This is a genomic window from Kitasatospora sp. NPDC058184 (genome assembly GCF_042883725.1).
GTDB lineage: Bacteria > Actinomycetota > Actinomycetes > Streptomycetales > Streptomycetaceae > Kitasatospora.
The window spans coordinates 1-54,138 of record NZ_JBHVVE010000016.1 but is presented as its reverse complement, the minus strand read 5'-3'; the positions used below and the strand labels follow the sequence as shown (position 1 = coordinate 54,138).

General features: G+C 72.6%; 58 protein-coding genes, 1 pseudogene and 1 riboswitch (1 of these 60 only partly in view). Of the genes and pseudogenes, 25 read left to right on the top strand and 34 right to left on the bottom strand.

The genetic code is table 11. The annotated features are described in order from the left end of the window. The 7 genes from ACFVXH_RS27440 to ACFVXH_RS27410 all read right to left on the bottom strand — a co-directional run. Positions 1-594: the 5' portion of a methyltransferase domain-containing protein gene (locus tag ACFVXH_RS27440; protein ID WP_387828133.1), read on the bottom strand. Its footprint begins 510 nt before the window's first position; only the first 594 of its 1,104 coding nucleotides appear in the window; it begins with the start codon at positions 592-594; its stop codon lies off the left edge, out of view. A gap of 56 nt (positions 595-650) precedes the next feature. Next, complete coding sequence (locus ACFVXH_RS27435; RefSeq protein ID WP_387828130.1) at positions 651-1,745, bottom strand: hypothetical protein; 1,095 nt, start codon at positions 1,743-1,745, stop codon at positions 651-653. Then, the gene (locus ACFVXH_RS27430; RefSeq protein ID WP_387828127.1) at positions 1,670-2,122 is read right to left on the bottom strand and encodes an NUDIX domain-containing protein; all 453 of its coding nucleotides are present in this window, start codon (positions 2,120-2,122) and stop codon (positions 1,670-1,672) included. The genes ACFVXH_RS27435 and ACFVXH_RS27430 overlap by 76 nt, the downstream gene beginning before the upstream one ends. Before the next feature lie 72 nt (positions 2,123-2,194). Further along, a complete protein-coding gene (locus ACFVXH_RS27425; protein WP_387828124.1) occupies positions 2,195-3,043 on the bottom strand; it encodes a helix-turn-helix domain-containing protein in 849 nt (282 codons plus the stop codon). Next, a complete protein-coding gene (locus ACFVXH_RS27420; RefSeq protein WP_074001994.1) occupies positions 3,033-3,554 on the bottom strand; it encodes a DUF6879 family protein in 522 nt (173 codons plus the stop codon). The genes ACFVXH_RS27425 and ACFVXH_RS27420 overlap by 11 nt, the downstream gene beginning before the upstream one ends. Continuing rightward, positions 3,538-3,759 (bottom strand): hypothetical protein, encoded by a 222-nt coding sequence (locus tag ACFVXH_RS27415; RefSeq protein WP_387828121.1) that lies wholly within the window; start codon positions 3,757-3,759, stop codon positions 3,538-3,540. Before ACFVXH_RS27415 ends, ACFVXH_RS27420 begins: the two co-directional genes overlap by 17 nt. Before the next feature lie 305 nt (positions 3,760-4,064). Next, positions 4,065-4,466 carry a hypothetical protein gene (locus ACFVXH_RS27410; protein WP_387828118.1) on the bottom strand — a complete coding sequence of 134 codons (402 nt, stop codon included), beginning with the start codon at positions 4,464-4,466 and terminating at the stop codon, positions 4,065-4,067. Between the two features lie 341 nt (positions 4,467-4,807). Here ACFVXH_RS27410 and ACFVXH_RS27405 point away from each other — a divergent pair, with 341 nt between their 5' ends. Continuing rightward, positions 4,808-5,194: a hypothetical protein gene (locus ACFVXH_RS27405; RefSeq protein ID WP_387828115.1), complete on the top strand. Its 387-nt coding sequence runs from the start codon at positions 4,808-4,810 to the stop codon at positions 5,192-5,194. A 172-nt stretch (positions 5,195-5,366) separates the two neighbouring features. Here ACFVXH_RS27405 and ACFVXH_RS27400 read toward each other — a convergent pair whose 3' ends face one another. Beyond that, positions 5,367-5,570, bottom strand: coding sequence for a DUF397 domain-containing protein (locus ACFVXH_RS27400; RefSeq protein WP_074001990.1), 204 nt, complete (start codon positions 5,568-5,570; stop codon positions 5,367-5,369). Beyond that, on the bottom strand, positions 5,563-6,429 hold the full coding sequence (locus tag ACFVXH_RS27395) for a helix-turn-helix transcriptional regulator (RefSeq protein WP_074001989.1): 867 nt from the start codon (positions 6,427-6,429) through the stop codon (positions 5,563-5,565). Before ACFVXH_RS27395 ends, ACFVXH_RS27400 begins: the two co-directional genes overlap by 8 nt. A gap of 227 nt (positions 6,430-6,656) precedes the next feature. Between ACFVXH_RS27395 and ACFVXH_RS27390 the strand changes: the two genes are divergently transcribed. Beyond that, on the top strand, positions 6,657-7,010 hold the full coding sequence (locus ACFVXH_RS27390; RefSeq protein WP_387828111.1) for an ATP-binding protein: 354 nt from the start codon (positions 6,657-6,659) through the stop codon (positions 7,008-7,010). Next, a complete protein-coding gene (locus ACFVXH_RS27385) occupies positions 7,007-7,258 on the top strand; it encodes a hypothetical protein (protein ID WP_049651245.1) in 252 nt (83 codons plus the stop codon). Before ACFVXH_RS27390 ends, ACFVXH_RS27385 begins: the two co-directional genes overlap by 4 nt. Positions 7,259-7,341: 83 nt before the next feature. On the opposite strand, the gene ACFVXH_RS27380 is transcribed toward ACFVXH_RS27385, so the two are convergent. The 5 genes from ACFVXH_RS27380 to hisC all read right to left on the bottom strand — a co-directional run bounded on the left by ACFVXH_RS27380 (position 7,342) and on the right by hisC (position 12,878). After that, positions 7,342-8,007 (bottom strand): DUF5666 domain-containing protein, encoded by a 666-nt coding sequence (locus ACFVXH_RS27380; RefSeq protein ID WP_387828108.1) that lies wholly within the window; start codon positions 8,005-8,007, stop codon positions 7,342-7,344. Positions 8,008-8,019: 12 nt separating this feature from the next. Continuing rightward, entirely contained in the window at positions 8,020-9,231 is a 1,212-nt protein-coding gene (locus tag ACFVXH_RS27375; protein WP_380781635.1) for an ABC transporter permease, read from the bottom strand. Beyond that, positions 9,228-10,082 (bottom strand): ABC transporter ATP-binding protein, encoded by an 855-nt coding sequence (locus ACFVXH_RS27370; RefSeq protein WP_387828391.1) that lies wholly within the window; start codon positions 10,080-10,082, stop codon positions 9,228-9,230. The genes ACFVXH_RS27375 and ACFVXH_RS27370 overlap by 4 nt, the downstream gene beginning before the upstream one ends. Positions 10,083-10,091: 9 nt before the next feature. Next, on the bottom strand, positions 10,092-11,474 hold the full coding sequence (locus ACFVXH_RS27365) for an efflux RND transporter periplasmic adaptor subunit (protein WP_387828105.1): 1,383 nt from the start codon (positions 11,472-11,474) through the stop codon (positions 10,092-10,094). A 324-nt stretch (positions 11,475-11,798) separates the two neighbouring features. After that, a complete protein-coding gene (gene hisC / locus ACFVXH_RS27360) occupies positions 11,799-12,878 on the bottom strand; it encodes a histidinol-phosphate transaminase (protein ID WP_049651240.1) in 1,080 nt (359 codons plus the stop codon). Positions 12,879-13,220: 342 nt separating this feature from the next. On the opposite strand from hisC, the gene ACFVXH_RS27355 reads away from it, so the two are divergent. The 5 genes from ACFVXH_RS27355 (at position 13,221) to ACFVXH_RS27335 (ending at position 19,486) form a co-directional block, all read left to right on the top strand. Continuing rightward, a complete protein-coding gene (locus tag ACFVXH_RS27355) occupies positions 13,221-14,378 on the top strand; it encodes a LacI family DNA-binding transcriptional regulator (RefSeq protein ID WP_074001983.1) in 1,158 nt (385 codons plus the stop codon). Between the two features lie 421 nt (positions 14,379-14,799). Then, positions 14,800-15,912, top strand: coding sequence for a metallophosphoesterase (locus ACFVXH_RS27350; protein WP_079272051.1), 1,113 nt, complete (start codon positions 14,800-14,802; stop codon positions 15,910-15,912). Positions 15,913-16,184: 272 nt separating this feature from the next. Continuing rightward, complete coding sequence (locus ACFVXH_RS27345) at positions 16,185-17,168, top strand: hypothetical protein (protein WP_387828101.1); 984 nt, start codon at positions 16,185-16,187, stop codon at positions 17,166-17,168. Between the two features lie 138 nt (positions 17,169-17,306). Next, a complete protein-coding gene (locus ACFVXH_RS27340; protein WP_387828099.1) occupies positions 17,307-18,782 on the top strand; it encodes an alpha/beta hydrolase family protein in 1,476 nt (491 codons plus the stop codon). A 143-nt stretch (positions 18,783-18,925) separates the two neighbouring features. Then, positions 18,926-19,486: a hypothetical protein gene (locus ACFVXH_RS27335; RefSeq protein ID WP_387828096.1), complete on the top strand. Its 561-nt coding sequence runs from the start codon at positions 18,926-18,928 to the stop codon at positions 19,484-19,486. 21 nt (positions 19,487-19,507) lie between these two features. On the opposite strand, the gene ACFVXH_RS27330 is transcribed toward ACFVXH_RS27335, so the two are convergent. Further along, a complete protein-coding gene (locus ACFVXH_RS27330) occupies positions 19,508-20,431 on the bottom strand; it encodes a LysR family transcriptional regulator (protein WP_387828093.1) in 924 nt (307 codons plus the stop codon). Positions 20,432-20,565: 134 nt separating this feature from the next. Here ACFVXH_RS27330 and ACFVXH_RS27325 point away from each other — a divergent pair, with 134 nt between their 5' ends. Next, positions 20,566-20,952, top strand: a complete 387-nt coding sequence (locus ACFVXH_RS27325) for a VOC family protein (RefSeq protein WP_387828090.1) — start codon at positions 20,566-20,568, stop codon at positions 20,950-20,952. A gap of 73 nt (positions 20,953-21,025) precedes the next feature. Here the strand turns inward: ACFVXH_RS27325 and ACFVXH_RS27320 are convergent, their stop codons facing one another. Continuing rightward, entirely contained in the window at positions 21,026-21,463 is a 438-nt protein-coding gene (locus ACFVXH_RS27320) for an SRPBCC domain-containing protein (protein ID WP_387828087.1), read from the bottom strand. Positions 21,464-21,972: 509 nt separating this feature from the next. On the opposite strand from ACFVXH_RS27320, the gene ACFVXH_RS27315 reads away from it, so the two are divergent. Both ACFVXH_RS27315 and ACFVXH_RS27310 read left to right on the top strand, forming a co-directional pair. Continuing rightward, the gene (locus tag ACFVXH_RS27315) at positions 21,973-22,449 is read left to right on the top strand and encodes an RICIN domain-containing protein (RefSeq protein WP_387828084.1); all 477 of its coding nucleotides are present in this window, start codon (positions 21,973-21,975) and stop codon (positions 22,447-22,449) included. A gap of 270 nt (positions 22,450-22,719) precedes the next feature. Next, positions 22,720-23,214 carry an RICIN domain-containing protein gene (locus tag ACFVXH_RS27310; protein WP_387828081.1) on the top strand — a complete coding sequence of 165 codons (495 nt, stop codon included), beginning with the start codon at positions 22,720-22,722 and terminating at the stop codon, positions 23,212-23,214. A gap of 104 nt (positions 23,215-23,318) precedes the next feature. Here the strand turns inward: ACFVXH_RS27310 and ACFVXH_RS27305 are convergent, their stop codons facing one another. The 5 genes and pseudogenes from ACFVXH_RS27305 to ACFVXH_RS27285 form a co-directional block, all read right to left on the bottom strand. Further along, complete coding sequence (locus ACFVXH_RS27305; RefSeq protein WP_387828078.1) at positions 23,319-23,471, bottom strand: thiamine biosynthesis protein ThiC; 153 nt, start codon at positions 23,469-23,471, stop codon at positions 23,319-23,321. Between the two features lie 233 nt (positions 23,472-23,704). Beyond that, positions 23,705-23,998 (bottom strand): annotated as a pseudogene (locus ACFVXH_RS27300) (DUF5994 family protein); the annotation flags it as partial. Between the two features lie 103 nt (positions 23,999-24,101). Beyond that, positions 24,102-24,548 (bottom strand): type II toxin-antitoxin system VapC family toxin, encoded by a 447-nt coding sequence (locus ACFVXH_RS27295; protein WP_387828075.1) that lies wholly within the window; start codon positions 24,546-24,548, stop codon positions 24,102-24,104. Beyond that, positions 24,538-24,765, bottom strand: a complete 228-nt coding sequence (locus tag ACFVXH_RS27290; RefSeq protein ID WP_074001977.1) for an AbrB/MazE/SpoVT family DNA-binding domain-containing protein — start codon at positions 24,763-24,765, stop codon at positions 24,538-24,540. Before ACFVXH_RS27290 ends, ACFVXH_RS27295 begins: the two co-directional genes overlap by 11 nt. A 126-nt stretch (positions 24,766-24,891) precedes the next feature. Next, entirely contained in the window at positions 24,892-25,689 is a 798-nt protein-coding gene (locus ACFVXH_RS27285; RefSeq protein ID WP_387828072.1) for a helix-turn-helix domain-containing protein, read from the bottom strand. A 113-nt stretch (positions 25,690-25,802) separates the two neighbouring features. Here ACFVXH_RS27285 and ACFVXH_RS27280 point away from each other — a divergent pair, with 113 nt between their 5' ends. After that, positions 25,803-26,159, top strand: coding sequence for a VOC family protein (locus tag ACFVXH_RS27280; RefSeq protein WP_387828069.1), 357 nt, complete (start codon positions 25,803-25,805; stop codon positions 26,157-26,159). Between the two features lie 17 nt (positions 26,160-26,176). Beyond that, a complete protein-coding gene (locus ACFVXH_RS27275) occupies positions 26,177-26,608 on the top strand; it encodes an SRPBCC family protein (protein ID WP_117488797.1) in 432 nt (143 codons plus the stop codon). Positions 26,609-26,667: 59 nt separating this feature from the next. Here the strand turns inward: ACFVXH_RS27275 and thiC are convergent, their stop codons facing one another. The 3 genes from thiC to tenA form a co-directional block, all read right to left on the bottom strand. After that, on the bottom strand, positions 26,668-28,482 hold the full coding sequence (thiC, locus tag ACFVXH_RS27270; RefSeq protein ID WP_375876532.1) for a phosphomethylpyrimidine synthase ThiC: 1,815 nt from the start codon (positions 28,480-28,482) through the stop codon (positions 26,668-26,670). Continuing rightward, positions 28,477-28,611: riboswitch (TPP riboswitch) on the bottom strand. (Overlaps the previous gene by 6 nt.) 129 nt (positions 28,612-28,740) lie before the next feature. Next, on the bottom strand, positions 28,741-28,941 hold the full coding sequence (locus ACFVXH_RS27265; protein WP_049653234.1) for a DUF5326 family protein: 201 nt from the start codon (positions 28,939-28,941) through the stop codon (positions 28,741-28,743). A gap of 272 nt (positions 28,942-29,213) precedes the next feature. After that, positions 29,214-29,885, bottom strand: coding sequence for a thiaminase II (tenA, locus tag ACFVXH_RS27260; RefSeq protein ID WP_049653239.1), 672 nt, complete (start codon positions 29,883-29,885; stop codon positions 29,214-29,216). 163 nt (positions 29,886-30,048) lie between these two features. Here tenA and ACFVXH_RS27255 point away from each other — a divergent pair, with 163 nt between their 5' ends. After that, a complete protein-coding gene (locus tag ACFVXH_RS27255; RefSeq protein WP_049653241.1) occupies positions 30,049-30,429 on the top strand; it encodes a phage holin family protein in 381 nt (126 codons plus the stop codon). Between the two features lie 96 nt (positions 30,430-30,525). Here ACFVXH_RS27255 and ACFVXH_RS27250 read toward each other — a convergent pair whose 3' ends face one another. Together ACFVXH_RS27250 and ACFVXH_RS27245 are read right to left on the bottom strand one after the other, a co-directional pair. Continuing rightward, positions 30,526-30,951 (bottom strand): SsgA family sporulation/cell division regulator, encoded by a 426-nt coding sequence (locus tag ACFVXH_RS27250; RefSeq protein ID WP_049653243.1) that lies wholly within the window; start codon positions 30,949-30,951, stop codon positions 30,526-30,528. Positions 30,952-31,148: 197 nt separating this feature from the next. Further along, positions 31,149-32,042 (bottom strand): IclR family transcriptional regulator, encoded by an 894-nt coding sequence (locus ACFVXH_RS27245; RefSeq protein WP_375876536.1) that lies wholly within the window; start codon positions 32,040-32,042, stop codon positions 31,149-31,151. A 238-nt stretch (positions 32,043-32,280) separates the two neighbouring features. Between ACFVXH_RS27245 and ACFVXH_RS27240 the strand changes: the two genes are divergently transcribed. Beyond that, positions 32,281-32,823: an NUDIX domain-containing protein gene (locus tag ACFVXH_RS27240; RefSeq protein WP_049653246.1), complete on the top strand. Its 543-nt coding sequence runs from the start codon at positions 32,281-32,283 to the stop codon at positions 32,821-32,823. On the opposite strand, the gene ACFVXH_RS27235 is transcribed toward ACFVXH_RS27240, so the two are convergent. The 4 genes from ACFVXH_RS27235 to pdhA all read right to left on the bottom strand — a co-directional run bounded on the left by ACFVXH_RS27235 (position 32,824) and on the right by pdhA (position 38,197). Continuing rightward, on the bottom strand, positions 32,824-34,443 hold the full coding sequence (locus ACFVXH_RS27235; RefSeq protein WP_387828061.1) for a globin domain-containing protein: 1,620 nt from the start codon (positions 34,441-34,443) through the stop codon (positions 32,824-32,826). Between the two features lie 234 nt (positions 34,444-34,677). After that, on the bottom strand, positions 34,678-36,009 hold the full coding sequence (locus ACFVXH_RS27230; RefSeq protein WP_387828388.1) for a dihydrolipoamide acetyltransferase family protein: 1,332 nt from the start codon (positions 36,007-36,009) through the stop codon (positions 34,678-34,680). Then, positions 36,009-36,977, bottom strand: a complete 969-nt coding sequence (locus ACFVXH_RS27225; protein ID WP_387828385.1) for an alpha-ketoacid dehydrogenase subunit beta — start codon at positions 36,975-36,977, stop codon at positions 36,009-36,011. The genes ACFVXH_RS27230 and ACFVXH_RS27225 overlap by 1 nt, the downstream gene beginning before the upstream one ends. Before the next feature lie 77 nt (positions 36,978-37,054). After that, a complete protein-coding gene (gene pdhA, locus ACFVXH_RS27220; protein ID WP_049652804.1) occupies positions 37,055-38,197 on the bottom strand; it encodes a pyruvate dehydrogenase (acetyl-transferring) E1 component subunit alpha in 1,143 nt (380 codons plus the stop codon). A 149-nt stretch (positions 38,198-38,346) separates the two neighbouring features. Between pdhA and ACFVXH_RS27215 the strand changes: the two genes are divergently transcribed. Continuing rightward, on the top strand, positions 38,347-38,808 hold the full coding sequence (locus tag ACFVXH_RS27215; RefSeq protein ID WP_049652805.1) for an Lrp/AsnC family transcriptional regulator: 462 nt from the start codon (positions 38,347-38,349) through the stop codon (positions 38,806-38,808). Between the two features lie 48 nt (positions 38,809-38,856). Here ACFVXH_RS27215 and ACFVXH_RS27210 read toward each other — a convergent pair whose 3' ends face one another. Beyond that, positions 38,857-39,441: a TetR/AcrR family transcriptional regulator gene (locus ACFVXH_RS27210; protein ID WP_049652808.1), complete on the bottom strand. Its 585-nt coding sequence runs from the start codon at positions 39,439-39,441 to the stop codon at positions 38,857-38,859. 129 nt (positions 39,442-39,570) lie between these two features. On the opposite strand from ACFVXH_RS27210, the gene ACFVXH_RS27205 reads away from it, so the two are divergent. The 3 genes from ACFVXH_RS27205 (at position 39,571) to ACFVXH_RS27195 (ending at position 44,337) form a co-directional block, all read left to right on the top strand. Continuing rightward, positions 39,571-40,839 (top strand): hypothetical protein, encoded by a 1,269-nt coding sequence (locus ACFVXH_RS27205; RefSeq protein ID WP_387828056.1) that lies wholly within the window; start codon positions 39,571-39,573, stop codon positions 40,837-40,839. Positions 40,840-41,000: 161 nt separating this feature from the next. After that, positions 41,001-42,701: a phenylacetic acid degradation protein PaaN gene (gene paaN, locus ACFVXH_RS27200; protein ID WP_387828053.1), complete on the top strand. Its 1,701-nt coding sequence runs from the start codon at positions 41,001-41,003 to the stop codon at positions 42,699-42,701. A 145-nt stretch (positions 42,702-42,846) separates the two neighbouring features. After that, positions 42,847-44,337 (top strand): FAD-dependent monooxygenase, encoded by a 1,491-nt coding sequence (locus ACFVXH_RS27195; protein WP_049652814.1) that lies wholly within the window; start codon positions 42,847-42,849, stop codon positions 44,335-44,337. A gap of 60 nt (positions 44,338-44,397) precedes the next feature. On the opposite strand, the gene ACFVXH_RS27190 is transcribed toward ACFVXH_RS27195, so the two are convergent. Next, positions 44,398-44,964, bottom strand: coding sequence for a CGNR zinc finger domain-containing protein (locus ACFVXH_RS27190; RefSeq protein WP_387828050.1), 567 nt, complete (start codon positions 44,962-44,964; stop codon positions 44,398-44,400). Positions 44,965-45,222: 258 nt separating this feature from the next. Here ACFVXH_RS27190 and ACFVXH_RS27185 point away from each other — a divergent pair, with 258 nt between their 5' ends. The 5 genes from ACFVXH_RS27185 (at position 45,223) to ACFVXH_RS27165 (ending at position 51,803) form a co-directional block, all read left to right on the top strand. After that, complete coding sequence (locus tag ACFVXH_RS27185) at positions 45,223-47,379, top strand: protease pro-enzyme activation domain-containing protein (RefSeq protein WP_082345817.1); 2,157 nt, start codon at positions 45,223-45,225, stop codon at positions 47,377-47,379. Positions 47,380-47,694: 315 nt separating this feature from the next. Continuing rightward, positions 47,695-48,717: a hypothetical protein gene (locus ACFVXH_RS27180; protein ID WP_079272005.1), complete on the top strand. Its 1,023-nt coding sequence runs from the start codon at positions 47,695-47,697 to the stop codon at positions 48,715-48,717. Positions 48,718-48,901: 184 nt separating this feature from the next. Beyond that, a complete protein-coding gene (locus tag ACFVXH_RS27175) occupies positions 48,902-49,372 on the top strand; it encodes a VOC family protein (RefSeq protein ID WP_387828046.1) in 471 nt (156 codons plus the stop codon). 15 nt (positions 49,373-49,387) lie between these two features. Next, positions 49,388-50,299 (top strand): pyridoxamine 5'-phosphate oxidase family protein, encoded by a 912-nt coding sequence (locus ACFVXH_RS27170; RefSeq protein WP_387828043.1) that lies wholly within the window; start codon positions 49,388-49,390, stop codon positions 50,297-50,299. Between the two features lie 157 nt (positions 50,300-50,456). Next, on the top strand, positions 50,457-51,803 hold the full coding sequence (locus tag ACFVXH_RS27165; protein ID WP_387828040.1) for a peptidoglycan-binding protein: 1,347 nt from the start codon (positions 50,457-50,459) through the stop codon (positions 51,801-51,803). A gap of 40 nt (positions 51,804-51,843) precedes the next feature. Here the strand turns inward: ACFVXH_RS27165 and ACFVXH_RS27160 are convergent, their stop codons facing one another. Next, a complete protein-coding gene (locus ACFVXH_RS27160; protein ID WP_387828037.1) occupies positions 51,844-52,605 on the bottom strand; it encodes a TrmH family RNA methyltransferase in 762 nt (253 codons plus the stop codon). Next, entirely contained in the window at positions 52,602-53,237 is a 636-nt protein-coding gene (locus ACFVXH_RS27155; RefSeq protein WP_387828034.1) for a TetR family transcriptional regulator, read from the bottom strand. Before ACFVXH_RS27155 ends, ACFVXH_RS27160 begins: the two co-directional genes overlap by 4 nt. Before the next feature lie 93 nt (positions 53,238-53,330). Between ACFVXH_RS27155 and ACFVXH_RS27150 the strand changes: the two genes are divergently transcribed. Continuing rightward, complete coding sequence (locus ACFVXH_RS27150; RefSeq protein WP_387828031.1) at positions 53,331-53,978, top strand: hypothetical protein; 648 nt, start codon at positions 53,331-53,333, stop codon at positions 53,976-53,978. Positions 53,979-54,138: the final 160 nt, after the last annotated feature.

The window sequence follows — 54,138 nt, the reverse complement described above, 5'->3', positions numbered from 1 at the left end:
CACGCGACGGACACCGCAGGTCGCGATGATCCGGTCGTACGGCGCCCCCGGCGGGTACCCGTCGGCGCCGTCGGCCCGGACCACGACGGGCGCGAAGCCGGCCTCGCCCAACCGGGCACGGGCGGTCGCCACCAGGTGCTCGGTGCGGTCGACGGTCGTGACGTGGGCCGCCCCCGCGAGGTGGCAGAGCAGAGCGGCGTTGTAGCCCGTCCCCGTCCCGACCTCCAACACCCGGTCCCCGGGCCGGACATCCAGCGCGTCGAGCATGTCGGCCATCAGGCTCGGCAGCGTGGAGGAGGAGGTCGCCACCCCGCGGACGCCGTCCGGCCCGGCATCCTCCGCGTGCACGCCGCCCACCTCGGTGACCAGCACCCGGTCCGCGTACACCTCCCGCAGCCACGCCTCACCGGCCGGCCAGAGGCAGTGAGCATCGCCCTCCTCCCGGTAGAACACCGGAACGAACGGATGCCGCGGCACATTGAGGAACGCCTCGACCACCCGCGAGGACAGCACCACGCTCACCCGCTCGATCTCCGAGGCCAACGCGACCCGCGCCCGCAGGAGTTGGTCTTCGTCATAAAGGAGGGTCGTCATACCTGCTGGACCCCTTCCAAGTAGTCGCAGATGGCAGCAGCCCACTGGGGTTCACCTCAGGGGGAGACCTGCTTGCCGGGGTCCGGCCCCGTGTAGACCGGCGAGCGGAAACGCCGACGGAACGCCTCCGGCCCGTGCCGCTGGTCGAGCCAGTCGGTCAGGCAGGACAGGTCTCCGCTGATCATGGCGGAGAGGATGAGTGCGTGCAGGGTGTTCGCAGCGGTTCCACCCGTATCGGTGAGGAAGCACTGGTACCTCATGCCGACGCCACACTCGTATCCGGCCAGGGCCTGATGGAAGTCGGTGGCAACACCCGGTTCGACACGGTCGACGTCGACCGCCTCCAACTGCCCGGTGGTGTCTCGGAAGGCCAGACGGTCATCCGGTTCGATGCGCTCGGCGATGCCGAGGAGATCGGCCACCGCAGCGGTGATCGACCGTGCTTCCCGGTCGGTGGCCCCCTCCATGATGATGCCGAGATTCCGCGTCGAGGAGGCTCCATCGCCGTCCCTCGCCGAGTACGTACGCCCTTCCGCGTCCACACAGTTGATCCCGTAACGGCTACGAACCACCTGGCCGTCTCGGAGCCGGTACTCCCGGAACGAGCCCCAGTGCAGGCAGTCATGGGCGTAGGACCGCAGTAGGTCGAGTGCCACGAGTTCCGGCGACGCCCATCGAGGATCACTCAGCCGGCCGTACCTCGTGATCACCGACGCCAACTGCACATGCCGGTAGCCCTGATTCGGGTGGTGGAAACCGCCGAACGCGTCCGGGCGCGTCGAACGCACCCCCACCCACACCCGGTCGATCGGCAGCATCCGGCTCAGCCCCAATTCACGGTAGCGATCGGCCAGAAGAGCCGCTCCCTGCCGGAACACCTCCCGGGCCCCCTCGTCCTGCCACGCCTCGACAACCCAGTGCAGGAGCGAGAATGCGATGTGCGGGTGCGCCTGGCCGAGTGCGGCGGTCGCCCGCCGTACGGCCAGGAGATGTGCCAGTTCAGCCCGTTCGTCCGGGCTGCCCGCCAGGTGCTCGTTCGGGCCCAGGCAGGAGGGCGTGAGCGAGCGGCCGAGGGTCAGCGACGTCGACGGCTGATCAACTGCCGGTGCGATTCCTGCAATCCGTCGGGGAGTTCGTCCGGCGAGAACCATTGAGCCTCCAGGATCTCGAACGAGGGGGCGCTGGTCTGTCCACTGACGTACAAGGCCTCGTAGGCGACTTCGACGCGCAGCTTGTAGCCGCTCTTCAGGTGCACCAGTTCGCACACCTTCACCGTGAGCCCCGTTTCCTCCCGGACCTCACGCACGATCGTGTCTTCGAAGCTCTCGCCCGCGTTCGCGTAGCCCGTGGGCAAGCCCCACTGCCGGCCCTCCGGCCACATCCGGTGCTTCAGCAGCAAGACCCGGCCGTCCTGGTGACGCACGATGCCCGTGACGCCCACCATGAACTTCGAGTGCCAGAGCCAGAGAACGCGCCACTGCATCGGACCACGGATGATCCGCCAGAGCTTCACGGCGACCTTCTTCATGGACCCGCCCTTCATGCAGAAATCAGGTTAGGGGAATTTCGGAAATCCCATCAACGTTATTCCGGAAATCGACTAAAGATCTCGCCGGTCCCCTCGAAAACGGGCGGCCCACTCCTCCAGTCTGACGCGGGCCTCATCACCCCAGAGCGAGTAGCCTTCGAATCTCCCGAACTCGTTCAGATACTCCTGAACATCCCTCGGATCACGGAAAACGAGCGCGCCGGTGGACACTTCCACGGTGGCCAGAACGGCATCGTAGACCGTGAAGACATTCAGCGGAGCCCATGGCATGCGGCCGGCCATGGGGATGACCCCCAGCCGGACATTCGGCAACCGGGAGACCGACACCAGTCGATCGAGCTGCACGGCCATGGCCTGTTCCGAGACGAGCGGCCAGAGGCAGGCCTGCTCGGTCAGGATGAAGGTGAAGCTCTTGGCCCTCTCATAGAGAACGGCCTGCCTCTCCAGCTTCCTGGCGATGGCCTCCGAATGATCGCCGGCGAACAGGGCGAGGCTCGCCCTGATGTATTCGGGCGTCGCGAGCAGACCGGTGATCATGGTCGGCAGGAAGTACCTGAACTCCGTCGAGTGCCGTTCAAGGGCGGCCAGCTCGACCTGCTTCTTGTCCAGTCCCTTTCGGCGCAAGGCCTTGGCATCCTGCCACTCCGTGTTCGCGATGCGAGCGAGAGCGGTCACCCGCGCGATCAGCTCCGCCGGCGCGTCGAGCGCCCGCAGAATCAGTTCGACATCGACGAGGGACGGTATGACCTTTCCGGTCTCGATCTTGGAGATCTTGGACTGCGACATGTTGACACGCCGAGCGAGCTGGACCCCGGAGAGTCCAGCTCGCTTGCGAAGCTCTTGAAGGATCGCCGCCAGGTCCGCACTCGATCGGCCTAGATCCTGCGGATCAAGCGCCAATTCCCTTCACGTACTCCTCGAAAGGCACCGATTCGGCGATGGCGATCCGCTGGTATTCGATGAACGGGTCGACATCCCCCTCGAACACGGTGCGGTCGATCTGTGTTCCGTCGGGAAGGTAGTTCATGAGCACCACCTCCGCCTTGTCGAACATCCAGTAGTCAGTGACTCCCGCCAACGGGTTGGGCCGATCCGTGACGTCCATGATCCGGACGTCCTCGCCGGCCCACACATGCGGCAGGTAGTACATGAACTCGTAGCGGAGGTATTCGGAGAGCGGTCGCGTGACGATGTGCACCCGCCCCTTGGTTTTCCCCTCCCGCCGCACGCGCTTGAGGTCTTCCGTGTACTCGTTGGAATGCGCATGCGGGTCGATCCGTTCACCGGCTCGAAAGGCTCGCAGTTCCTCTTCCTCCTGCGGAACCCTGTAGGCCGGAAGGGTCTCAAGCCGCCAAGCCTCCGTCTCGAACTGACGGAACCTGGCTTGCCAGGCCTCACCATCCAAGCGCACGAACAGCCTCCCGAAGCACACTCTCGGGGATCTCCACCAGGCCCTCGCCGCCGGGCGGCGCGAAGGCGCCGGAGACGGCCCCCTGGATCACGAACGTCCCCCACTCGGTGCGGTAGACGTTGGGACAGTCGTTCTGATTGCACTCCCCCGAGCCACCGCCGTCGCCCGTGTTGGTCAGCCGTGTGAGACCCGACCTGGTGTCCATCTCAACCCCCTTGGAGAGCGGCCCTGCCAGAGCACCTGGGCACGACGCTAGAGGGCTGGTCAGCGGCTGTCCACGACGGAAGGGAGGTATTCCCGTATCGGACTAAAGATCAAGACCGCGAGGCCTCCCGACCAACAACACGCCCCTGCAAGGACATTGGCTCCACCCCACGCCAAGAGGAAACGAACATCCCCACCCGGCGGCTCCTTGCGGGGAGCGAGGAGCCGCCGGGTAGGGCTACCGGCGCAGGAAGTCGGAACGGCCGACTTCCTGCGCCGAGTCGGGGTGGGGGTGGGGGTGGGGGTTCAGTCGGCGGTGGGGAAGGCGGCGCGCAGGGCGGGGGTGCGGGTGAGGACGGCGACGGCGAGGAGGGCGAGGGCGGAGAGGCCCTGGAGGACGGCGTACCAGGGCGGGCAGAGGCCGGGGATGAGGTCCACGGCGATGATGGCGATCGGCATCACGGTGGAGAGTGTGCGGACGCGGTCGAAAGCCTTGGCGGAGCCGTCGGCGGCGCGGGTGGCCAGCCGGAGGAGGTACGGGGCGACGGCGAGGAAGATGACGCCGCGGATCCACATGAACGGGGTCGTCGGGTGGCCGATGGACGCCATCACGGCGACCGTGCCGAGGACGATGGCGCCGGCTAGGCCGAAGAGCGTGATGCACTTCTTCACCGTGGTGAAGGTGGACTGGTGGGCCGTGGGCGCCATGGTTCTTTCCCCTCCGTGTCGTTGTGGGAACGACGCTACGGAGCGGACGCGCGGCCGAGTATGGGTCCAGCCCCACAAGGGGGTGGGTCCAGCCCCACTCCCAGCGAACCGTTCCGGCGGGAGAGCCGCCTCTACGGCGGGAGGGGCCGCCGGGCGGAGGCGGTGCGTAGGAAGTCGGGCCGGCCGACTTCCTACGCAGGGTCTTATCGGGTTCTTGCCGGGAACCGGCAGGGGACCGGGCGGGATCTTGCGGGGTCCGGGCGGCGCGGGGCGGGGGCTGGTCTGAATAGTGTGATCGTCAGTGGACGTGAGCGAACGTCCGTGATGTGGGGGGTGGGGGCATGACTCCACTGGGCCTGAGCGTGGCCACCTGGTGGTGGATCGTCGCGCTGACGACGGTGCTGTTCTGGGCGATGGCGATACCGCCGCAGGTGACCCGGCAGTACCGGATCATGGTGGCCCTGGCGCCGCTGGTCGGAGCGCTCTTCCTGGTCGGGCGCTCCCACATGAACGGGACGACCTCGGCTGGCGCGCTGTCGATGTACGCGCTGGCGATGCTGTCGCTGACGCTGGGAACGGCCGGGCACCTCGGACGTATGGCGCGTCTGCAACTGGCGTCCGACGAGGCAGGCGACAGGGACGAAGTGCCGCTCACCTGGGGCTTCATGGTGCAGTTCTTCCTGTGCGTGACCGCGGGCTTCGTGGTGTATTTCGTGATCCAGCCGTAGGCACGGGAGAGGGACGGACCGCACCCAGGCCTGGATCGGGGGTCATCCGGTCCGGGACGCCGAACTGGTCGACGGCGGAGTGGAGTTCGCGGTGGCAGGGTCGGGCCCCGACCACTTCTGAAGCACGCCGGCGGCCCCTTGCGGAAGAGCAAGGGGCCGCCGGAACGGTTCGCTAGGCGGTGATGGTCACCAGGTGGTCGAACTCGCCCGCCTGAGTGCCCTGGAGGAACGCGGCGAAGTTGCGGGCGGTGGTGCGGACGATGACGTCGCCCTCGTCGGACTCCCGGAGTTCGATCACACCAGCATCGGCTCGCACCTCAACACAGTCTGCGTTCGAGCCCGAGAAACTGGACTTCTGCCAGGTGGAGTTACGCATATTTACTTTCCATGTCCTTCTTGATGGAGCGAATAAACTCTCGGGACTCCTCCCCCGAGAGAGCAGCCGAACCGATCCGGGCGAGCAGCGACCGAAACCTGGCCGTGTGAGCCGGGGCATCGAAGAGAAGGTTTCCGACACCCGAGTCCGACTGAACCGTGTCGAGTTCCTGAACCGGACCCTCGACGTACGTGAAGTTCTCGTTGGGCAGCGGGATCATGTCGACGTCGAACAGCACGACTCGGATGGAGATGTTGGGCCGCTCTGAGGCCTCGACAAGGGCGCCGAGTTGCTCGGCTTGGACCTTTGCCCCGCCGAACTGCATCCGCAGCGCCGCTTCATGGATGTATGCGGTGTACGGAGTCGCCTCGGAACGGATGATGTGCTGACGCCGCAGGCGGAAGGAGGCTCTCAGGTCGACCTCGTGCCCCGGCAGAGGCGGATAGGAGCGAGCGAAGACGGCTGAGGCATAGGTGTTGGTCTGAAGCAGCCCATGGATGAAGGCCATCGTGTAGACCGAGAGCGCCCGTGCGTGAGCCTCGATCTCAGCAACTTCGAGGAAGTCCTGCGAAAGGTTCCCCCGGTACTCCTCCCACCAGCCTCCCTTGTCGCGGTCCGTGATGATGTCAGCGAGCGCGTCGATCAGGGGCTCGTTGACGCACATGCACAACGCCGCGATCGTGCGCAGGCGTTCGACGCTGATGCCGGTCTTGCCGCTCTCCATCTGCGTCACGTGGGCGGGGTTGATGCCCAGTGCGCGGGCGAGCTGGCTGCCGCCGAGGCCGGCCTGTTCCCGCATCCTGCGAAGTTCGGCACCCAACCGCAACTGGCGAAGCGTCGGGTTCGATCGAAGGGCCATGGGTCCAGTCTGCCAGCCCCGTTCGGGGGAACTTCGCGTGGATCGCCACAAATCTGTGGCGCCTCACGCTATCGTCACCCTCAGAACGATCCGATGGATCGTCAGACACGCCTTGGTTCAGGGCAGTAGGCGCCTGCTGCCCTCCGGCCGAAGAGCGGCCACGCCCTGGTCCAGCTCGCGGCTCTCCCCCTCCACACCCATACCTCTCGGAGGTTCCCGTGTGCACCTTGAACACCCCCTCCCTCACCCTCACCCGGCAGGCCCTGCGGAGCGCCCTGACCCGCGCCTCCTGGGACACCGAGACCATCTTCAACGCCGAACTCGCCCTCGGCGAACTCATCGTCAACGCGTGGCGGCACGCCGGTACCGCCTCGCCCGTCGTCTACTTCTCCCTCAACATCGACACCCTCCGGGTCTGCGTCGCGGACGAGAGCGCCTTGCTCCCCCACGAGAAGCCCCTCTCCCTGTTCGCCGAGTCCGGCCGGGGCCTCCAGCTCGTCGCCGGGCTCACCCACCGCTGGGGCGTCGACCCCCAGGAGCGTGGCAAGACGGTCTGGTACGAGCTGGACTCCGCCGCGTGACCCGCGAACCGATCGCCCCCGACGACCCCCGGATGCGGAACTTCGCCGCCCCGCACATCACCGGCCTGCTCGGGGAGTTGCACCGTCGGGGCCTCCCGTACGGGCTGCTCTGGGGTTCGGCCTCGGCGGGCGAGACGATCCTCGACGGGCGTCTCCTGGTCGACTTCGGCAACGCGCCCGTGAGCACCCTCGTCAACCTCCTCCACCTGCTGCGGGACCTCGACCGGGAGGCGGCGTGGGAGCGATGAGCCTCCTCGAACCGCGCTGAACACATGCGAAGGCCCTCGCCCACCGAAGGGGCGAGGGCCTCGCGGCGTCCGTCGGCTCCGGGTCAGCCGCCGGACGGGTTCCTGGGGGCGCCGCCACCGGCACCGCCGCCGAAGCCACCACCACCACCGAATCCACCGGCGGCGCCTTCGACCAGCTGGCTGGCGGTGTAGCCACCGTTGGCGTCGGGGGTGCCGACGACCGTCACGCTCTGGCCGGGCTGCAGGTCCCCGACCTTGCCCTCCTTGTTGAGCTGGACCTTCGTCGCGTCGCCGGTGGTGACCTTGATGGTGTTGCCGTTGGTGTCGGTCAGGTAGACGGTGTTGCCGTCGACGGCCTTGACCGTGCCCCGGGCGAAGCCGGCCTGCCCGCCCTGCCCCTGCCCGCCCTGCCCAGCGCCCTGCCCGGCGCCCTGGCCCCCACGGCGGGAGCCGCCCTGCCCCTGCCCGTAGCCGCCTCCCTGAGCAGCCGCACCCGCAGCGGCGGCCGCCGGCCGGGCGGCGGACTTCCCGCCGCCCGTCGGCCCGTTGTTCTGCTGGTACCAGACTCCGCCCGCGAACGCCCCGGTGGCGATCACGCCGCCCGCCAGCAGCAGGCTGAGCCAGGGCAGCTTCCGCCTCGGCGGCGCGGCCAGTTCGGCGCTCACGTCCCGCGCGTCCGGCGGGGTGGCGAGGAGGGCGACCTGCTCGGCGGGGGTTCCGGGCCCGACGGTGGCGATCTCTTTGCTCATGACAGTGGAGTCCTACTCGTGCCGGAGGGCGTCGATCGGCCGCAGCGAGGCGGCCCGGTTGGCGGGGTAGCTGCCGAAGAACAGCCCGATGGCGACGGCGATGGCGAAGGCGCCGAGCACCGATTCGGGGATCACCACGGGTTTGATGCCGACGATGCTGAAGTGCGAGCCGGCGATTCCGGCGGCCACGCCCAACCCCGCGCCGATCACCGAGAGCAGCGTCGACTCGGTGAGGAACTGCCCGAGGATCACCGCCCGCGGGGCGCCGAGCGCCTTGCGGATGCCGATCTCCCTGGTCCGCTCGGTGACCGTCACCAGCATGATGTTGGTGATCCCGATCCCGCCGACCAGCAGCGAGATCGCGGCCACCGCGCCGAGCAGCACGGTGAAGGTCTTCGTCGTGCTCTCCCTCGCGGTGAGCAGGGAGGCCTGGCTGGTGATCCGGAAGTCCGCCTTGGCGGGGTCGGCGATCGCGTGCGTGCCGAGCAGGACGCGGGTGATCTCGGACTGGGCGGCCGTGGTGCTGTCCGCGTTCGCGGCCTGGACCAGGATCTGGTTGACGGAGCCGAAGCCGGTGAAGGCGTTCTGCACCGTCGGCAGCGGGGCGATGACGACGTCGTCCGGGTCGGTGAAGCCGCTGCCGCCCTTGGCCTGGAGCACGCCGACCACGGTGAACGGCGTGCCGCCCAGCACCACGGACTTGCCGACCGGGTTCTCGGTGTCGAACAGCTGTTTGGCCGTCGTCGCGCCAAGCACCGCGACCTTGCGCGAGTCGAGCACGTCGTCGTCGGTGAAGTACTCGCCGTGCGCGACCTTCTGGTTGGCGGTCTCGAAGTACGACGGGTAGGTGCCGACGATCGAGCCGGGGCTGTACGAGATGTTCCCGTACAGCGCGGTGCCGCTGGTGGTGACCACCGGGGCGACCGACCTGATCGCCCCCGCGTCGGTGTCGCTCGCCAGCGCCTTGGCGTCGGCGACCGTCAGCTTCTTCACCGAGGAGGTGGCCCGGGAGCCGCCGTTGGCCGAACCGGAGCTGACCGTCAGGGAGTTGGTGCCGAGCGAGGTGATCGAGTCCTTCACCGCCACCGACGAGCCGTTGCCGACCGCCAGCAGCAGGATCACCGAGGCCACGCCGATCAGCACGCCGAGCATGGTGAGCGCCGAGCGCACCTTGTTGGCGGCCAGGCCGCCGACCGCGAAGCGGAGCGTCTGCCAGAGGATCACGCCGGCACCTCCGCGCCCGCCACGCCGGCCTCGCCCGCCGGGCCCGCCGCGAGCTCCGCGTAGGCCGCGTCCAGGAAGGGCGGCGGCCCCTCCACGGGCGCCTGCCGCAGATCGCTCACGATCTGCCCGTCGACCAGTCGCAGCACCCGCTTGGCGTGCCGGGCGACCTCGTCCTCGTGGGTGATCAGCACGACCGTGCGGCCGGTGGCGTTGAGCCCGTCGATCAGGGCCAGCACCTCCTCCGTCGAGCGGCTGTCGAGGTTGCCGGTCGGCTCGTCGGCGAGCAGCATCGCGGGCGCCGTCACCAGGGCCCGCGCCACCGCGACGCGCTGCTGCTGGCCGCCGGAGAGCTCGTTGGGCTTGTGGCCGGCCCGCTCGGCGAGCCCGACCAGCGACAGCGCGGCCATCGCCCGGCGGCGCCGCTCGGCGGTCCGGACGCCCGCGTAGGCGAGCGGCAGCTCGACCTGGGCGAGGGCGGTGGTGCGGGGCACCAGGTTGAAGGACTGGAAGACGAAGCCGATCTTGCGGTTGCGCACCAGTGCGAGCTGCTGCTCGTCCAGGTGGCCGACGTCGGTGCCGTCGAGGAGGTAGCGGCCGGCGGTCGGGACGTCCAGGCAGCCGAGGATGTTCATCAGGGTGGACTTGCCGGAGCCGGAGCTGCCCATCACGGCGACGAAGTCGCCCTGTTCGATGTCCAGGCTGACGCCCCGCGGCGCACCGGTCTCCGGGTCGGAGGGGCCGCGCAGCGCGTGCACGGTGGCGTCGCCGTGCCCGTACGCCTTGGTGAGCCCGCGGATGCGGATCACCGGGACGGGGTGCGCGGGGACGCGCTTGTCGATGACGTGACGCATGCTCACGAGTCAGCCCTTGCCGCCGCGACCGGCCCCGGCACCGGCGCCGCCACCGCCACCGGAACCGCCCGGGAAGACCCCGCCGCCGGCCCCGCCCCGGTTGCCGCCGAGGCCCGGGAAGGAGGCGTTCGGGAAGCCGTTCCCGCCGCTGGTGGTGGGGAGTTCGACCTTGTCGCCCTCCTTCAGCCCGGAGACCACCTGCACCGTGCTGTCGCCCTCGACCCCGACCCCGACGGTGACCCGCTCGGAGGCGCCGTCCGGCTGTACCAGGGTCGCGGTGCGCGAGGTACCGGTGCCGGACAGCGCGGAGGTGGGCAGCGAGAGCGCGTTGTCGGCCTCGCCGGTGATCACCTGGACGGTGGCGCTGAGGCCGGTGCGCAGCGTGCTGGTGTCGCCGGTGATCTGCAGCGTGGCCGCGTACTGGACGGCGGCGGAGCCGGCCGCGCCGCCGGAGCCGCTGCCGGTGGGCAGCGAACTGACCGACAGAACCGCCGCGTTGAGCTTGGTGTCGGACTGCGCGTTCAGGGTGACGGTGGCCGCCTCGCCCTTCTTCAGCTTGAGCGAGTCGAGCTCGGAGAAGTTCGCGGTGACCTGCATCCCGGTCGGGTTGGTGAGCACGATGAAGCCGCTCGGGGCGGCCGCCGAACCCGTGCCGGTCCCGGTGGACTTGCCGGAGGAGGACGAGGCGGAGGCGCCGGAGCCGGTGGCCCCGACGGTGTCGCCGACCTTGCCGGAGACCGAGGCGACCGTGCCGTCCACCGAGGCGGTCAGGGTGGTGCCGGTCAGCGCCGCCTGGGCGTTGGCCAGGTTGGTCTGCGCGGTGGCGACCTGCTGCTGGGCCTGGGCCACGGCCGCGTCGTCGACCTTGGTGGTGGTGACGGTGGTGGTCTGCGGGGCGGGCGTACTGCTCCCGCCCGCCCCGCGTCCACCGCTGCCGGCCCCGCCGCCGGGGGAGGCGGCGGAGGTGGCGCCCGGCAGCTGCTCGGTGGTCGTGGTGGTGACCCCGGCCTGGGCCTTGGTGAGGTTGGCCTGGGCCGTGGTGAGCGCGGCCTGGGCCGCGTCCACCTGCTGCTGGGCCGCCGTGGTGTCGACGGTGGCGAGCACCTGGCCCTTCTGCACGGCGTCCCCGACCGCGACCTTCACCGCGGTGAGCTTCCCGCCGGTGGTGAAGTCCTGGGCGGCGTCGGTCGGTGAGACCAGGGTGCCGGTTCCGGACACGGTGGCCAGGACGGTGCCCTTGGACACCGTGGCGGTACGGGCCGCGGGCTTCGCGGAAGCCGGGCCCGAGCTGCCGCTGACCGTGGCGTACACCAGGGCGGCGCCGCCCAGCAGGGCCACGCCGAGCGCGGAGTTGACGAGGACGGCGCCTCGCCGCCGTGGGAGCACCTTCATGGCGGACAGCTTCCCGGCGGGCTCTTGCGTCGTGCTGGGCGGCGGCTGGGAGAAGCCTGACCGGCCGGATCCGGGCATTGCGGACATAACACCCGTCCCGCGCGGGCGCCTTGGCCGTCCCGTGGGCGGCCGTTGGGCGAACTCCCAGCGGGCTCCCAGCGATCTCCAGCCATCCGGGAGGGCGTTCTGAGGACGTTCTCACGGAGGCGCGAGGAGCTGCCGGGAGCTCCGGGGAGGCGCGCGGCGCCACGGGGGCACCCGCGCGGGAACGCCGCAGGGGCGCGCCGGAGGACCGACGCGCCCCTGCGGGCCCCAAGGGAAGAGTCAGAGCGACTTGCGGAAGGCCTCCGCCACCGCCAGGAAGATCGAGTTGCCCTCGGCCTCGCCGATCGACACCCGCACGCCCTCCGGGAACGGCCGCACGATCACACCGGCCTCGGCGCACGCGGCGGCGAACTCCTGCGAGCGGTCGCCGAGCCAGAGCCAGACGAAGTTGGCCTGCGAGTCCGGGATCTCCCAGCCCTGGGCGCGCAGCCCGGCCACCACCCGGGTGCGCTCCTCGACCAGCGCCTCCACCCGCTCCAGCAGCGCCTCCTCGGCGCGCAGCGAGGCGACGGCCGCGTCCTGGGCGAGCCGGCTCACGCCGAACGGGGTGGCGACCTTGCGCAGCGCGGCCGCCACCGGCTCGTGCGCGATCGCGAAGCCGACCCGCAGGCCCGCCAGGCCGTACGCCTTGGAGAAGGTGCGCAGCACGCAGACGTTCGGGCGGTCCCGGTAGAGGTCGATGCCGTTGGGCACCTCGGGGTCGCGGATGAACTCGATGTAGGCCTCGTCGACCACGACCAGGACGTCGGCCGGGACGGCGTCCAGGAAGCGCTCCAGCTCGGCGCGGTGGATCACGTTGCCGGTGGGGTTGTTGGGGTTGCAGACGAAGACCAGCCGGGTGTTCGGGGTGATCGCGGCGAGCATCGCGTCCAGGTCGTGGTCGCCGTTCGCCTTGAGCGGCACCGGGACGGGGGTGGCCCCGGCGACGGTGGCGACGATCGGGTACGCCTCGAAGGAGCGCCAGGCGAAGATCACCTCGTCGCCCGGGCCGGCCGTGACGAGCACCAGCGACTGGGCGATGCCGACCGAGCCGGTGCCGGTGGCGATGTGCTCGGCGGGCACCCCGAAGCGCTCGGCCAGCACCGAGGTCAGCTCGGTGACGCCCATGTCGGGGTAGCGGTTGAACGAGCCGGCCGCCTTGACCGCCGTCTCCAGCACGCCGGGCAGCGGCTCGTAGGGGTTCTCGTTCGAGGACAGCTTGTAGGCGTCGGCGCCGGCCGGCTTGCCGGGCTTGTACGTGGGGATGCCGTCGAGGGTCGGCCGCAGCCGCGGGCCCTGCGCTGACGTACCACTGCTCACGGTCGTACTCCGTTTCCAGTTGCGGAACTCTCCGGTGCGCTCGCCCGCCACGGACGGGGTCGCCGCCGTGCCCGGGACCTCGTGACGCGTCCGGACCACCCCGGTCGGGTGCCTTGCACGATACCGACCGCCCTCACCCGTAGGAGTGAGATGCCCGGTCGGGTTACAGGCGCAGATCAGCCATTCTGCCCGGTTCCTTTGGCACATGTCAGAGGTAAGAGGCCTGGTTTCAGGCGGGTATCGAAGGGGCGCACCCCGGCTCACTCGTGGAGAAACGTATCTTTGCGGGCTCCCGATGCGCCGGTCACAGACCCTTGTCAGGAGCCATACGATCGGTCCGCCATGACAGCAGCAGCCAACCAGAGCGGTCGGCGTCCCACCACCTCACGGCGTCTGGAGCGGGCCGGCATCCGGGATGTGGCAGCAGCCGCCGGAGTGTCGATCACCACTGTCTCCGATGCGCTGAACGGGAAGGGCCGCCTGCCCGACGAGACCCGCAGCCGGGTGCGCGAGGTCGCCGAGCGCCTCGGCTACCGCCCCTCCGCGGCCGCCCGCACCCTGCGCACCGGACGGTCCGGCCTGATCGGCCTGACCGTCACGACCTACGGTGAAGAGCCGTTCACCTTCACCGAGTTCGCGTACTTCGCCGAGATGGCCCGGGCCGCCACCAGCGCCGCCCTCGGCCGCGGCTACGCGCTGGTGGTGCTGCCCGCCTCCTCCCGCCACGACGTCTGGGGCAACATCGCCCTCGACGGCACCGTGGTCATCGACCCGCCCGACCAGGACCCCCTGGTGAGCGAGCTGTACCGGTCCGGCGTCCCGGTGGTCAGCGACGGCAAGCCCGGCAACTGCCCGGTCACCGCCTGGGTCGACAACGACCACGAGGCCGCCGTGCTCGGCATCCTCGACCACCTCTCCGAGGCCGGCGCCCGCCGCATCGGCCTGCTCACCGGCACCAGCACCGACACCTACACCCGGCTCTCCACCGAGGCCTACCTCGGCTGGTGCGCCAAGGTCGGCCAGGAACCGGTGTACGAGACCTACCCGGCGCACGACCCGGCCGCCGGCGCCGTCGCCGCCGACCGGCTGCTCGCCCGGCCCGACCGGCCGGACGCCGTCTACGGGCTGTTCGACCCCAACGGCACCGACCTGCTGGCCGCCGCCCGCCGGTACGGCCTGCGGGTGCCGGACGACCTGCTGCTGGTCTGCTGCAGCGAGAGCGACGTCTACGCGACCACCGAACCGCCGATCACCACGCTCTCGCTCAAGCCGCGCAAGATCGGCACCACCGTGGTCAACCTGCTCATCGACGCGATCGAGGGCGTGGACTCCGGGACGGGCGTCGACATCGCCCGGCTCTTCCCGCCGCGGTTCCGCACCGCCGGCACCGGGCCGCCGCCGGGCACCCTGATGCCGACCGAACTGATCGTCCGCGCGTCCTCCCAGCGCCGGAGTCCGCGCACCACCGTCAGCCCGCCCCGGTCGCCGGGCGAGGTTTAGACCACCGCGCCGCGGCGGCCCCGGGACCGGGCCGCCGCGCCCGGGCAGAGCTGACGAGACCGTACCGAGCCGGGACAAAACGGACCTTGTGGGGCCGCCCGGCTGACGCTCCGGAGGATTGGATACCCACCAGGTGACGACGCCGGGAGAGTGGTCTTCCTATGATGGGCGAATGACACCCGAGGACCGCTTCCCCGGGCCTGAGCACCCCCACTCAGGCCCCCGCCACCAGCCGGACCTCGACGTGCTGCCGTACGGCACCTATTACGAACCCGATCCCTCCACCGGCTACCCCGCGGCCCCGTACGACGGGGAGACCCACGACGGGGAGACCTACAGCGGCTACGGCGGAGCCCGCTACCTGGAGCAGCACTGGCCCGCCGACGGTCAGGGCCACACCGTGCACGCCCAGGGGATCGGCATGGACCACAGCCCGGCCTTCGCGCAGCAGGGACAGGGCGGCTACGAGAACGGACCGGGGTACGAGGGGGGCCAGGAGCAGGGCGGGTACGACGGTCAGGAGCAGAACGGGTACGAGGGCGGCCAGGAGCGGAGCGGCTACGACGGCCAGGACCAGGGCGGCTACGAGCCCACCCTGCCCGACCAGCCCTCCCCGGCGCTCCAGCTCGCCGGCCGCGACGACCCGCCGACCATCGAGCTCGGCCCGCCGCTGCCCGACCCCGCCGCGCCGACCTACCCGTACCCGGCCCCCGGCCCCGGCGAGCCCCCCGGCCCGGTCTACGTCGTCGGCGACGTCCACGGCTACCTGGAGGAGCTGCGCGCCGAGCTGCGCCACCAAGGCCTGATCGACGCCGACGGCCACTGGTCCGCCGGCCGCGCCCGGATCTGGTTCCTCGGCGACTTCACCGACCGCGGCCCCGACGGCATCGGCGTCATCGACCTGGTCATGCAGCTGGCCGCCGAGGCCGCCGCGGCCGGCGGCTACTGCCGCGCCCTGATGGGCAACCACGAGCTGCTCTTCCTCGGCGCCGCCAAGTACGGCGACGAGCCCGTCCAGTCCACCGCCGGCACCGCCTCCTTCCTCGCCGCCTGGCGGCTCAACGGCGGCCAGCAGAACGACCTGGACCGCCTGGAGGCGCACCACATCAGCTGGCTCTCCCGGCTCCCCGCCATGGCGGTGGAGGACGGCCACCTGCTGCTGCACTCCGACACCACCGCGTACCTGGAGTACGGCGAGTCCATCCCCGACGTCAACGACGCGGTGCACAGCCTGCTCGCCGACGGCAGCGTGGACGAGTGGTGGGACTGCTTCCGCCGCTTCACCAAGCGGTTCGCCTTCCGCGGCGAAGCCGGGCCGCTGGCCGTCCACGAGCTGCTGGACACCTACGGCGGCAGCCGGATCGTGCACGGGCACAGCCCGATCCCGTACCTCACCGGCGCGGTGCACAACGACGACGGCCAGCCGCCGCACATCCCCGGGCCGTACGTGTACGCGGACGACCTCGCGGTGGCGATGGACGGCGGCGTCACCATGGAGGGGCGGCTGCTGGTCGCCCGGCTGCCCATCGGCTGACCGCCCGGCCGCCTGTCACCCGACCGCCCGGCCGTACGCCAACTGACGCCAGGCATAGAACAGTTGTTCCCGGCGCCCGAACCGTCGCACGCGCGCGTCCGGGGGCGCGAAATTCCGGAAACCGACTGTCAGCCCGGGCGTGCCCGCCCCTACCATGAGGCACACCACACCCGGCCGCCCGTCCGGCGGCCCGCCTCCGCGCCCGTTTCGGCGTCCTGAGGGCCGTACGCCCCCGGGGCCGAGCGAACGGGGTCCGCACGAACGGGGTCCCCATGACCAACCCCCCGCCCCTGCTCGCCGAGGACCGCCCGGAGTACGAGCGCCTCCTCACGGAAGCCCTGCGCGACCGCACCGTCCTCACCGCCCTGCGCGCACCCGGCGCGCTCGCCACCGCCGAACTGCGCCTCCGCGCCCTGCGCGACGCCGACCGCGTCAACGCCGCGGCCGCCACCGAGTACGCCCACTACACCCGGCTGCGCGAGGCCCTGCACAGCACACCCCCGCCACCGCCCGGCGGCGAACCCGCCAACCCCGGGCTGCTCACCCAGCTGCGCACCGGCGGCGGCGGAGGCGGACCGTTCCCCGTCCTCACCGTGCTCACCCCGATCCTGGCCTGGGCCGCCGCCCTGTTCCTGCTGCTGATCGGCTACCTGCTGCGCGCCGCCGAGCCGGGCCTCGCCCTCGCCGGCTCCCTGGTCACGGCCGGCTGGGTGGCGCTCGCCGCCGGGGTCGCCGCGATGGCCATCGGCATCATCGGGCTGCTGCTCACCGCCCTGCGCGACGGCGCCGCCACCGCCCCGGCCGGCACCGACCCGGAGCTCGCCGCCGAACTCGGCGACGCCCACGGCGAATGGCGCACCGCGCTGCGCGAGCGCGGACTCCTCCCGTACCTGCTCGACGCGCTGCCGCCGGTGCCGGCCCCGGCAGCCCGACCCGGCGTCAGCCGCCCCGACGGCACCGGCCCCGACTTCAGCAGCCCGGACTTCACCGGCCCCGGCTACAGCTCACCCTCGTTCACCAGCCCCGGCGCCGAAGGACTGACCGACCGCGAAGGCCGCGTCCCCCGCCCGGCCGGCTTCACCCCACCCGACTTCACCGGACCCGGGTACAGCCCGCCCGACTTCACCGGACCCGGCGCCGAAGGACTGACCGACCGCGAAGGCCGCGTCCCCCGCCCGGCCGGCTTCACCCCACCCGACTTCACCGGACCCGGGTACACCCCACCCGACTTCACCGGGCCCGACGAGGTCCGCTGAACCCTCCGCTCCCCGGCCGGCGCCCCCGGACCGGGGGACATCCCCACCCCCGGTCCGGGGGCGGCCACCATCGTCCCGGGCCCCGCTGCCCGCCAGGCTGGAACCCACGAGTGGAGAACGACCCGGGGGAGACCAGCGATGCGCACCGGACCCGTCCGACCTGCCCGCACCGGACCGGCCCTGCTACTGGTCACCGCCCTGCTGGCGGCCCTGCTGGGGCTGCTCCCCGGCGTCGGAGCCGAAGCAGCCGCAGCCGAGGCGGCGGGCGACGCGCCCGCAGCCGGCGATCCGGCCCCCAACCCGGTCGACTTCACCGGCGCCGGCGGCACCGTCCTGCACGGCCTGGTGCTGGCCGCGCCCGGCGCGAAGGCCAGCACCCCCGGCCCCGGACTGGTCATGCTCCCCGGGGCCGGCCCGGGCCCGCTCGCCGAGCTGCGCGCCGCCGCCGAGTCGTACGCGCGGCACGGCGTCACCGTCCTCGTCTTCGACAAGCGCACCGACGGCTACTCGACGACCCACCGGGACTACGGGCAGCTGGCCGACGACGCCCTGGCCGCCGTCCGGCTGCTGCGCACCCGGCCGGAGGTCGCCCCGGACCGGGTCGGCCTGTGGGGCCTGTCCGAGGGCGCCTGGGTGGCCTCGCTCGCCGCCACCCGCACCACCGAGGCGGCGTACCTGGTCACCGTCGGGGCGGTCGGCCTCACCCCGGCCCGCCAGCAGGCCTGGGCGTACCGGGGCTACCTGCGCCACGCCGGCGTCTCCGGCTCGCTGGTCACCGCGCTCTCGGACACCTCCGTCCGCCTGCTCTCGGCGGCCGGGCTCTTCCCGGAGGCCGACTACGACCCGGTGCCGGTGTGGGAGCGGGTCCGGCAGCCCGTCCTGGCCGAGTGGGGCACGCTCGACCGCGAGGCCGCCCCCGAGGAGAGCGCGACGATCATCCGCCGGGCCCTCGACCGCGGCGGCAACACCCACTACACGCTGCGGACCGTCCCCGACGTCCGGCACAACCTGCACCTGACCCGGGACGACGGCTACGACCGGCCCGACCAGCTCCCCGCCGACTACGCCGGAACCGAGTCCGCCTGGATCCAGCGGCTCGCCACCGACCTCCCCGCCGCCTCCGCCGACCCGGCCCCGCACCAGGACACCCGCAGCCTCGCGCTCGACCCGCTCCCCTGGTACGAGTCCACCTGGTTCGAGGTCGTCGCCACCCTGCTCTGCCTGACCGGCTTCGCGGGCTACGCGCTGAGCGGCGCCGTCCGCCGCCTGCGCCGCCGGCCGCGCCCGGCCGCCCTGCCCCGGGCCGCCCGCTGGGCCGCCCTCGCCGGAACGGCCGCCCTCCTGGGCGCCCTCGGCTACCTGCTCTTCCTGATGCTCACCGCCGCGATGTTCCCCGGCCCGGTCCTGTTCGGCCGCCCGGTGGTCTGGCTGGCCGTCCAGCTGCTCGCGCTGTTCGCCCTCGGGGCGGCCGCCGTCGCCGCGGCCGGTGCCCGGCGGGAGCGGGCCGCCCTGGCCGCCGCCTCCCTGGCCGACCGGGCCCGACTGGGCGCCCTGCTGCTGGCCGGGCTGGTGTTCCTGCCCTGGGCCCTGTCCTGGGGACTGCTGCTGCCCTGACCCCCCGCCAGCGGGGCAACGGCCCGCTCCCTCGCCCGGGGGAGCGGGTTCGGCCCGGATGAGGACGCCCCGGCCGGCCCGCTCCGGGAGGGTCGGAGCCGGTGGCGGACGGACCGCGTCCGCCCGGGTCGGGAGGCGGAACCATGGGCGCACGGACGATCGCGGCACGACTGCACGGCGCCCCCGCACCGGGCGTGCCCCGCTGGGCGGTCCGCACCGGGTACGCGATCACCCTGGCCGTCCTGCCCTCCTGCCTCTGGCGGATCGGCGGCTTCATCGTCGGCCTGCCGCTGCTCGACCACGGCCCGACACCACCGGAGCGGGACCCCGCCCCGTTCGACGGAGGCTGGGCGTACATCCTCGCGCTCAGCGTGGTCAGCGAGGCGCTGGCCCTCCTCTGCTTCGGCCTGGTCGCCCGCTGGGGCGAGGTGTGGCCGCGCTGGATCCCCCTCCTCGGCGGCCGCCCGGTCCCGGTGCTCGCCGCCGTCGTGCCGGCCGGGCTGGGCTCCGCGGTGCTGATGGTCTTCCCGTACGCGATGGTGATGTTCTCGCTCGGCCTGACCGTCCGGGGCGACCGGGGCGGGGTCGTCACCCACGGCTGGCAGACCGTCGTGTTCTGGATCGGCTACCTGCCGCTGGCCGCCTGGGGTCCGCTCCTCGCCGTGCTCACCGTGCACTACTACCGTCGGCGCAGGGCGAGTTGAACCGCTTCCGGGCGGGCGCGGTCAGTCCGTCGCCGGCGCGCGGAGCGGCGCGCCCCCGGGCCGCGCCGCGACGACGTCCGTCGCCGCCCGGACGAAGGCGCGGACCCGGGCGGTGGTGTTGCTCTCCAGCCAGACCGGGCCGCGCTCGATCGGGGGCGCGTCGTGGATCGGCACGTACGCGACGTCCGGGCGCGGGTAGTAGCGGCGGGAGTGCTCGCCGACCGGGAGGACGCCGCGGCCCATCGCGACCAGGCTGAGCAGCTCGGAGAAGGTGCCGCCGGACGGGCCCTTGGGCACCGGACGGCCGGACGGGGTGCGGTCGGGGGTGCGGTCGCGCTTGAAGCCCGCCGAGGTGACGGCCGGGTACTGCACCACCGGGTGGTCGGCGAGCACCTCGACCGACACCGACCGCTCCGCGGCCAACGGGTGCCCGGCCGCCACCGCGAGGACCCGCCGCTCGGTCAGCAGCACCGGCCCGCGGGCCATGCCGTCGAACGGGTAGGAGGCGATCAGGACGTCGACCGAGCCGTCCTCCAGGCTCGACCGGGAGTTGGAGAGCTGCACCTCGCGCACGTCCACCCGGCAGTCCGGGTACCGCTCGCCGAACAGCGCGGCCGCCTTGAGCAGCACGGGCGCCGTCCACTCCCCGAGGAACGCCACCCGGAGCTCCCCGGTGACGCCCCGGGCGGCGTCCTCCGCCCGGCGCAGCGCCGCCTCCGTCGCCGCCGCCACCGGCACCAGGTCCTCGGCCAACTGCCGCCCCACCGCGGTGAGTCGGACCGACCGGCTGGTGCGGTCGAACAGCTGCGCACCGATCCGGCGCTCCAGTTTCCGCACCACCTGGCTGACCCGCCCCGTGGTCAGGTGCAGCCGCTCGGCGGTCCGCCCGAAGTGCAGCTCCTCGGCGAGCGCGAGGACGACCTCGATCTCCAGCCGCTCCAGCATCCCGGCCCCGCCCGCCCCTCGATCGTTGAATGCGGCTCAACGATCGTACGACGATCACGCGTTGATCAGGCCTCCGGCCAGGAGGATCGTGGAACCCGTCCCCAGCAGTCGCACCCGAGCGGAGCCGATCACCCATGCACGTCGTAGCCTTCGACCACCTGGTCCTCAACGTCGCCGACGTCGAGCGTTCGCTGGCCTTCTACTCCGGCCTGCTCGGCCTGGCCCCCGTCCGGGTCGACGAGTGGCGCGCCGGCCGGGCGCCGTTCCCGTCCGTCCGGGTCGGCGCCGAGACCATCATCGACCTGGTCCACGGCCCCCGGCACGAGTCCAACGTCGACCACTTCTGCCTCACCGTCGAGCCCCTCGACTGGCAGGAGGTCATCGACGCCGGCACCTTCACCGTCCTCGAAGGCCCCGTCCCCCGCTACGGCGCCCGCGGCACCGCGACCTCCGTCTACGTCCAGGACCCGGACGGCAACACCGTCGAACTCCGCTGGTACCCCCAGGACGCCGACCGCTGAGCGGCGCCGACCGCCGAGCGGCGCCGCCCCCGGCCCGTGCACGGGCCGGGACGGCACGCGGCCGGCCGCCGGGTCAGCTCCGGTCGGCGAGGTGCTCGACCAGCCGGTCGAAGCTGGAGTTCAGCCCCGCCTCGGCCTCCGGGCCGCGGTACATCTCCGGCACCCCGGTCTGGTGCAGCACCACCCGGGTGCGGCCCTCGTCGAGCCCGGTGAAGGTGAGGGTGGAGCGCATGCCCGAGCCCTCCTCCACCATCGCGAAGAACTCGCCCGCCCGGATCTCGGTGATCTCCGCCTTCAACGGGTACCGGTCGCCGGTCTCGTCGACCACCATGGTGCTGTCGTAGCGCCCGCCCTCCTTCGCCTCGATGGTCACGGTGTCCAGCGGCACGTGGGTGCCGACCGGACCCCAGAAGCGGACGAACTGCTCCGGCTCGAAGTACGCCTCGAACGCGGCGGCGGGGGTGCCCGGCAGCTCGCGGGTGATGGTCAGCTCGCCCAGGTTCTCGGTCATCTCGGAATCTCCTCCGTGGTCACGTCTTGCGCTTGCACAGGGGTAGACCGCGACCGCCCCGAGAACTCATCGCTCCCCGCGAAAGTTTTTCGAGGACCTCCTCCCACGACCGCCGAGCACGCCGCCCCGGCCTCGCCACCGGCCGCCGAGCGCACCCCCTCGACACGCGAGGCATGAGCACCGGGCTCGCGTCATCCGGGTCCCGGACGAACCCTGTGATGTGCCGCGACAGCCTGGTGACAACCGGAGTTCGAATTATAGATCTTAAACGAACCAATAAACCAAGGACCTGCGCGAACCGCCCTGCCGATTGGACGCCTGCATCCGGCCATGCTCTCCTGATGGAAGAACGAGCGACGGTGCCCGCTATCCCACCGCGGCGCCCCGAGCACGAGGCGGACGGCATGAATGGTGTATCCAGACCCTGGCCGCACAAGAGGGAACCAGCAAATGCCAGGAAGAAGATTTCAGTCGCTATAGGAATCTCCCTGACGGCCATCACGAGCCCCATGGCTCCCGCGAGCCATGCCGAATCCGGAGCCCTTCTTTTCACTGCCTACAACGCGGGCGTGCAGCAAATGCTGGACGCCAACGACAGGGGAGACAATGCGATCACCCAGAAGGCCAACGGCTCCGAATTTCAGAAATGGGCCATCGCGGACCCGAGGGTCAACGGGTTCAAGATAAGGAGCACAGCGAAGGACGGCAAATGCCTGGAGGCACCCTCCGACCTCAGCCAGCCGCTCAGGGTCGCCGACTGCGCCGACGTACCCACCCAGCGCTGGAGCTTCGTCATCGAGGGAGACAAGACGCTGATCTTCCGCGCCGACTTCACCGGCGAGGTCGCCGGGGCGACCGAGGACAATACACCCGCCCCTTCCAAGGATGTCGACCTTCAGATCAAGACCGGCAGCAACAAGCAGTACTGGTACATCAGCGCCCCGTCCGAACCGACGGCCGCGCCCGGCTTCAACTGCAGGCCATGATTCCAATCATTGGGATCAAGCTGGCCAATCATCGATCCCAATAACCCGGATACCTGAGGCCAATCCACCCAGGCAAACGACCCCGGGCCGTCAAGAACTCCGCACGCCGATCCGCACTGTCGGACGATGATCAAGGCTTCGCCCGAACAGCCTCTTGTGACACCGCTTCCCCCGTGCAAATATGTTCCGTATGCGGCGCATTTTCCTGCGCGAATAAACTTCGTATAGGAACTTCAATCCATTGCACCGCGTCGAGACGAGAGGAAAGAAGTGAAGATCAGCAAGAAGATTGCAGTCGTCACCGGCATCTCCACCATGATGCTCATGGGCCTGATGGTGCCCGCAGGCCACGCCGACGGCAGGGTCATCTCCGCCTTCAACGCGGGTGTGGAGCAGATGCTGGACTCCCGTGGCGGATCCGTCGCGATCACCTACGAGGCCGACGGCAGCACCCCCCAGAAGTGGGCCCTTCGGGATGAGAACAGCAGCGGGTACCTGCTGGAGAGCAAGGATCAACCAGGCAACTGCCTGAAGGCACCCACGGCTCTCAATGAACCCATCGCGATCGTCAAGTGCAACAACTTCGTTCCCCTTCAACGGTGGAAGACCGTCATCGAAGGAGACCGGGCGCTGATCGCCCGCGCCGGCGACACCGGTGAGGTCATCGGAGCCAACGGCGCCAGCACCGAGGAGAACCGCCAGCCCGTCACCCTCCAGGCCAAGACCAGCAGCGACGACCAGCGCTGGTACATCACCTCCAGCTGAGTCAGCAACCCTGTCTGACCAGGGCCCGTGGCACCTGCGAAGGCACAGGCGGCCGTACCGGGCGGGTAATGCTCCCGGTACGGCCGCCCTCACGGGTTTCCGCGTCAACCGGCCACCGGGAGGTAGACCCGATTGCCCTGGGCCGCGAACTCGGCGGACTTCTCGGCCATGCCGGCCAAGGCCTCGACATCGAACTCGCTGGAGACGGCGGTGGATCCGCCGCCACGCTCGTCGCGGACCTTCGGGGAGGTCTTCATCGAGGACGGCTTCAGCCGTGAATCGGGCCAGGCATGAGGACGGCCATCGGTTCAGCCGAGCAGGAGGTCCGCCGCCGGGGTGTGGTTTCCGGTCGCGGAGGCGCCGGCCATCGCCGAGGCGGCCGTCGTCGGGTCGGTCCCCGGCGGCACCACCAGCAGCAGGAAGTGGTCCTGGAGGCCCGGGTGACGCTGATCGTCGCGTCGCTGCCGGGGAACCAGTTGATCCTGATCATCAGGCCGTCCACCATCACGGACCGGGGCACACCGTCCCAGGCCGAGGTGTCGAGGCCGACCCGGAGGATGCGCCCGAAGTGGGCGCCGAGCGCGGTGATCAGGTCCGGCAGTTCGGCGCCGACCTGGTTCGAGCGGGGCCACCAGGCCCCGTCGAAGACCCCCTCCCGCGACTGCGTCGGCTCCAGCTCCAAGCGCGGCAGCAGCGGGGCACCGTCCACGGCCCGATGGGGAATGGGTTGAGGGGGATCGGCATCATCCGAGGCCGCCCGTCCGGTCCACGAGGGACCCGTCATGCCCCAGGGCGACGTCGACGCTGATGCCGGTGCGCGGAATGTCCTTGGCTGCCTCCCACGCTACTCCGCCGCGGCCTCCCCCGGACCGCCCCCGGCCCGCCGACTAGGGGCAGATCAGCTCGACGGTCGGGAAGTACGTGCGGTAGCGCGTGGCATCACGGGTCAACAACCGGTAGCCGCGCACCGCCGCATGCGCACCGATGTAGAAGTCCGGCAACGGTGCGGTCTTCTGCCCGCCGCGCTTGCGGTAGAGCAGAAATGCCTTGCCGGCCAGGAACCCCGCCTCGTAAGGGAGCGGTTCCCGCGCGAAGTCCTCGACGGGAAGGACGGCGTCAAGGTCCTCGATCGCGGCGTACGCCACCGAGACCTCCGCGTAGACGATCGGGTTGATCACCACGTCGCCCTCGTCCTGGGCCTTGGCCAACGCGGCCTCCGACCAGTCGGCCCAGGCCTCGTCATCCGTCATCAGATCCAGCAGCACGCAGGAGTCGACCAGCGTCACCGGCCGCGCCCGGCCCGAACCGACCAGCCTCAACCGGCTACTCGCCACGCAGCAGCTCCATGATCTCGTCGGTGGACATGCCGCCCGAAGCGCTCCCCCTCATCCGGCGGGCCGCCCGCTGCCCTCTGGTGCCGTGGCCCTCCCGGCGCACTATCCGCAGAACGCCGCCCTCCTCGATGACGTCCACCTCGTCGCCGGGGCGCAGGCCGCACTTCTCGCGGAGTTCCGCGGGGATCGTGACCTGCCCTTTGCTGTTCAGCCGCATGTCCCACCTCCGGCGTAGCACGTATTACCTCTACCACGTAATACTAGTCCGGCGACGGACCCTCCGGGAGGTCCGCGACGAGCGGACCTCCAGGCCCGAAGGCGGCATGCTCACCGCCCCGCCGGCTCATGACGCGCCCGGGCCCGGGGCGAGCAGCCGACGCAGCACCGTGGGTGTGTGCCCCACGTGCTCGCGGACGACGCGGGTCAGGTGCGCCTCGTCGGCGAAGCCGAGCCGGGCCGCCAAGGCGGCGAGGCCGGGTTCGCCCTCGGCGATCCGGTCCATGGCCCGGGTGACGCGTACGCGGTTGCGGTAGCGGGTCAGCGAGACGCCCGTCTCCCTGGAGAACACCCGGCTCAGCCGGTAGGGCGACACCTCCAGCAGCGCGGCCAGCGCGCAGAGCCCACCGGCCTCCGGGGCCTCCTCGATGATCGCCTCGCGCGCCGCCGCGGCCAGCGCCCGGTCGGCCGGCCGGCCTGCCCGCCGGGCGCGGGCGGTCGACTCACCGGCCGCGGCCGCGACGAGCCGGAGCAGTTCCTCCGCCAGCGCGTAGTCGATGTCGCCGGTGCCCGCGGCGGCGACCAGACGGCGGTGGGCGAGGTCGACGCGCGCGTCGACGTACACCGTCGTCGCGGCGGGCGGGCGCCCGAGCAGGGAGGGCTCGAACCTGACCGACGTACAGACGTCGCCGCCGGCCGGGTGCGCGAAGCGCTCCTGCTCGCCGGGCGCGCCCAGGTAGGCCGTGGTCGCGTCCAGATCGGTGTCGGTGCCGTCGGCCGACCGCCGGAACCTGCCGCGTCGCACCAGCACCAGGCGGTGGTCGTCGCGGCTCTCCGGCTGCGACCACCGGGTGTGGTCGGAGCGGCACCCCACCACGGTCACGGTGAACTCCGGCCGGGCGGCGAGGGTCGATGCGGACAGCATGCCGCGGACGGTACCCGCCGGGTACGACAGGACGGCCCGCAAGGATCTTCAAGACCTCCGGTGCCGTCACCCCGGATGCTGGGGCCCACGTGACGACAGGAAGGGAGCCATCCATGGCCGTCCACGCGGAGCTCACCGCGATCACCATCGACTGCGCCGACCCCCGGGCCCTCACCGGGTTCTACCGCCAGGTCACCGGCTGGGACCTCGGCCAGGCCGACGACGACTTCGTCCAACTCGGCGCGGGGCCGGTCCGGTTGGCCTTCCAGCGGGTCGCCGGCTACCGGGGGCCCGGCTGGCCCGACGCCGCGAAGCACGCCCACCTCGACTTCGCCGTCGCCGATCCCGAGGCCGCGGTGCAGGAGCTGCTCGCGGCGGGGGCGACCAGGCCGGAGTTCCAGCCCGGCGAAGGCGATTGGACCGTTCTCGCCGACCCCGAGGGCCACCTGTTCTGCATCGCTTCGGCCTGACGAGGAGTCGACCACCCATGGCCTCGATCCACAAGGAACTCGTCATCGATGCCCGCCCCGAGGCGGTGTGGTCGGTGCTCAGCGACTACGGCGCGGTGCACGAGCGGCTGGCGCCCGGGTTCGTCACCGACACCCGGCTGAGCTCGGACACGCGCACCGTCACCTTCGCCGACGGCACGATCGTGCTCGAACGGCTCGTCGACCTCGACCACGAGGCGATGCGGGTCGCCTACACGGTCGTCGGCGGCAGCCTCCACCCGTCCCACCACCACGCGTCCATGCAGGCCCTTCCGGAGGCCGGCGGCCGGACGAGGTTCGTGTGGCACACCGACGTCCTGCCCGAGGCCCTGGCCGCACCGATCGCCGAGTCCGTCGAGCACGGTTCGGCGGTGATCCGCCGCACGCTGGAGGCCGCCGCACCGGTCGCCGGCCCCGACGCCGGGAGGTAGCGGAGGACCGCGAAAGCGCCGCCCCGAGGTACTTCGGGGCGGCGCTCCGGCGTCCCGGGTCAGTCCACCAGCGGGAGGTAGACCTTGTTGCCCTGGGCCGCGAACTCGGCGGACTTCTCGGCCATGCCGGCCAGCGCCTCGGCGTCGAACTCACTGGAGACGGCGGTGGATCCGTCGCCGTGCTCGTCGCGGATCTTCTGGGAGATCTTCATCGAGCAGAACTTCGGGCCGCACATCGAGCAGAAGTGCGCGGTCTTGGCGGGCTCGGCGGGGAGGGTCTCGTCGTGGAAGTCGCGGGCGGTCTCCGGGTCGAGGGCCAGGTTGAACTGGTCCTCCCAGCGGAACTCGAAGCGGGCGTCGGAGAGGGCGTCGTCCCAGGCCTGGGCGCCGGGGTGGCCCTTGGCCAGGTCGGCGGCGTGGGCGGCGATCTTGTAGGTGATCACGCCGGTCTTGACGTCGTCCCGGTTGGGCAGGCCCAGGTGCTCCTTGGGGGTCACGTAGCAGAGCATCGCGGTGCCCCACCAGGCGATCATCGCGGCGCCGATGCCCGAGGTGATGTGGTCGTAGCCGGGGGCGACGTCCGTGGTCAGCGGGCCGAGGGTGTAGAACGGCGCCTCGTCGCAGATCTCCTTCTGGAGATCCATGTTCTCCCGGATCTTGTTCATCGGGACGTGGCCCGGACCCTCGATCATCACCTGGACGTCCCGCTCGCGGGCGATCCGGCCGAGCTCGCCGAGGGTCTTCAGCTCGGCGAACTGCGCCTCGTCGTTGGCGTCCGCGATCGAGCCCGGACGCAGGCCGTCACCGAGCGAGAAGGTGACGTCGTAGGAGGCGAGGATGGAGCAGAGCTCCTCGAAGTTGGTGTAGAGGAAGTTCTCCTGGTGGTGGGCCAGGCACCAGGCCGCCATGATCGAGCCGCCGCGCGAGACGATGCCGGTCTTGCGGCGCGCGGTGAGCGGGACGTAGCGCAGCAGCACGCCGGCGTGGACGGTCATGTAGTCGACGCCCTGCTCGCACTGCTCGACGATGGTGTCCCGGTACACCTCCCAACTCAGCTCCTCGGCGCGGCCGTCCACCTTCTCCAGGGCCTGGTACAGCGGCACGGTGCCGATCGGCACGGGGGAGTTGCGCAGGATCCACTCGCGGGTGGTGTGGATGTTGCGGCCGGTGGAGAGGTCCATGACGGTGTCGGCGCCCCAGCGGGTGGCCCAGGTCATCTTCTCCACCTCCTCCTCGATCGAGGAGGTGACGGCCGAGTTGCCGATGTTGGCGTTGATCTTCACCAGGAAGTTGGTGCCGATGACGGCCGGCTCCACCTCGGGGTGGTTCACGTTGACCGGGATGACGGCCCGGCCGCGGGCCACCTCGGCCCGCACGAACTCGGGCGCCAGGCCCTCGCGCAGCGCCACGAACTCCATCTCCGGCGTCACCACGCCCCGCTTGGCGTAGGCGAGTTGGGTGACGGCGGCACCACCGCGGCCGCGCAGCGGACGGCGCGGGCGGCCGGGGAAGACGGCGTCCAGGTTGCGCAGGTTCCCGCCGCGCGGCGAGGTGTGCTTGATCCCGTCGTCCTCGGGGCGCGACTCGCGGCCGTCGTACTCCTCGACGTCGCCGCGCTGGCGGATCCAGGGGTCCCGCAGCGCGGGCAGGCCGCGCCGCACGTCGGGCTCGTACGACGGGTCGGTGTACGGGCCGGAGGTGTCGTACAGCGGGACGGTCCCGCCGTTGGTGAGCCGCACCTCGCGGTACGGGACGCGCAGGTCGGGGCGCGATCCCTCGCGGTAGGCCTTGTGCCAGGCCGGGGTCGGGTAGCCGGTGCGCTCGCTGCTGGGGGCGCTCCGGACAGACTGCGGCTGTGCTTCGAACGTGGTCATCTGACCTCTACTCCCTACGCCGGCATTACCCGGTCAGGTTCCTGCGGTCGACGCAGCCGTCGGTCCGTCCGTCGACGTCCCGGTCAGCGTCCTCTCAGCCCGGTGCTCCGAGCTCCCGCGTCGCAGGCGGTGTTGCCTGCACACGACGCCCAACACCGTAGCGAGCGGATCGCCGCAGGTCCAGAGCGCCTCACGCCAGAGGCCCGGCTCCCCGTCTCGCGGGGGGCCGGGCCTCAGGGCGGCGGTCGGGGCGGCCGGTCAGCTCTTGGCCGCCTTCTTCACCAGGACCACCACGGCGGCCGCGATGCCGACCACCACCAGCAGCTTGATCACGATCGAGAGCAGTGCGCCGACGACGCCGAACACGAAGGCGACGATGTTCCAGGCCAGCACCAGGACCAGCACCGGGATGACGATGTTGCGCACCCAGGAGGGCAGCGACTTCCAGAGCTCAGCCATGTCGGTTCCTCTTCTCCCCTCGGGTCGGCCGCCGTCCGGTGCCGCATCCCGCTTGCTTTCGGTACTTCGATCGTACGGTGGCGCGAGTGCCGGAACGAGGCCCAACGGCCCGGAGAGAACCCCGAGATCCCCCCGATCCCGACCCCCCGGGTGACCCCCGAGAACTCCTCCGGCGGGGGCACGGCCCCGGGCCTTTACGACCTGTCCGAGCGACGCCGAAAGCAAGCCCGTCCGGACGACGGGCGGCAGGCGGCGGGCGCCGCCCGGACGGCTCAGACCGGCCAGCGCTCGCCGCGCCAGGCGGCGTCCCAGAACATCCACTCGTAGCGCGAGGTGGTCACGAAGTGCCCGACCACCTTCCGGCGTTCGGCCGCGGACAGCTCCTCGCCCAGCCGGTCGGTCAGCGCCAGCACCCGGCGGACCACCGACTGGAAGGCCTCGTCGCCGTAGGTGGAGATCCACTTGGCGTACAGCGGGTCGGGCGAGCCCTGGGCGAGCAGCGCCTCGCCGACCCGGGCGTAGATCCAGTAGCAGGGCAGCACCGCGCCGAGCGCCTCGGCGAAGGAGCCGCCGTAGACGGTGGCCAGCAGGTAGCTGGTGTAGGCCCGGGTGGTGGGCAGCACCGGCTCGGCGGCGGCCTCCTCGGCGCTGCCGCCGAAGGCGGTCAGGAACTCGGCGTGCATGCCCTGCTCGGCGGCCAGCGCGCCGACCGCGTCGTCGGCGAAGGCCCGGACGTCCTCCTCGCCGGGCGCCTTGGCGGCGCAGACGGCGAGCGCGCGGGCGTAGTCGCGCAGGTAGTGCGAGTCCTGGACGACGAAGTGGCGGAAGGCCTCGCGCGGCAGGGTGCCGTCGGTGAGCCCGGCCAGGAATGGGTGGGCGAGGATCTCGGCGTACACCGGCTCGATGGCCGCCCAGAGTTCTTCGGTCAGCGTCTTGGTGCTCATGACGCGACCCTAACCGCCGGGGCGGCCGGTCCTCCGCCCAGTGTGCCGCTGTCCTCCCCCGTCCCCGGGCCCGTCCGTCCACCTCCCGGACCAGGGGCATTCAGCACGACCCCGCCGTGTGGTGGTTCCGCCGGGAGGGTGGTTCCTGTCAGGCTTGGGCGGCATGAAGGGTTTCCTCATCAAGACACTGATCAACGCGGCGGCCATCTGGGTCGCCGCCTGGATCGTCAGCGGCATCCAACTCGCCCAGGGCAAGGCCGACTGGCAGCACAAGGCGCTGACGGTGCTCGGCGTCGCCGTCGTGTTCGGCGTGGTGAACTGGCTGATCAAGCCGGTGGTCAAGCTGTTCTCGTTCCCGCTGTTCATCCTCACGCTGGGACTGATCACCTTCGTGATCAACGCCCTGATGCTCCTGCTCACCTCCTGGGCCTCCGGGAAGCTGAGCCTGGACTTCCACGTGACCAACTTCGGCTCGGCGCTGGTCGGTTCACTGATCATCAGCCTGGTCGCGTGGGGCCTGCACCTGGCCCTGGACGACGACTGACCGGTGCCGTGCGGACGGCCGAAAGGGGCCCGCACCCGGGTGTTGCCACCGGGTACGGGCCCCTTCGCCGTTCCTGTGCGACCGCGGCCGGGGCGATCACCCCGCGTTCTCACGCCCCTTGAGCAGGTCCGCGAGCTGGGCGTCGATGTCCCGCCCGGAGAACTCCTGCCCCATCGGCACCAGCCGGTCGGTCCGCGCCAGGAAGGCGATCAGCGGCGCGGACGAGGCGCACAGCAGGGCGTCCCCGTCGGGGGAGTGCAGCACGATGCGGACCTCCGAGAGCTCGTCGCCGACCGGGCGGATGTGCACGTCGCCCTCGCCCGCCGGTCCGCTGATCCCGTCGAGCAGCAGCTCCCGCGCGAAGTACCAGGTGACCGGGGCGTCGCCGGGCAGGTGGAAGGTGAGCCGGACGGCGTACGGGTCGTCGGCCTCGTACGCCAGGTCCACCGGGAGGCGGAAGGAGAGCTCGTGCGAGACCACGAGGTTCATCACCAGGTGACCCTGGACTGTGCTGTGCTGCATGACGCCAGTACCTCTCGTTCTGCCCGCGCCGTCGGTTCGCTTGGTCCGATGGCGGCGGACATGTTTTCGACGGTTTTTGTGACGGTTTATGCAACCAATCCACGTTCGATCATCATCGTCCATGTTTGGGGATGTAGTGGACAAGGCGTGCTTTTTCAAATGGTGAACGAGCCGGAGCAGGTCCAGACCAAGTGGTGTCAGAAGATGAACGACGGACTCATCGCCCCGACCCCGCGCCGCAGTTGGCACGCGACGGAGACCAGCCGGTCGGCCCGCTCGACCGGGAGCGACAGGGCCATCGTGGCGACCACCGGGCCGATGGTGATCGGGACGGCCGCGCAGACCGTGCCGAGCGCGTACTCCTGACGCTCCAGCACCGGCATGGTCGGCCGCAGCGAGGCGAGCCGGCGCAGCACCGCGGTCTCGCCGGTGAGGGTCGACGGGGTGAGCCCGGCCGGCGGGTGGCGGGCGAGGTGGTCGCGGCGCTCCTCCTCGGGCAGCTGGCCGAGCAGGCACTGGCCGATGGCGTGCGCGTGGGCGGTGGCCCGGAAGTCCGCCCAGGGCTCGACGGCCGGGCGGTTCGGGTCCTCGGCCACGTCCACCACGTGGACCTCGCCGTCCCGGTACAGCGCGAAGTAGACCGCGGCGCCGAGCTCGTCCCGTAAGGACCGCATCCGCGTCCGCAGGTCGGGGTCGCCGCACCGGCCGCGGGAGCGGGCTATGCCGTCGAGCGCCTCCCCGTGGAAGAAGCGCCCCTCGGAGCGCCGCAGGTAGCCCTCGTGGGCCAGGGTCCGCAGCAGGTGGTAGGCCGTGCCGAGGGGCAGTTCGGCGGCCCGGGCCAGCTGCTTGGCGGTCGCGCCGCGCCGGAAGCCCCCGACGGCCTCCAGCAGCCGCAGCGCCCGCTGGACGGAGCCGATCAGGGTGGGCCCGCGGTCCGCCTCGGGCGGCCGCGGCGCGGCGGGCCCGGCCTCCCGCGCCGGCCCGAGCGGTCGTGCCGCCTCGAACGGTTGCTCTCCGAACGGGTGCTCCCCGAACGGTCGTGCTGTCTCGAACGGTTGCGTCTTCTCGAACGGCTGTGCGATCCGATCCATGACACCCAACCCCCAGCCCGAGTCCCTCGTACAGGTCCGTGCCCAGAACGGGCATGCGGAACGAAACCTCCGATTTGCCCGATAGCTGCTCATTGCAGCACAGCGGGACCCCGAACGGATGCACCCGACCGGGTCGGCGTTTCGACCCGTTCCCGGCGTGTTTCGACCCGTTCCCCGGGTTTCGTTCCTCCCCCGGCGCGGGAGACTTCCGCACAACGCGCCAGTCCCGGAGGTGGCCATGGGCCCCGAGAACCGCACCGCGCCACCGCGCCCGGTCGTGAAGCGCACCGCGCGGGCGATCCTGCTGGAGCTGGACCCGGACGATCCGTACGGCCCGGCCTCGATCGTGCTGATCCGGCGGGTCCGGCCGGACTCGCCGCACCCGTACTGGATCACGCCCGGCGGCGGGGTCGAGCGGGAGGACCGGACGGTGGTCGAGGCGCTGCACCGCGAGGTGGACGAGGAGCTCGGCGGCAAGGTCGTGGACGTGGTGCCCGCCTTCGTCGACACCATCAGCCACACCCACCATGACGACGGCACCCCGCTGCACCCGCACGGGGTCAAGGTGCAGCACTTCTTCGTCTGCCGGCTCGCCTCGATGGACCTCGACCGACGGCACGGGCCCGAGGTGACCGACCCCAACGGCGAGTACGAGGTGGTCCGGCTGCCGTTCACCCGCGAGGGCGTCACCTCGGTCAACGTGGTCCCGCCCCGGCTGCGGGCGTACCTGGCGGCCAACATCGAGGGCATCCGCGCGCTCCTCGCCCCCGACCTCGGGTGATCACACGGCGGCCGGGTCGCCGACCGGGTCGTGCCGGATCAGCTCGGCCGGGACCCCGGCCCGCAGCAGCACCCCGACGCCCCGGCGCACCATCGCCGGCGGCCCGCTGAGCACCGCCTCGCGACCGGTCCACGGGCCGAACCGGCCCACCGCATCCGGCAGTTCGCCGGTCATCAGCCCGCCGGCCAGCAGTCCGCCGCCCAGCGGGCCCCCGGCGTGGCCACCGCCGGAGAGCACCGGACGGACCGTCAACCAGGGGTGGCGAGCGGCCAGTTCGCGCAGCCCTTCCAGCGCGTACAGCTCCTCGGCCCGGCGGGCCCCGTAGAACACCTCGACCCGGCGGCCGGACGCACCGTGCTCGGCGGCCTCCTCGACCAGGGCGCGGACCGGCGCGATCCCGGTGCCGCCGCCGAGGCAGAGCAGGTCCCGGCCGGCCGCGTGGTCGACGGTCATCGCGCCGGCCGCCGGGCCGAGCCGCAGCACGTCCCCGGGCGCGGCCCGGTGGACCAGCGCGTTGCTCACCCAGCCCGCCTGGACGGCCTTGACGTGGAAGGTCAGCAGCCCGTCCGGGCGGGGCGCGCCGGCGAAGGAGTAGTGCCGCCAGACCCGCGGCCACCAGGGCGTCTCCAGCGCGGTGTACTGCCCGGCCCGGAACGGGTAGGCCTGGTCCGGCCGGACGGTGACCACCGCGACGTCCCGGGTGCGGCGCTCGTGCCGGACGATCTCGCCCTGCCACCAGGCCGGCGAGGTGCGGGCGTCCTCCTCGGCGGCCTCGATCATGGCCGAGGAGATCATCCGGTAGGCGCGGCGCCAGGCCGACTCGGCCTCGGCGTCCCAGCGGGCGCCCGCGTACCGGGCCAGCGTTCCCACCAGGCACTCCTCCACCACCGCGTAGTGCCCGGCCAGTGCCCCGTACCGGCGGTGGGACCGGCCGAGCCCGGCCAGCGTGGCGCGCAGGGCCGCCGGCCGGTCGAGCTCGCGGACCACGGCCAGCAGGGTGCGGAACAGCCGCTCGCGGTGGACGTCCATGGCGGCGGGGAAGGACGAGCGGAGCTCGGGGTGGCGCAGGAAGAGCAGCGCGAAGAAGTGCGCGGTGGCCCGGTCGGCGACCGGCTCGACGGCGGCGAGGCCAGCCCGGACCAGCCCGACCTCCCGGGCGGTGAGCGGCCGGCGGGCGGTGGCCTGGTCCTGCCCGGCGGCGGGGAGCGCGGCGGCGGGCTGCCCGGCGGGGACCCGTACGCCCCAGGCATCGCTCCACCGGTCGCCCGGGCCGACCCGGTTGAGGCCGGGAGCGTCGGCGAACAGCGGGCGGAAGTCGGCGGCGGGGGCGGGAGCCGGGGCGTGGACGTGGGCCGGAGCCGGGACGAACGGCGGTTGCGGCGGCCGGACGGGCTCCAGCAGCGACACCGGCGGCAGCACCTCCGTCGGTGCCTCCGCCGCCACCAGCGGCGGCAGGTCCGGCGGGGCCAGGGGCGCAGGCGGGTCCAGGGGCACCGGCGGCCGGGCGACCGCCTCCCGCGACGGGCCCCCGTCGGGCGCGGACTGCCGCAGGCCCGGGACGGACGAGACCCCCGCCGAGCCGTGCCCGGTACGGACCAGGACTGTTCCGCGGGACTTCACCGCTACGTTTCGAGTACCCAAGAGAATCGTTTCGCCCTCCGGCCGGCCTGCGCCACCACCTGGCTTGTCGCTACTGGCGCCAAGGCAGCGTGGCACGGCCCGACCGACCGACCGACGAATCACGCGAAGCCCGGACATCCGGGCCCGGAACGCGCTACTCTCCCCGCCCCCGGTCGCCCCGGGTGTCCGTCCGCACACCCAGGGCAACCGGAGAGCCGGGCTCGACGGCGCTCCTCAGAGCTGCCGCAGCAGCATCCCCGGCTGCTCCACACAGTCCGCGACGAACCGCAGGAAACCGCCCGCCGTCCCGCCGTCGCAGACCCGGTGGTCGAAGGTGAACGACAGCTGGGTCACCTCGCGGACCGCCAACTCCCCCTGGTGGACCCAGGGTTTGGCGACGATCCGACCGACCCCGAGCATCGCCGCCTCCGGGTGGTTGAGGATCGGGGTCGAGCCGTCCACGCCGAACACCCCGTAGTTGTTCAACGTGAAGGTGCCGCCGGTCAGTTCGGCCGGGGTGAGCGCGCCGCTGCGCGCCGCCTCGGTCAACCGGCCCAGCTCCTCGCCGAGTTGCCCGGTGCTGCGGTTCTGCGCGTCCCGCACCACCGGGACGACCAGTCCGCGCTCGCCCTGCGCGGCGAAGCCCAGGTGCACCGCCGAGTGCCGGACGATGCCCGAACCGTCCCCGATGACCGAGGAGTTGAGCTCCGGGAAGCGCGCCAGGGCGACCGTGCAGATCCGCGCCAGCAGCGCCAGCACGCTCACCTTCGGCCCCGGCGTGGCGTTCAACTGCCGCCGCAGTGCCATGAGTTCGGTGGCGTCGGCGTCCACCCAGCAGGTCGCCGCCGGGATCTCCCGGTGGCTGCGGCTCAGCTTCTCGGCCACCGCCTTGCGCAGCCCGCGCAGCGGGACCACGCCGTCCTGCCCGGCGGGCCCGGCGGGCGCCGGAGCGGTCACCTTGGCCGCGACCGCCCGTTCGACATCCGCGCGCATGATCAGTCCGTCGGGCCCGCTCCCGGTGAGCGCGGCCAGGTCGACCCCCTGCTCCCGGGCCAGCCGCCGCACCAGCGGCGAGATCACCGGCACCACCGCCGGCCCGGCCGGGACGACCGGAGCCCGCACGACCACGGCACCGGCGGCGACCACGGCCGAGGCCGAGGCCGGTGCCCCGACCCGGCGCCGCCGCCCGCCCCGGCCCGGCTCGGCGACCCCGAACCCGACCAACGGCCGCTCCACCTCGGCAGAGGCGGCGGCGGCAGCAGCGGCAGGCGCAGCGGCAGAGCCCGGCCCCGCCGCATCCTCCGGCCCGCTCCCCGCCGCCGGCGCCACCGCGACCGTCACCAGCGGCGCGCCCACGGCGATCTCCTCGCCCACCTCGCCGTACCGCGCGGTGACCACCCCGCCGTACGGGCAGGGCACCTCCACCACGGCCTTGGCGGTCTCCACCTCCACCACCGGCTGGTCGACCGCGATCACCTCGCCGACCTCGACCATCCAGCGCACCACCTCGGCCCCGGTGAGCCCCTCACCGAGATCGGGCAGCCGGAACTCCCGTACGACGGGCATCATCCTCGGTCCTCCCACTGCAGCCGGGCGACCGCGTCCAGGATCCGGTCCACCCCGGGCAGGTGGTGGTGCTCCAGCATCGGCGGCGGGTACGGGACGTCGAAGCCGGTGACCCGCAGCACGGGCGCGGCCAGGTGGTGGAAGCAGCGCTCGGTGACCCGGGCGGCGATCTCCGCGCCGGTGCCGCCGAAGCCGCTCGCCTCGTGCACCACCACGGCCCGGCCGAGCGAGCGCACCACCCGGCAGACCGTCTCGTCGTCGAACGGCACCAGGGTGCGCAGGTCCAGCACCGCGAGGTCCCGGCCCTCGGACTGCGCCGCCTCCGCCGCCGCCAGGCAGACCGGCAGCGAGGGGCCGTAGGTGATCAGCACGGCGGAGGTGCCGGTGCGCCGCAGCACCGCCCGGCCGATCGGCTCGACGGGCGCGTCCGGGTCGAACTCGGCCTTGCCCCAGTAGAGCCGCTTGGGCTCCAGGAACACCACCGGGTCGTCGGAGGCGATCGAGGCGCGCAGCAGCCCGTACGCGTCGGCCACCGTCCCCGGGGTGACCACGTGCAGGCCGGGCGTGCTGGTGTAGTAGGCCTCGGAGGCGTCGCTGTGGTGCTCGACGCCGCCGATGCCCCCGCCGTACGGGATGCGGACGGTGATCGGCAGCGGGAGCCGGCCCGCCGTGCGGTTGCGCATCTTGGCGACGTGCGAGAACAGCTGCTCCAGCGCCGGGTAGGCGAAGGCGTCGAACTGCATCTCGACGACCGGGCGCAGCCCGTACATCGCCATGCCGATCGCGGTGCCGAGGATGCCGGCCTCGGCCAGCGGGGTGTCCAGGCAGCGCTCCGGTCCGAACTCGGCGGTGAGCCCGTCGGTGATCCGGAAGACCCCGCCGAGCGCGCCGACGTCCTCGCCGAGCACGTGCACCGCCGGGTCCTCGCGCATGGCGTCCCGCAGCGCGGAGTTGAGCGCCTGCGCCATCGAGGCGGTACGGACATCAGAGGGGCGCCGCGCAGAGGCTCCGCCAAGGGTGGGGGTGGGCGACGGGTGGGCCGTGCTCATCGGTCCGCCACCTCCGCCTCGGCGGCCAGCTCGGCGGCCAACTGGGCGGCCTGCTCGCGCAGTTGCGGGGTCGGCTCGGCGTAGACATGGGCGAACAGCGACATCGGGTCCAGCTCCGGGTCGGTGTGGAACTCCGCCCGCATCCGGGCCGCCAGCGCCTCCGCCTCGTCGGCCGCCTCCCGCACCAGGCGGTCGTCCAGCACGCCGAGTCCGCGCAGCGCCCGCTCCATCAGCAGGATCGGGTCGTGCTCGCGCCAGGCGGCCACCTCGGGCTCGGTGCGGTAGCGGGTGGCGTCGTCGGCGTTGGTGTGGGCGTCGATCCGGTAGGTCAGCGCCTCGACCAGGGTCGGGCCGCCGCCGGCCCGGGCCCGCTCGACCGCCTCGGTCAGCACCGAGTGCACGGCGGGCGCGTCGTTGCCGTCCACCAGCCGGCCCGGCATCCCGTAGCCGACGGCCTTGTGGGCCAGGCTCGGCGCGGCGGACTGCGCGCTGAGCGGCACGGAGATCGCGTAGCCGTTGTTCTGCACCAGGAAGACCACCGGGGCGTCCAGCACGGCCGCGAAGTTCAGCGCCTCGTGGAAGTCGCCCTCGCTGGTGCCGCCGTCGCCGAGCATCGCCAGCGCGACCACCGGCTCGCCGCGCAGCCGGGCGGCGTGCGCCAGCCCGACGGCGTGCGGGGCCTGGGTGGCGAGCGGGGTGCAGAGCGGGGCGGTGCGGCTGGCCCGCGGGTCGTAGCCGGTGTGGGCGCTGCCGCGCAGCAGGGTCAGCGCCTCCAGCGGGTCGACGCCCCGGGAGACCACGGCGAGGGTGTCGCGGTAGCTGGGGAAGAGCCAGTCGTGCTCGCCGAGCACCAGCGCGGCGGCGACCTGGCAGGCCTCCTGGCCGGTGGACGCCGGGTAGACGGCGAGCCGGCCCTGCTTGGTCAGGGTGGTGGCCTGCTGGTTGTACCGGCGGCCGACGACCAGGCGGCGGTACAGCTCGCGCAGCAGGGCGGGGTCGTACTTCTCCAGCGCGGGGGTGCCGATCGCCCGGACGGGGGAGGGGTCCGGGAGGAGGGGTGCCGGATCGGTGCGCGGGGCGGTGGCCCCGGGCAGCCAACCGGGTACACCCGCGTGGTGTCTGTGGTCGAGAACGGTCATCTCGGGGCACCTCCAGGGGTTGCGGGGGCTCCCTACCGATTGTTCGGTCGTCTGTTCATCTTGACCAGAAGCGTGACAAGGTGGTGGACATTCGGCCTGTACGGCGGTCGACTGGTGGCAGTGCGTCCAATCGGTGGGGGTGGGGGGTCATGTCGGCTGAACAGATGTCCAGACTCGACCGGGTCGACCGGTCGATCCTGCGGCTGCTGCAGCAGGACGGTCGCGCCTCCATCCGCTCGGTGGCCGAGCGGGTGCACGTGTCCCGGGCCAACGCGTACGCCCGGATCTCCAGGATGGTCGAGGACGGCATCATCCGCGGCTTCACCGCCAGGGTGGACCACGAACGGGCCGGTCAGGCCGCGTCGGCGTACGTCACCCTGAAAATCGTCCAGAACTCCTGGCGGACGGTGCGCGAGCAGCTGCTGGAGCTGCCCGGGGTGGCACACATCGCGCTGGTCGGCGGGGACTTCGACGTCCTGCTGCTGGTGCACACCGCCGACAACAAGGCCCTGCGGGAGCTGGTGCTGGGCAGCATCCAGTCCATCCCGCAGGTGCTCGGCACCCGCACCATGCTGGTCTTCGAGGAGACCGATCAGGTGCCGCCGCTCTGAGGAGGGCTCCGCCTCGAGGGCGGGGCCCGGGCCCGGGGGAAGGACCGGTCAGCGCGCCCGCAGCCCGTCGAAGGCCAGGTGGACCACCGCGTCCGCGACCCCGTCGGCGGCCTTGAGCCCCGGCCGGTACCACTCCACGATCGAGTTGATCATCCCGAACAGCAGCCGGGTGGCCAGCCGCGGCTCCACGTCCGCGCGCAGCGCGCCGTCCGCGACCGCCGCCCGCAGCAGCTCGGCGACCTGGTGGTCGAAGTCCCGCCGGCGCTCCAGCGCCCACTGCTCGGTGGCCGTGTTGCCGCGCACCCGCAGCAGCAGCGTCACGTACGGCAGCTCGTCCAGCAGCACCTCGGCGGTGCGGCGCACCACGTGCTCCAGCCGCTCCACCGCCGGGCCCGCGACCGCCTCGGGCTCGGCGAGGATCGCGAACAGCCCGTCCAGCGCCCGGCCGACCGCCAGCCGCAGCAGCTCCTCCTTGCCGCGCACGTGGTGGTAGATGGAGGACTTGGAGATCCCGGCCGCCCGGGACAGGTCCTCCATCGAGGTGCCGTCGTAGCCGCGCTCGTTGAACACGTCGACGGTCACCGCGAGCAGTGACTCCACGGTGTAGGCGGTGCGCGTGGTGTGATCGGCCATCCTCCGAGTATCCCCGGCCGTCACCCCCGTCACGCGAGCGGGTCCGACTGGTCCACACCAACCAAGGGACGCCGACGGGGTCAGGCCCTAGACTCTGCGGACGATCCGTCCACGTCCAAGGCTGGGGACATGAACGCAATACCGGCAGTCGCCTCCGACGTGCCAGAGAAGCGCAGCGAGGAGCCGGAGGGACCCGCGCGCGCCTGGCAGGAGCGCGGCCGGGCCCTGGTGGTCCGCTTCGGACCGGCGGTGTGGTGCTACGCGGTGCTGAAGCTGATCGGCTTCACCGTCTTCATGAAGCTGCTCTCCTTCTCCGGGGAGTACGCCAAGAAGCCGGCCCGGTTCGGCGGCGGCGCCAACCCCTGGGACGTGGTGGCCACCTGGGACGGCTGGTGGTACCAGCAGGTGGCTCGGTTCGGCTACCACCCGGCGCTCGTCCCGATACCGAACGGCCCGGTCGGCTTCAGCGTCGAGCAGAACTCGGCCGCGTTCTTCCCGCTCTACCCCGGCCTGATGCGGATGGCCTCGGACGTCACCGGCCTCGGCCTGTACGGCGCCGGGATGCTGGTCTCGGTGGTGGCCTCGCTGTTCGCCGCGGCCGGCATCTACGCCGTGGTGGAGAAGCTGACCGGCGACGCCCGCTCCGGTGTGATCGCGGCCGGCATCTGGGCGATCGCCCCGGGTTCCGGCGCCGAGTGGGCGGTCTACTCGGACTCCCTCTTCGTCGCGCTGGCCGCCTGGGCCTGCTACTGCGTGATGACGAAGCAGTGGGTCGCGGCCGGGGTGATCACCCTGGTCGCCGGGCTCAACCGGCCGACCTCCGCGGCGCTGATCGGCGCGGTCGGCCTGGCCGCGCTGGTCGAGCTGTACCGCCGCGAGAGCGGCGTCCTGCGCCCGCTGGCCGCGATGCTGCTGGCCCCGCTCGGCCTGCTCGGCTACGTGGGCTGGGTGGGCTGGCGGACCGGCGAGTGGGGCGGCTACTTCCGGCTGCAGCACGACGCCTGGCTGCACTACTTCGACTGGGGCCAGGGCACCTGGCACGCGATCCGCGGGGTGCTGCTGGGCCGCAGCGACTACCCCTTCGCCTTCCCGATACCGGACCTGTTCGCCACCCTGATCGTGCTCAGCCTGCCGATGCTGATCGTGCTGCTGGTCCGGCTGCGCCCGCCGCTGGTGCTGACCGCCTACACGCTGGCCACGATCGTCTCGGTGCTCGGCAGCCTGGGCATCTTCGGCAACGTCTCCCGCTACCTGCTGCCCGCGTTCCCGCTGTTCATCGCGCTGGCGGTGGGGATGCGCAAGCTGAGCCTGCCGGTGCTGGCCACCGTCCTGGGCACCGGCGCGGTCGCCTCCGGCTGGTACGCCGGGTACGTCATCTTCGAGCTGGGCGTGCCGTAGACCCGGACCACCCGAGCCCCCGGGGGCGCGTCCGCCACGGACGCGCCCCCGCGCGTTTCCCGGTGGATTCCTCCCACCACACCCTCGTGGCCCGACCGATCGTTCGGTTACTCTGTGACGTGTCCCGTCCTGCTTTCCGAGGCCCTCCGAGGAGCGCACAGATGTCCGCAGCGGTCACCCACCCCCTCGTCAGCGAGCTGGTCGAGCGCCACCAGGCCACCCTGGACGCCGCGCTCGCCGCCGCCGCCGAGCGCGACTACTGGTCGCCCTACCCCGAGTTCCCCAAGGCGTACGGCGAGAGCGGGCCGGCGGACGGCAAGGCCGCCTTCGACGCCCTGCTCGGCAGGCCCTTCACCCTCGAAGGCCACCCCACCGACGGCGACCAGGTCGGCGGCGAGGCCTCCCCGTACGGCGTCGAGCTGGGCATCACCTACCCGCACGCCGACCCGGACGCGCTGATCGCCGCGCTCACCGCCGCCCGCCCCGGCTGGGCCGCCGCGACCCCGCTGGAGCGCGCCGCCGTCTGCCTGGAGATCCTGCACCGGATCAACGCCCGCTCCCACGAGTTCGCCCAGGCCGTCATGCACACCACCGGCCAGGCCTACGGCATGGCCTTCCAGGCCGGCGGCCCGCACGCCCAGGACCGCGGCCTGGAGGCGGTCGCCTACGCGTACGCCGAGCAGACCCGGCTGCCGAAGCAGGCCGGCTGGACCAAGCCGCAGGGCAAGCGCGACCCGCTGGTGATGACCAAGGAGTTCACCGTCGTCCCGCGCGGCCTCGCGCTGCTGATCGGCTGCAACACCTTCCCCACCTGGAACGGCTACCCGGGCCTGTTCGCCTCGCTGGCCACCGGCAACCCCGTCCTGGTCAAGCCGCACCCGCGGGCCGTCCTGCCGCTCGCGCTGACCGTCGCCGTCGCCCGCGAGGTGCTCGCCGAGGCCGGCTTCGACCCGAACCTGGTCGTCCTGGCCGCCGAGCACGAGGGCGGCACCGTCGCCGCCGCCCTCGCGGTCCGCCCCGAGGTCAGGCTGATCGACTACACCGGCTCCACCGCCTTCGGCGACTGGCTGGAGGAGCACGCCAAGCAGGCGCAGGTGTACACCGAGAAGGCCGGCGTGAACGCCGTCGTCATCGACTCCACCGACGACTACAAGGGCATGCTGGGCAACCTGGCCTTCGCGCTCTCCCTCTACAGCGGCCAGATGTGCACCACCCCGCAGAACGTGCTGATCCCGCGCGGCGGCATCGCCACCGACCAGGGCGACAAGTCCTACGACCAGGTGGTCACCGACCTGGCCGGCGCCATCGAGGGCCTGCTCTCCGACGACGCCCGCGCCGCGGCGATCCTCGGCGCCGTGGTCAACCCCGGGGTGCTCCAGCGCTCGGCCGCCGCGGCCGGCGGCGAGTACGGCGAACTCGCCCTCGCCCCGCGCGCGGTGACCTCCCCGGACTTCCCCGGCGCGACCGTCCGCACCCCCGCGCTGGTCAAGCTGGACGCCGACAAGCCGGACGACCGCGCGGTCTTCCGCAGCGAGTGCTTCGGCCCGGTCTCCTTCGCCGTCGCCGTCGAATCCACCGCCGCCGCCGTCGAGTTGCTGCGCACCACGGTCCGCGAGAAGGGCGCCATGACGGCCTCCGGCTACACCACCTCGCCCGAGGTGGAGGCGCTGCTGGTCGAGGCCGCGCTGGACTCCGGCGTCTCGCTCTCGCTCAACCTGACCGGCGGCGTCTTCCCCAACCAGACCGCCGCCTTCTCGGACCTGCACGGCACCGGGGCCAACCCGGCCGCCAACTCGGCCTACTGCGACGGTGCGTTCGTCGCCAACCGGTTCCGCACGGTGGAGATCCGCCGGCACGCCTGAGCCGTTCACCCCCGTCACCGGGCCCCGGCGGTCACCCACCGCCGGGGCCCGGCGGTTCACAGCTCCGACGGCGCCCGCGATGATGGAGGCTGGGAGAACGCCGGGAACGGCGTACGACCGCCCTCCGAACAACGGGAGCTGATACATGGCCGTGAAGCCGACGACCGAAACCGACGTCCTGATCGTCGGCGCCGGACCGACCGGACTGCTGCTGGCCGGCGACCTCGCCGCCGCCGGAGTCGGCGTCACGGTACTGGAGAAGCGCGCCGCCGAGTCCAACCTCACCCGGGCCTTCGCCGTGCACGCCCGCAGCCTGGAGCTGCTGGACGCCCGGGGCCTGGCCGAGGAGCTGATCGCCACCGGCCGCCCGCTCGCCGAGCTGAGGATGTTCGACCGCTTCGGCATCGACCTCGCCGCGCTGCCCACCCGCTTCCCGTTCGTGCTGATCACCCCGCAGTACAACGTCGAACGGCTGCTGCTGGACCGCGCCGAGAAGGCCGGCGCGACCGTCCTGCGCGGCGCCGAGGTCACCGGGCTGCGCCAGGACGCCGAGGGCGTGACCCTGGAGACCCGGGACGGGCAGAGCCACCGCGCCGCGTACGCGGTCGCCACCGACGGCGTCCACTCCACCGTCCGCGACCTGCTGGGCATCCCGTTCCCCGGGGAGTCGGTGGTCGACTCGGTGGTGCTGGCCGACGTCCGGCTGGACCGCGAGCCCGCCCAGGCGATCACCGTCGGCGCCAACCAGGCCGGCTTCGCCTTCATCGCCCCGTTCGGCGACGGCTGGTTCCGGATCATCGCCTGGGACCGCGAGGAGCGGTACCCGGACGGCACCACCCCCTCCGCCGAGCAGCTCACCGCCCTCGTCCGGGCCATCCTCGGCGAGGACTACGGCCTGCACGAGGTGCGCTGGAGCTCCACCTTCCACAGCGACGAGCGGCAGGCCCCCAACTACCGCTCCGGCCGGGTCTTCCTGGCCGGCGACGCCGCGCACTGCCACTCCCCGGCCGGCGGCCAGGGCATGAACACCGGCCTCCAGGACGCCGCCAACCTCTCCTGGAAGCTCGCCGCGGCACTCCGGGGCCATGCCACCGACGCCCTCCTGGACACCTACCAGACCGAGCGGCACCCGGTCGGCAAGACGGTGCTGCGCACCTCCGGCGCGCTGATCCGGCTGGCCCTCGCCGAGTCCGCCCCCACCCGCGCCCTGCGCGGCGCGCTCACCGCGCTGGGCGGCCACCTCGACCCGGTCACCGAGCGCGGCGCCCGGCTGGTCTCCGGCATCGGCATCTCCTACCCCGCGCCCAAGGACGCCCACCCGCAGGTCGGCAAGCGCGTCCCGGACCTGCGGCTGACCGCCCTGAGCAAGCCCGCCGAGGGCGCCCCGGCCGCGCCCGAGCGGCTCTACGAGGCGCTGCGCGCCGGGACGTTCGTCCTGGTCAGCAATGACGAGCTGGCCGCCGCCGAGCCCTGGGCCGACCGCATGGTCTCCGCCGCCCCCGCCGACCCGCACGGCAAGCTGCGCGACACCGTCCTGCTGATCCGCCCGGACGGCTACGTCGCCTGGGCCGCCGTCGACCCCGGCCAGGGCGAGCTGCGCGCCGCCCTCACCGACTGGCTCGGCGCCCCGGCCTGACCACCCCCGGGCGGGCCCGCGATCCCCGCGCGCCCGCCCGGCCCGGCGTTCGCCGGCCGCTCAGCCCCGGGCCTTCACATAGTGCCGCGCCGCCTTCGCCCGGTTCCCGCACACCGCCATCCGGCACCACCGCCGGCGGCCGTTCTGCGAGGTGTCGAAGAAGTACAGGACGCACGCCTCGTGCGCGCACTGCTTGATCCGCTGGGCGCCCCGGTCCAGCAGGTCCAGGAAGTCGTCCGCCGCCAGCCAGGAGGCCAGCCACTCGGGCCGGTCCACCTCGACGTGCGCGGTCGGCCCCTGCGGGCCGAGCTCCCGGCGCAGCCGCCCGTGGCCCAGCACACCGTTCAGCCGGGCCACCGTCTCCGGCCCCAACTGCCCCTGCCCACACAGCTCCTGGACGGCCTCGGCGATCACCTCACGGGTCTCCCGCAGGGCCGCGAGCCCCGACCCGGCGGCCCGGCAGCGGTCCGCTAGGCCGGCCGAGGAGAGCCAGATCGGGTAGCCGTCCGGTTCGGCGAGCAGGTCGTTGACGGGCGTTCCGGCCCAGCGCGTGTTGAGCAGGTCCAGCGCGAGCGGCTCACCGATCAGCGGTCGCGGGTCCCTCGGGTCCGGCTGCACGTCAGTCATCGCTCTCCCTCGGATCGGTCCGATTCTACGTCCGCCCCTTCCGCCCGGACTGGTCTGGACCGACCCCGGAACCACGGTCATTCACTGTATGGAACCGCCGAGTTGGGGGCCCTCCACAGTTGACTGTTTTTTAGCAACGAATTGCCCGGCCATGAGCCAATTCGCACACGGGTTCTGTCATGTTCGAGCCAGCGTTCTCGACCCCCCTGAACGCCTGGTCCCTTGCCGGCCCCCCACAGCCGGCTGGAGGAGGATCCGTTGCGTCCCCGCTCCCTTGCCCTCGCCGCGGCGATAGCCGTGCTGCCGCTGACCGCCGTCTCGCTCGGTGTCTCCACCGCGCAGGCCGCCACTCCCAACGCCTCCCCGCGCGTCGCCCTGCCGAACACCGTGAACCCGGCGGTGGCCCACTCGGAGAAGAAGGGTGACGTCCCGGCCGCGCAGCAGATCTCGGTGTCCGTCAGCCTGAAGCTGCGCGACACCGACGCCCTGGACCGCTTCCTGACCGCCGTCACCACCCCGGGCGCCCCGGAGTACGGCCACTACCTGACGCCGGAGCAGTTCACCGCGCGGTTCGGCCCGACCCAGGCCGCCGTCGACCAGGTCCGGACGTACCTGGCCCAGCAGGGCCTGACCGTCTCCGACGTGAGCGCCAACCGCCAGGTGGTCAACGCCCGCGGCACCGCCGCCCAGGTCTCCCAGGCCTTCGGGACGCACGAGAGCGCGTACCTCGACCCGCAGCTCCAGCGCGCCTTCTTCGCCAACGACGCGGCCGCCTCGATCCCGTCCGACCTGGCCTCCGTGGTCCAGGGCGTCAGCGGCCTGGACAACCACGCGGTGCGCAAGAACCGCCTGGCCACCCCGAACTCGGTCACCCCGAACACGGCGAGCGCGAGCCCGAGCGGCATGGCCCCGGCCCAGTACACCGGTGCGTACAACCTCAACAAGACCGGCGCGGACGGCACCGGCACCACGGTCGCGCTGTGGGAGTTCGACGGCTACCAGTCCTCGAACCTGACCACCTACGACTCCCAGTACGGCCTGTCCGGCCCGGCCGTCTCCACCGTCTCGGTGGACGGCGCCAACTACGACTCCGCCCCCGGCCAGGGCCAGGGCGAGGTCGAGCTGGACAGCGAGATCGTCCGCGGCGCGGCGCCCAAGGCCACCCAGCTGGTCTACGAGGCGCCCAACAGCGACCAGGGCGAGATCGACATGGCCAACAAGATCGTGACCGACAACAGGGTCTCGGTGGTCTCGATCTCCTGGGGCTCCTGCGAGCCGGACACCACCGCCGCCTCGATGACCGCGGTCGACAACGCCTTCAAGCAGGCCGCCGCCCAGGGCATCTCGATCTTCTCCGCCTCCGGCGACGACGGCTCCCGCGACTGCACCCGCTCCACCAGCGGCTCCGGCGTGAAGGCGGTCGACTTCCCGGCGTCCAGCCCGCACCAGACCGGCGTCGGCGGCACCAACCTCAAGGTCTCCAGCGGCAACGCCTACTCCTCGGAGAGCGCCTGGAGCACCGCCGGCGGCGGCGTCTCCACCGTGTTCGCCAAGCCGAGCTGGCAGACCGGCACCGGTGTCAGCGGCACCATGCGCACCGTCCCGGACGTCTCCTCCAACGCCGACCCGCAGAGCGGCTTCGCGATCTACACCGCCGGCGCCTGGCAGGTCTACGGCGGCACCAGCGCGGCCGCGCCGCTCTGGTCCGGCTACGCGGCCCAGTTCAACCAGAAGGCCAAGGCCGCCGGCCAGGCCGTCCTCGGCGAGGCGAGCCCGCGGCTGTACTCGGTGGCCAACGGCAGCGGCTACGGCAGCACCTTCCACGACGTGACCACCGGCGCCAACCAGGACTTCTCCGCCAAGGCCGGCTACGACCAGGTCACCGGCTGGGGCTCCCCGGTCGCCGACGCGCTGACCACCGCCCTGCTCGGCGGCGGCACCACCCCGCCGTCCGGCGGCTGCACCGCCGCCCAGCTGGTCGCCAACGGCGGCTTCGAGAGCGGCACCGCCTCCCCGTGGACCGCCTCCAGCGGCGTGGTCAGCAACAGCTCCTCCGAGGCCGCCCACTCGGGCAGCTGGAAGGCCTGGCTGGACGGCTACGGCTCGGCCCACACCGACACCCTGTCGCAGACCGTCTCGATCCCGGCCGGCTGCGCCTCCGCCAAGCTGACCTTCTGGCTGCACGTCGACACCGCGGAGACCGGCACCACCGCGTACGACAAGCTGACCGTCCAGGCCAACAGCACCACGCTGGCGACCTACTCCAACGTGGACGCCGCCGCCGGCTACGTCCAGCGCACCCTGGACCTGACCTCCTTCGCGGGCCAGACCGTGACCGTCAAGTTCACCGGCACCGAGGACTCCTCGCTGCAGACCAGCTTCGTGATCGACGACGTCGCGCTGAACGTCGGCTGACCACCGGCCGCACCACCGCACCACCCGATCCCCGCCGGGGCGGAGCCGTCAGGGCCCGCCCCGGCGGTGTCCGTCCCGGGCCCTGCCGGAGCCGTCCGCCGGCCCGGTCGGGCCCCGGTCAGCGGCCCGTGTTTCCGGACTGTTTCAAGATCGATAACCCTTCGGTCCACCTGCCGTGACCACTGTCATACGCACGACTGATGACGTAGCCTCTCGACCGTGCATAGGGTTCCCCAAAGCTCGGTGAAGCCGCTGGCGGCGCGCCCCGGCGCCGACCCGGTCCCGCCGAACTCACCTGGTGGGGAGGGTCACCGTATGGCCGCACAGCAACCTCAGGACGCCGCGCGGCTGCGGCTGGTCGGGTCGCACACGGAGCGCCCGGGCCCGCCCGGGCCGCCCGGCCCGACTCCCGCCACCCCCGGACCGCCCCCCGGCCGGCTCGCCCCGGTCGGCGGCTTCGCGGACACCCTCCACCTGGCGATCGAGGCCAGCGGCCTCAGCCTGGACCGCATCCGCGCCGCCCTCGCCGGGCGCGGCGTCAGGGTCAGCGTGACGACCCTGAGCTACTGGCGGCGCGGCCGCAGCCAGCCCGAGCGGGCCAGCTCGCTGCGCGCCGTCCACCTGCTGGAGGAGCTGCTCGGGCTGCCGCACAGCGCGCTCTCCTCGCTGCTCGGCCCGCCGCGCCCGCGCGGCCGCTGGGCCGCCGCGGCCAACACCTGCCACCTCGGGCTGGAGGACGTCTGGCCGGGCGAGCAGGAGATCGCCAACATCTTCGCCGAGCTGAACGCCCCGCCGGCCGGCGAGCTGGAGCGCCTGAGCATCCACGACTCCTACTACGTGGACGCCGAGCGGCGCGGCAACCTGCTGCGGATGCGCCAGGTGGTGCGCGCCACGGTCGGCGGCGTCGGCCGCTGCCTGGTGGTGCACATGGCCGACGAGGAGGCGGCCGGCTGCCCGGAGATCACCGCGGTGCGGCACGGCCGGCTGGGCCGGGTGCGCCGCCGCCCGGAGGCCGGGCTGATCGTCGGCGAGCTGATGCTGGACCGCCCGCTCGGCCTCGGCGACAGCACGGTCTTCGAGTACGAGGTGGAGATCCCGCCCGGCGGCCCGACCACGGAGTACAGCCGCCGCTTCGCCACCCCGGTGCGCGAGTACGTGCTCCAGGTGCACTTCGACCCGGCGGCCGTCCCGGCGCACTGCGAGCGCTACGACCGCGAGCCGGGGGCCGACGTCGACCACCGCCGCGAGCAGCTGTGGATCGGCGCCTCGGCGAGCGCCCACGTCCTGGCCCCGGACCAGCAGCCGGGCCACATCGGCATCCGCTGGGAGTGGGCGTAGCCCTTCCGCTCCTTCGAGACCCGCCGGACCTCACGGTCCGGCGGGTCTTTCGCATGCCCGCCCGAAGAGCTGACCCTCCCGACCCCCTGCACTGGTTGACGCTGCATCACCTAACTCCTACTCTCGTGAATACCGGTTAGGCAGCTGCCTCACCGGCAGCCGAAGCCTCCGGGAGTGACCAGGCATGTCCAGCACCGCCCAGCTCCGCACCCTGCAGACCGGCCACGTGGGCCTGAACGTCACCGACCTGGCCCGCTCGATCGCCTTCTACCGCGCCGTGTTCGGCCTCGACGTCACCGCCGAGGGCACCGACCCCGACCGCCGCTACGCCTTCCTCGGCCGCGACGGCCGCCTGGTGGTGACGCTCTGGCAGCAGAGCGCGGGCCGCTTCGCCCCCGGCAACCCCGGCCTGCACCACCTCTCCTTCGAGGTCGAGAGCCTCGACGAGGTCCGCGCCACCGAGCGGCTGCTGCGCGAACTCGGCGCCGAGTTCGCCTACGACGGCGTCGTCCCGCACAGCGAGGGTTCGGCCTCCGGCGGCATCTTCTTCACCGACCCGGACGGCATCCGGCTGGAGGTCTACACCCGCACCGGCGTGGCCGGGACCGCGGCCGCCGCCCCCACCGCCACCGCCCCGACCTGCGGGTTCTTCTAGGAACCGGGCCCGGCCATGACCACCACCAGCACGCCGTACCACCCCGGCGAGCGGGCCGCCCAGGCCCGGGCCGGCCGGACCGAGCGGGCCGACCACGCCGGCCGGTCGATCCGCCGCACCGTCCCGGCGGTCGCCGCCCGCTTCCTGGCCGAGCGCCGGATGCTGGTCCTCGGCGCCGCCGACCGGGACGGCCGGGTCTGGGCCACCCAGCTGGCCGGCCCGGCGGGCTTCCTCACCGCCCCGGACGAACGGACCATGGCCGTCGCCGCCCTCCCGGCCGGGGCCGACCCCCTCGCCGAGGCACTGGCCGGCCCCGCCCGGGTCGGCACGATCGCGCTGGACCCGGCCGGCCGGCGCCGGATGCGGCTCAACGGCCGCTCCCTCCCGGACGGCCGGGGCGGACTGCGGGTGCACGCCGACGAGGTGGTCGCCAACTGCCCGAAGTACATCCAGCGCCGCACCCCGACGGACCGCCCGGCCGCCGGCCCGCCCCGTACGGTCGCCGCCGGACCGGTGCTGACCACCGCCCAGCGGCTGGCGGCGGCCACCGCGGACACCTTCTTCATCGCCAGCACCGGCCCGGACGGCAGCGTGGACGCCTCCCACCGCGGCGGCTTCCCCGGCTTCCTGGAGCCGGTGGCGCCGGACCGACTGCGCTGGCCCGAGTACCCGGGCAACAGCATGTTCCTGACGCTCGGGAACCTGGAGCTGGACCCGCGAGCCGGCCTGCTGCTGCCCGACTGGGAGACCGGCGGGGCGCTGCTCGTCACCGGCGAGGCCCGCACCGACTGGTCCGAGGAGGCCCGGCAGGGCGTCCCGGGCGCCGAGCGGATGGTCGAACTGACCGTCACCGGCGTGCTCGAACTGGCCGACGCCACCCCGCTGACCTGGACCGACCCGGAGTACTCGCCCGCCATCCCGCGCTGACCCCGCCTCACTTCGCCTAGACCCTCCGCCCGACCCACGCCACGCCCGGGAGCCGAACGGGTCTCACCCGTTCGGCCTAACCCACCGTGACTCATCGCGCCCGCTTTGGGACTTTGGTCCGGATAACACGCGGAATAGTCCGGGAAAGAGGCGGAGCATGACCCTGACCGACCCCCTGTCCCCGCTCATCGAGTTCGACGACGTCGAACCGGCGGAGGACTGCATATGCGGGGGCTGCAACGCCCGCCGACGAGCACGGCTGCACGCCGCGCCCGTCCACGAAGGCGGACACGCCTCCGCCCGCAGCGTCCGCCGCCGGGCCGCCGTCCTGATGGCCGCCGTGGGCACCGCGCTGAGCGGCGGAGCGGCCGCCGCCGGCACCGCCACCGCGGCCCCCGCACCCGGCCCCACCCCGGGCGGCAACAGCAGCAGCCAGTCCCAGACCCCCCAGGGCGAGGTCAGCGGCCTCTACGGCCAGGCCCCCGGCGCCCGTACCTTCGCCGCGCCGCGCGCCGCCGCGGCGCCGCTCACCCGGGCCCAGATCATCCAGCGCGCCCAGACCTGGGTCGACCAGGGCGTGCCGTACAGCATGAGCCGCTACTGGTCGGACGGCTACCGCCAGGACTGCTCCGGCTTCGTCTCGATGGCCTGGGGCCTGGGCAGCAGTCAGACCACCTGGACACTGCCCAACTTCGCCGAGCGGATCGGCAAGAACGACCTCCAGCCCGGCGACGTCCTCATCTACAACAACCCGGCCAACCCCCAGGCCGGCTCGCACGTCACGATCTTCGGCGGCTGGGCCGACTCCTCCCGCACCAAGTACGTCGCCTACGAGCAGACCGGCCCCTCCGCCAAGAAGCGCTCCACCCCGTACGCGTACTGGAACAACTCCGGCTCCTACGTCCCGTACCGCTACACCGGCCTGTCCTCCGGCAGCAACGACGGCGGCGGCACCTCCTCCACCGCCTTCCCCGGGGCCGACAAGTTCGGCCCCGGCGCCAACAACGCGTCCGTCACCAGGCTCGGCCAACTGCTGGTGCAGCGTGGCGGCGCCGGGTTCTACTCCGAGGGCCCCGGCCCGCGCTGGGGCGAGGCCGACCGCAAGGCCACCCAGGCCTTCCAACAGGCCCAGGGCTGGCGCGGCGCCGAGGCCGACGGCATCCCCGGCAAGGACACCTGGGACTACCTGGTCAACGGCAAGGGCCGCAACATCGGCGGCGGGGGAGGCACCCCGCTGCCGCCTCCGCCGCCGCCCGTCACCGGGGGCTCCGCCTTCCCCGGCGCGCAGTACTTCGGGCCGGGCCAGAGCAACGACCACATCCGGCGGCTCGGCGAGCAGCTGGTCCGCAAGGGCTTCGGCGGCTCGTACAGCGTCGGCCCGGGACCGCGCTGGACGGAGAGCGACCGCCGGGCCGTCCAGGCCTTCCAGCAGGCCCAGGGCTGGCGCGGCAGCGAGGCCGACGGCTACCCGGGCCCCGACACCTGGCGCCGGCTCTTCTCCTGACGCCCCCTCCGAGGCGCGGTGCCCACCCGGGCGCCGCGCCTCAGCGCTTCCCCGACATCCAGTGGAACAGGCCCATCCCGACGCTGGTCGCCAGGTTGAAGCTGGACACCCCGGGCCGCATCGGCACCGCCACCAACCGGTCGGCGCGGTCCTTGAGTTCCGCCGACACACCGTGCCGCTCCGTCCCGAAGGCGAGCAGCGCGTCGTCCGGGAACGGCACGTCCCGGATGTCCGCGCCCTCCGGGTCCAGCACGTACAGCGGCCCGTCCGGCAGCTCCGGCAGGGCCAGCCGCTCCACCGCGGTCGCGAAGTGCAGCCCGGCGCTCCCCCGCAGCACGTTCGGGTGCCACGGATCCAGGTCCCCGGTGGTCACCACCCCGGTGGCGCCGAAGCCCGCCGCGAGCCGGATCACCGCCCCGACGTTCCCCAGGTTGCGCGGGTTCTCCAACAGCACCACCGGCGCCCGGCGCGGCAGCCGGCCCAGCACCGCCCGGTTCGCCTCGACCCCGGGCCGCGCCGCCAGCGCGACCACCCCGGTCGGGTGCAGCCGCGGCACCAGTCCCCGCAGCGCCGCCTCCGGAAGCTCCACCGCGAGCCCCTCCAGCGCCGGAACGACGTCCGGCGCCAACTCACCCGCCAACGCCAGCAGTGCCGCCCGGTCCGCGGTCAGCACCCGCCGCACGTCGCCGCCGAACCGCAGCGCGTGCTTCAGCGTGTGGAAGCCGTCCAGCAGCACCGCCCCCGGCTCCCGCTCGGCCGCCCGCCACGCCCGCACCAGCCCGTCCTCGTCCGTCCTGTTCACTCCGCCATCGTCTCCCCCGGGCGCCCAGCCGCGGCGATCACCTCGTCGAAACCGAGCGCCCGCCCCGGCGGGCCGTCCTGGGCGGCGGCCAGTCCGGCCAGCGCGAGGTCCAGGTGCCGGTGGACCAGCGAGCCGTCCGCGTCCAGCGCCGCCAGGGCGCCGGGCAGCGGACGGGACACCCGGACGCAGAGCAGCACCAGGTCCCCCATCCCCACGTCGGGGCGCAGCCGCCCGGCCTCCCGCGCGGCGCGCAGCAGCCCCTCGACGGCCTCCACGGTCCCCCGGCGGACCGCCACCAGCTCCTCGTCCACCACCAGGCGCTCCAGCAGCACCACGATCGCCGCCCCCATCCGCAGATCGGCGGCGGCGTGCACGAAGCGGCGCAGCGCCTGCCAAGGGTCCGCCTCGACCCGCCGCGCCTCCTGCGCGGCCTCGCCGAGCCGGGCCAGCAGGTCGGTGACCAGCGCGCGGACCAGCGCCTCCCGGTCCGGGAAGCGCCGGTAGAGCGTGCCCGGGCCGATCCCGGCCCGCCGCACCACCGCGTCCAACGGGGCGTCCGGGCCCCGTTCCAGGAACACCTCGCAGGCGGCGTCCAGGATCCTGCGCCGGCTGCGTTCCGCGTCGGCCCTCATCCACAACTCCCTAACCGGAGAAAATCTCTCCCTCTATGCTAGCGTCACCGGAAACGGAGAAAAACTCTCCGCCTCTCCCGGAGGAGCGCCACCATGCCGACCAGCCTCACCATCCGCACCGAGATCGACGGCACCCCCCACCCCCGCGAGGCCGTCCTCGCCTGGGAACTCGACCGCGCCCGCGCCGCCCTGCACCTCCTCAAGCAGCGCCTCGGCGACACCCGCACCCGCGAACTGCTCACCCCCGACACCACCGCCGCCGACACCGCCCTGACCGCCTGGGCCCAGGCCTCCGCCGGCCGCCGGCGCACCGCCGTCACCGAACTCACCGCCACCGGCATCGACGCCCGGACCTTCCTCACCTGGTGGCAGACCCGCCTCCACTCCGGCGACCGCACCGCCCTCCTCGCCGCCAACCCCGAGCACTACCTCGCCGACTCCACCGGCGACCAGGTCGAGATCATCGAAACCCTCGGCACCACCCCGACCCGCTTCTTCCTCCACTTCCACGACACCCCCGGCAACGCCACCTTCCCCGTCCGCATCGGCGGCACCGGCACCCTCGCCGACGGCACCGAAGTCCTCCACGTCATGCACGAGTTCGCCGACACCCCCGACGGCCTCCGCATCCGCCTCACCGTCCAGTTCCCCGAAGCCGCCCCCGACCTCCTCCCCACCGGCCACCAGTGGCACTTCGCCTGCGAGTTCACCAACTGGCTCCAAGCCGCCCACGCCGCCTGACCCCCACGCACCCCCACCCCCAGCGGGCGCGCCCACCCACTCCCGCACCAGGGCCCCCTCCACCACCCCCACCCACCCGCCCCTCCCCCCGCGAGAGGGACGCGCTGCGGGAGGGGGTGGCGCAGGGGGTGGCCGCGGAGAGGGGCGTGACGGGTGATTT

Excerpts from the sequence above, each read along its gene's own strand:
- ACFVXH_RS27280 (WP_387828069.1), top strand. The coding sequence starts at position 25,803 with ATGGCCGTCCACGCGGAGCTCACCGCGATCACCATCGACTGCGCCGAC.
- ACFVXH_RS27190 (WP_387828050.1), bottom strand. The coding sequence starts at position 44,964 with ATGACTGACGTGCAGCCGGACCCGAGGGACCCGCGACCGCTGATCGGT.
- ACFVXH_RS27240 (WP_049653246.1), top strand. The coding sequence starts at position 32,281 with ATGGGCCCCGAGAACCGCACCGCGCCACCGCGCCCGGTCGTGAAGCGC.
- ACFVXH_RS27225 (WP_387828385.1), bottom strand. The coding sequence starts at position 36,977 with ATGGCGCAGGCGCTCAACTCCGCGCTGCGGGACGCCATGCGCGAGGAC.
- ACFVXH_RS27400 (WP_074001990.1), bottom strand. The coding sequence starts at position 5,570 with ATGCGTAACTCCACCTGGCAGAAGTCCAGTTTCTCGGGCTCGAACGCA.
- ACFVXH_RS27335 (WP_387828096.1), top strand. The coding sequence starts at position 18,926 with ATGGGCGCACGGACGATCGCGGCACGACTGCACGGCGCCCCCGCACCG.
- ACFVXH_RS27195 (WP_049652814.1), top strand. The coding sequence starts at position 42,847 with ATGGCCGTGAAGCCGACGACCGAAACCGACGTCCTGATCGTCGGCGCC.
- ACFVXH_RS27325 (WP_387828090.1), top strand. The coding sequence starts at position 20,566 with ATGCACGTCGTAGCCTTCGACCACCTGGTCCTCAACGTCGCCGACGTC.
- ACFVXH_RS27430 (WP_387828127.1), bottom strand. The coding sequence starts at position 2,122 with ATGAAGAAGGTCGCCGTGAAGCTCTGGCGGATCATCCGTGGTCCGATG.
- ACFVXH_RS27265 (WP_049653234.1), bottom strand. The coding sequence starts at position 28,941 with ATGGCTGAGCTCTGGAAGTCGCTGCCCTCCTGGGTGCGCAACATCGTC.
- ACFVXH_RS27340 (WP_387828099.1), top strand. The coding sequence starts at position 17,307 with ATGCGCACCGGACCCGTCCGACCTGCCCGCACCGGACCGGCCCTGCTA.
- ACFVXH_RS27175 (WP_387828046.1), top strand. The coding sequence starts at position 48,902 with ATGTCCAGCACCGCCCAGCTCCGCACCCTGCAGACCGGCCACGTGGGC.
- ACFVXH_RS27245 (WP_375876536.1), bottom strand. The coding sequence starts at position 32,042 with ATGGATCGGATCGCACAGCCGTTCGAGAAGACGCAACCGTTCGAGACA.
- ACFVXH_RS27350 (WP_079272051.1), top strand. The coding sequence starts at position 14,800 with ATGGACCACAGCCCGGCCTTCGCGCAGCAGGGACAGGGCGGCTACGAG.
- ACFVXH_RS27285 (WP_387828072.1), bottom strand. The coding sequence starts at position 25,689 with ATGCTGTCCGCATCGACCCTCGCCGCCCGGCCGGAGTTCACCGTGACC.
- ACFVXH_RS27275 (WP_117488797.1), top strand. The coding sequence starts at position 26,177 with ATGGCCTCGATCCACAAGGAACTCGTCATCGATGCCCGCCCCGAGGCG.
- ACFVXH_RS27165 (WP_387828040.1), top strand. The coding sequence starts at position 50,457 with ATGACCCTGACCGACCCCCTGTCCCCGCTCATCGAGTTCGACGACGTC.
- tenA (WP_049653239.1), bottom strand. The coding sequence starts at position 29,885 with ATGAGCACCAAGACGCTGACCGAAGAACTCTGGGCGGCCATCGAGCCG.
- ACFVXH_RS27210 (WP_049652808.1), bottom strand. The coding sequence starts at position 39,441 with ATGGCCGATCACACCACGCGCACCGCCTACACCGTGGAGTCACTGCTC.
- ACFVXH_RS27250 (WP_049653243.1), bottom strand. The coding sequence starts at position 30,951 with ATGCAGCACAGCACAGTCCAGGGTCACCTGGTGATGAACCTCGTGGTC.
- ACFVXH_RS27330 (WP_387828093.1), bottom strand. The coding sequence starts at position 20,431 with ATGCTGGAGCGGCTGGAGATCGAGGTCGTCCTCGCGCTCGCCGAGGAG.
- ACFVXH_RS27305 (WP_387828078.1), bottom strand. The coding sequence starts at position 23,471 with ATGAAGACCTCCCCGAAGGTCCGCGACGAGCGTGGCGGCGGATCCACC.
- ACFVXH_RS27355 (WP_074001983.1), top strand. The coding sequence starts at position 13,221 with ATGACAGCAGCAGCCAACCAGAGCGGTCGGCGTCCCACCACCTCACGG.
- pdhA (WP_049652804.1), bottom strand. The coding sequence starts at position 38,197 with ATGACCGTTCTCGACCACAGACACCACGCGGGTGTACCCGGTTGGCTG.
- ACFVXH_RS27370 (WP_387828391.1), bottom strand. The coding sequence starts at position 10,082 with ATGCGTCACGTCATCGACAAGCGCGTCCCCGCGCACCCCGTCCCGGTG.
- ACFVXH_RS27180 (WP_079272005.1), top strand. The coding sequence starts at position 47,695 with ATGGCCGCACAGCAACCTCAGGACGCCGCGCGGCTGCGGCTGGTCGGG.
- ACFVXH_RS27435 (WP_387828130.1), bottom strand. The coding sequence starts at position 1,745 with ATGGTTCTCGCCGGACGAACTCCCCGACGGATTGCAGGAATCGCACCG.
- ACFVXH_RS27380 (WP_387828108.1), bottom strand. The coding sequence starts at position 8,007 with ATGAGCAAAGAGATCGCCACCGTCGGGCCCGGAACCCCCGCCGAGCAG.
- ACFVXH_RS27365 (WP_387828105.1), bottom strand. The coding sequence starts at position 11,474 with ATGAAGGTGCTCCCACGGCGGCGAGGCGCCGTCCTCGTCAACTCCGCG.
- ACFVXH_RS27155 (WP_387828034.1), bottom strand. The coding sequence starts at position 53,237 with ATGAGGGCCGACGCGGAACGCAGCCGGCGCAGGATCCTGGACGCCGCC.
- ACFVXH_RS27410 (WP_387828118.1), bottom strand. The coding sequence starts at position 4,466 with ATGGCGCCCACGGCCCACCAGTCCACCTTCACCACGGTGAAGAAGTGC.
- ACFVXH_RS27290 (WP_074001977.1), bottom strand. The coding sequence starts at position 24,765 with ATGCGGCTGAACAGCAAAGGGCAGGTCACGATCCCCGCGGAACTCCGC.
- paaN (WP_387828053.1), top strand. The coding sequence starts at position 41,001 with ATGTCCGCAGCGGTCACCCACCCCCTCGTCAGCGAGCTGGTCGAGCGC.
- ACFVXH_RS27255 (WP_049653241.1), top strand. The coding sequence starts at position 30,049 with ATGAAGGGTTTCCTCATCAAGACACTGATCAACGCGGCGGCCATCTGG.
- ACFVXH_RS27170 (WP_387828043.1), top strand. The coding sequence starts at position 49,388 with ATGACCACCACCAGCACGCCGTACCACCCCGGCGAGCGGGCCGCCCAG.
- ACFVXH_RS27150 (WP_387828031.1), top strand. The coding sequence starts at position 53,331 with ATGCCGACCAGCCTCACCATCCGCACCGAGATCGACGGCACCCCCCAC.
- thiC (WP_375876532.1), bottom strand. The coding sequence starts at position 28,482 with ATGACCACGTTCGAAGCACAGCCGCAGTCTGTCCGGAGCGCCCCCAGC.
- ACFVXH_RS27405 (WP_387828115.1), top strand. The coding sequence starts at position 4,808 with ATGACTCCACTGGGCCTGAGCGTGGCCACCTGGTGGTGGATCGTCGCG.
- ACFVXH_RS27320 (WP_387828087.1), bottom strand. The coding sequence starts at position 21,463 with ATGACCGAGAACCTGGGCGAGCTGACCATCACCCGCGAGCTGCCGGGC.
- ACFVXH_RS27215 (WP_049652805.1), top strand. The coding sequence starts at position 38,347 with ATGTCGGCTGAACAGATGTCCAGACTCGACCGGGTCGACCGGTCGATC.
- ACFVXH_RS27395 (WP_074001989.1), bottom strand. The coding sequence starts at position 6,429 with ATGGCCCTTCGATCGAACCCGACGCTTCGCCAGTTGCGGTTGGGTGCC.
- ACFVXH_RS27345 (WP_387828101.1), top strand. The coding sequence starts at position 16,185 with ATGACCAACCCCCCGCCCCTGCTCGCCGAGGACCGCCCGGAGTACGAG.
- ACFVXH_RS27315 (WP_387828084.1), top strand. The coding sequence starts at position 21,973 with ATGGCTCCCGCGAGCCATGCCGAATCCGGAGCCCTTCTTTTCACTGCC.
- ACFVXH_RS27230 (WP_387828388.1), bottom strand. The coding sequence starts at position 36,009 with ATGCCCGTCGTACGGGAGTTCCGGCTGCCCGATCTCGGTGAGGGGCTC.
- ACFVXH_RS27415 (WP_387828121.1), bottom strand. The coding sequence starts at position 3,759 with ATGGACACCAGGTCGGGTCTCACACGGCTGACCAACACGGGCGACGGC.
- ACFVXH_RS27205 (WP_387828056.1), top strand. The coding sequence starts at position 39,571 with ATGAACGCAATACCGGCAGTCGCCTCCGACGTGCCAGAGAAGCGCAGC.